The sequence below is a fragment of the Gilliamella intestini genome, assembly GCF_900094935.1.
GTDB classification, from domain to species: domain Bacteria; phylum Pseudomonadota; class Gammaproteobacteria; order Enterobacterales; family Orbaceae; genus Gilliamella; species Gilliamella intestini.
This window is the reverse complement of sequence record NZ_FMBA01000019.1, coordinates 1-42966: the sequence shown is the minus strand read 5'-3', so window position 1 is coordinate 42966 and position 42966 is coordinate 1. Positions and strand designations below refer to the sequence as shown.

Sequence of the window (42966 nt, the reverse complement as noted above, 5' to 3'; positions counted from 1 at the left end):
TTATCTGGTTGATTTTCTTTTACAAAACAGTACCCAATGGAGCAAACAAACGGCAAAGTTTGAATTTCCAAGACCTTATAAAGCAACCCAAGACATTATTTCATTGGCTCAAACAGATAAAACCGCAGCCCTAGAAAGATTAAAAAAATACCTGCAAAAAGAGTGGTATAGAGGACATTCTGATTTGGGTTGGCATGATGGACATAAAAGCAAATGGAATATTCATACAGGCTATTGGTGTTTTGAAAGTGGTGCGTTAGTCAAAATACTCGGCTTAGACGACAGCACTCTAAAAGACCAACCATACTACCCTTACGACATGGTGCATTGGGAAAAATAACATTATGAAAATACTTTATATCAACGATTGGATAAAATTTCGAACCCATCCTAAATTTTGTGTGTTTCCTCATTAAAGGTGTCTTATAAGTAAATTTGTGTATTTACCTATTTTTGAACTACTCTAATGAGTAGAAACAAGATAAATATAAAATGGATGAATAAAAACTAAGGAAAATGACCGTAGAGTTAGAGAAAAGCATAAAAAATAATAAGATTTAGTTAAATTAACCGGTTATTATGAATAACATATTGATTTAAATGGTATTAAATGAAGAAATGACCGAGCGTCTAGCTCATGAAAAACACTAAAAAATGCGGTAGTAAGACTTGTAACGGTTATAGTAAAAAGACCATTATAAGTGATGATGGCGAATTAAAGCTCGCCATTTGGTGATAGAAGGTAGTTCTGTGGTTAAATTAGTTTAGCTATTATCTGATAGGTATGTGGTTAAGTCTGAAAGTGGCCAACGAATATGCGCTGTTGGTTCATTAATTCGATAACCAAAAGCTAAGCAAAGTCCTATCCCGAATGAGTCGCCACTAAATTGTGGAATATATTTTTCTAGGATCTTTATGACTTTATCATGATCAAATCCACCTATAGCACATGAATCAATACCACGAAATGCCGCTGCAGTCATCATATTGGCACTAGCGATATAGTCTTGCATTTCTGACCAGTGGTTGATGGTTAAACCGTCGGCTAAGCCTTGTTCGCAAAAATTGATAAATCCTTGACAGGCAATATCAATATCGGTTTGGTTATTGGGATCAGGTAAGGTGCGTGCAATTGTCTGTCGTAAATAATCACTCTGTAACGTAAAATTATTGGCTTTGCGGTAAAGTACAATTATAAAATGTGAACAGCTGGTAACTTGTTCTTGGTTATAGCAAACATTACGTAATTCAACTTTTAGCTTGTGACTATCAACAACCACAAAATGCCATGGCTCGATACCAAATGATGAAGGAGATTGACGACCCGCTTCTAAAATATATTTAATATCATCATCACTAATTTTTTTGGTATTATCAAATTTTTTACATGCATGTCTAAAGTCGAATGCTTGGGTTAGTTTGTCCATATTTTCTCCTAAGATTGGCTATTCCACGGGGCAACTTTTAACAATAATAACATACCAGGAAAAGCAAGAATAAAACATAACCAAAAAAAGTTTGTCCATCCTAAATGTGAAGTTAAAACACCTGATGTTGAATTTATTAATGTTCTTGGTATAGCTGAAAAACTAGTTAGTAGTGCAAACTGTGTTGTGGTAAATAATGGGCTTGTTTTTTTCGATATAAAAATAACTAAAGCAGCTGTGCCCATTCCAACACCAATAGATTCAAAACTAATTACAGCCGCCAATGTGATAAGTTGAGTATAAGTAATAGTCAAAAAAGGTCCTTGGTAAGATAAAAAGGCAAAACCTAAAATAGAAAACATTTGCACAAAGCCCGATATCCACAATGAGCGGTTGAGTCCATATTTTGAAATAATAAAACCGCTTAAAAAAGCACCTAATAAACTTGGCCAGACTACCGCATTTTTAGCTACAGTTCCTATATGTCTCTTTTCAAAATTCATATCTAAATAAAAAGGTGAAGTTAAAGATGTTGCAAGGCTATCACCAAGCTTATAAAATGAAATAAAGGCAATAATAAATAAAGTGTTACGCAACGATTGTCGATGAATGAACTCATTTATTGATTGTTTTAAAATAGATTTATCTGAATGAATTACACTGATATGTGATGGCTCTTTTAATCTTATCGTAATCAATAGTATTGGTATAAAAAATGCAGCAGTAAATACGAATACTTCCATCCATGATAAATAATCAGCAAGAACAAGCGATAATCCACCTGGAACGAATCCTGCTATTCGATACATATTAATATGTATACTATTTCCGCTACCAAGTTCGTTATCGCTTAAAATTTCTCTTCTGTAAGAATCAATTGCAATATCTTGAGTTGCAGAAATAAAAGCTGTTAACAAACTTAAAGCAACGACTATTTTAATGTTATCTTGGGGAGTTAAAAAACCATACATAGGCATGATAATTAAGAGCCCTAATTGAGTTAAAAATAACCAACCTTTACGATACCCTAATGAAAAAGGTGACAACTTATCTAATAATGGTGACCAGAGAAATTTACATAAGTAAGGAATTTGGATTAATGTGAACAAACCAATTGTATCTATGTCTATATTTCCACCTTTTAGCCAAACTGGAATTAATTGAATAATAAAGAAAAGAGGAAGTCCAGAACAAAAGCCTGTATAAATGCACAACAACATTTTTCTATTAAAAAAAACGTGAGTTATTTTTTTATTCATTATTTAACTTTAATGGTTAGTTTTTTAGCAAAGTGCTATTATATCACACAACACCAAAAATAATTCTACATGCTAAGATAAACTATTACCTAAAGTCATTTTTCGAAATACCAACAGTCGCATTGAATAAATATGATTTAATATAAAATTTAATGCCAATATTCAGTTAAAAAATTCACTAATTATTATCAAAAGGGGTTAGTAATATGAAAAGTTCAATCAAGGTTGCTGTTTTTAGCAGTAAGCATTATGACAAAGAACATTTAGACATCGCCAATAAAAAATTTGGTTTTGATATCGAATATTATGAGCATAAATTAAGTCATAAAACAGTGGTTACTGCTCAAGGTTATAATGCGGTTTGTGCATTTGTGAATGACGAAATCGATAAAAAAGTACTCCAAAAATTGGCCAGTTATGGTATTAAAATTTTAGCACTTCGCTGTGCAGGATTTGATAATGTTGACTTAGCCGAGGCTGGAAAATTAGGTATTACTGTTGTTCGTGTTCCTGCTTATTCGCCCGAAGCAGTTGCAGAACATGCGGTTGCGTTAATGATGACGCTAAATAGAAAAACGCATAAAGCTTATCAGCGTACTCGTGATGCGAACTTTTCGTTAGATGGATTAACTGGATTTAATATGCACAATCGTACTGCTGGTGTTATTGGTACGGGCAAAATTGGTCAAGCAGTTATCCGTATTTTGAAAGGTTTTGGTATGCATATTCTTGCCTATGATCCTTATCCAAATGATGTTGCAGTTGAATTAGGGGCGCAATATGTTGAGTTACATGAGTTATATGCAAAATCTGATGTGATTACGTTACATTGCCCTATGACACCTGAAAATTATCATTTATTGAATAAAGATTCTTTCCAAAAAATGAAAGACGGCGTGATGATTATCAATACTAGTCGTGGCGCATTACTTGATGCAACCGCAGCTATTGATGCATTAAAGAAAACAAAAATTGGTGCTTTAGGCATGGATGTTTATGAAAACGAACGTGATCTCTTTTTTGAAGACAAATCTAATGATGTTATTTTAGATGATGTGTTCCGTCGCTTATCTTCCTGTCATAATGTTATTTTTACGGGGCACCAAGCCTTTTTAACACAAGAAGCGTTATTGAATATTTCAGATACCACGTTAAATAATATTCAACAAATATCTGAAGGTAAATTATGCCCAAATATTGTTAAATAATAATAAATATCTTATGATGTTGTCGATTTTTCAACTACTTAAAATATGGTTTTTTTATGCAGCGTATTGCCATCTTTATTATTACAATTTTATTGCTAGTAGCTTGTAATGGTGACAGATTTTCAACATCTCCCATGAAAGAACACCGTGGACATGCAAATGTTAAGGGCGGTGTTTATCTGGAAAAATCTCACAATCAATTTAAAACCGCTAGTACGTCACTAGAGATAGATAAAGAAAAATTTATCGATAGAATGGTTAGTAAGCATGGTTTTAATCGTCAACAACTCCGTAATGTGCTTGCTCAAGCTAATAAGCTTGATTGGGTCATTAATTTAATGGATAAACAAGCACCAAAAGCAACCTCGCCAACGGCACCAAATGGCGCTTGGATTCGATATAAAAGTAAATTTATTACACCGAGTAACCTTTCTAGTGGTGTTGAATTTTGGAATCAATACCAAAAAGAATTACAGCGTGCTTATAATGAATATGGTGTGCCACCCGAAATTATTGTTGGCATTATTGGTGTTGAAACAGGTTGGGGTAGAGTGATGGGTAAAACTAAAATTATTGATGCCTTGTCTACTCTTGCATTTTACTATCCAAGACGTGCGCAATATTTTTCTGACGAATTAGAAGATTTTTTAGTTATGTGCCGAGATGAGGGCGTTGATCCCTTTGATTTGAGTGGATCATTTGCTGGTGCTATGGGATATGGTCAATTTATGCCATCAGCATTTAGACGCCACGCTGTTGATTTTAATCATGATGGGCATATTGATTTATGGGATCCCGTTGATGCTATTGGTAGTGTGGCAAGCTACTTCAAATCATACGGTTGGCAACGTGGTAAAAAAGTGGCTGTAATGGCTGATGGTCAAGCACTATCACTTGATACTGGTTTTAGTACTAAATATTCAATTGAAACATTGGCAAAAGCTGGATTAAAACCACAAAGTTCGTTAGATGGACATACACAAGTTAGCTTATTACGGCTTGATATGGGTGATAATTACCAATTTTGGTATGGATTACCAAACTTTTATGTGATTACTCGTTACAATCACAGTACACATTATGCTATGGCAGTTTGGCAATTAGGACTGGCAGTTAAAGATGCAAGATAACAATTTTGTTGTTTAGTATTAATCTAGCTTTTTTTTATGTTTTATGAAGTTTTAAGGTCGCGATTGCGACCTTTTTTGTGGCTAGCATAACAATTAATACAACGATAATACAGCGTCAAAAGATGACAGAATGATTAAAAACGTTTATGTTATTTAGTAAAGTTTAAAGATAAATAAAAAGGAGCGAATAATGAAAGATCGTTTAAAGTGGGTGGATGATTTTGGTTTTTTAGGTGAAACAGCAAGTGGGCATTCATTAGTTATGGATGGTGGTATTGAGCATGGTGGCCGTAATCGTGGAGCCCGTCCTATGGAGCTTTTATTACATGGTGCTGCGGGTTGTATGGCTTATGATATTATTGCAATTTTAAAAAATAAAAAAAAGGATGTACGTGATCTTTGGATAGATATTGATAAAACTCAAGCAGAATCTTCCCCTAAAGTGTATACCTCAATTAATTTTCATATCGTTATTACGGGTATTAATATTGATAACGAAGCCGTTGAAATGGCAGTAAAACTTGCATCAGAAAAATATTGCAGTGCCTCTATCATGCTTGGTAAAACAGCAAAAATGACTTATACCTATGAGATTAGAGAGTATTAGTAAATTGCATACTTATAACTAATAATTATAAGCTAATAACAAGCAGATCTTAGCACATTTTGCATTCATCATTTAATATTTATTTTATTGATAATTGCCATAAGAGCATGATTTTATGCAACAGTTAAGCAAAAATATGCGATTTCGGGATTTGGTTATTCTGGGATTGCTTTTTATTGGCCCTGCAGCACCGATAGGGCTATTTGGTGTTTTAGATGCGATAAGCGATGGCGCTATTGTTTTAGTCTATATTGTTGCAACGTTGGTAATGGCATTTACCGCGCTTTCTTATGCTCGAATGGCAAATGCACTACCACATGCAGGGGCTGTTTATGCTTATTGCTCTATTGGTATTCATCCTCATGCTGGTTTTTTAGTAGGTTGGTTGTTATTACTTGATTATATGTTTATTCCTGCGGTTGCTTACTTATTTAGTGGTATATCGCTCAATGCTTTAATTCCCGAAGTGCCAATATGGATATGGACTTGCTTGGCTGTTATGTTAACCACTACACTCAATTTAATTGGTGTTAAAAAATCGGCCAAAATTACGTTAATCATCTTAATATTTGAAATTATTGTACTGTTTACGGTGTTATCTGTGGGAGTTTGGGTAATTGCAACAAGTGGTATTAGTCAAAATTGGTTGCAACCTTTTATTGGGGGGGATTTGTTCAGTTGGGGAAACCTATTTAATGCCGTGTCTATTGCTGTGCTCTCTTATTTGGGGTTTGATGCTATTGCGACATTTTCTGAAGAAAATCACGGCCACCATCAGTTAGTGAGTAAAGCAATAATCATCTGCTTAATTTTAGCTGGTTGTTTATTTGTAGTGCAAATTTATATCGGTGCCTTACTTAATCCTTATAGCCCGGAATATTTGCGTAGCCACCCAGAACTGCAAGGTAAAGCTTATTATAATATTGTCAATCAAGAAATTAATTTGTGGTTAGGATGGTCACTAAGTTTTATGAAAGCTATTGGCGCTGCATTTGCTGCAATGGTTGGACAAGCTGCAGCAAGTCGTCTTTTATTTAGTATGGGGCGTGATAAACGTTTGCCGTCTTTTCTTGCTAAAGTTGGTAAAAGTACTGGTGTACCAACAATAGCCGTTTTATTTGCTGCATTATTTAATTTATGCCTAGTGGTCATTGCGGCTAATAATGCCAAAGGATTACCCACTTTGGTATCATTTGTTGATATTGGAGCATTGACGGCATTTATTATGTTGCATTTGTCTGTAATCGGTTATTTTAAACTTAAAAAAGGCTCAAAAGGATGGCTTTCGTGGATTTTAGATATTGTTATGCCAATTATTGGTATTGTGGTGCTATTGCCTGTGTTATTTCATATTGATAATGGTGCAAAGATTGTTGGCGTTATTTGGTTCGTCGTGGGAATAATTATTCTCAGTTTGAATAAAGGCCAAGCTCAACTAATATGGTTAGAAAGAAGTAAGTAAGCAATGCCATGTGCTTATTGAAGGTTTACAAATAAATATGTATATATTCGTTTTTTGTCTATTTTCTCCTTAATATTTGTAGTTTACGGAGTTTTTATACATATATAAAAGTGCAATTAAATATAATCACTTAAACTTAACTTAGCAGATGCTCATTATTTGTTGAAATTTATTTTAGTAAAATGGATGCCTAATAGGTGAAATAAATACTCTAAATTATTATTTAATGGATTATTACTTTTCACCAGTCAAGTTTACCAAGCTACTAGGCTACTATATATAAATTGAAAATTTTTAAGTATTATTATCGTATTCTTTTTCGTTTTATTGCTCGTAAAACAAAAATAGTTCCTTCTAAAGCAAGTATGCATACTGATAGCCAAATTAGTCCATATGAGGCAATATGCTCAGAAGATACTGTCTCATGTAAAAATAATACCGAAACGATGGTTAACAATACGGGCTCTACATAACCGAGCAAGCCAAATAACCCCAGTGGTAATAATTGCCTTGCAAAAAAGTATATAGCAAAAGCAATAGCAGTTATGATTCCTAACATTGGAATATAAATCGGAAAATGAACAATATCTCCAATAATTTTGTGTGCATTATAATTTAACGAGAAGTAAATAAGGCAACCGATAAAGATAAACAAGAAGTCTGAAAATGTCCCCGCAATCCCTTCTATTTGCAATTTTCTTCTTGTGATGAAGTAAATGGGATATCCTAAGGCTATAATGGCTGTTTCCCACGAAAATGCGCCTGTGGTTGTGATTTCGATGATTACCCCTAAAGCTGCTAACCCAACAGCAATTTTTTGTAAAAAGCTGAGTTTTTCTTTGTAAAAGATTTGTCCTGAAATGACCATAGTTAATGGTAATAAAAAATAACCTAGCGATGCTGATAGTCCATGTCCGTTAACTGGTGCCCAGATAAAAATCATCATTTGGATAGTTAGCAAAAAAGAGGAAAATATCAGTCCTAATAAATAAAGCGGTTGCTGTTTTATGCGTGTGAATAGGGCTGTTACTGCTGACCATTTTTTTTGGATGATAATTAATACAATAATTGCAGGAAACGAGGTTAATAGTCGCCAGCAAAAAATATCAATAATTGATAATGGCTGTAATAGTACAGGGTAGTAATAAAGCAAAGCAAAAAGACATGATGCAAATATTAAAAGTGTGATGCCTTTTATCATTTTCTTTCTCTTTTGTTAATAAAAAAATAGCGCTAACTAATAAGTAGCGCTATTAAATAAGTTTGGTTTTACTTAGCCAATAACTTCAACACCGTTCATATAAGGCACCAAAACTGATGGGACTTTAATTGTGCCATCTGCTTGTTGGTAGTTTTCCATAATAGCGACAAGCGTACGTCCTACAGCTAATCCTGAACCGTTTAAGGTATGGACTAAATAAGTTTTGTTATCTGCTTTATTGCGATAACGAGCTTGCATGCGGCGAGCTTGGAAATCCCACATGTTAGAACAAGACGAGATTTCGCGATAAGTATTTTGCGCAGGCACCCATACTTCAAGATCATAGGTTTTACATGAACCAAAGCCCATATCGCCCGTACAAAGTACAATTTTACGATAAGGAAGTTCAAGTAGCTGTAGTACCTTTTCTGCGTGTGCTGTAAGCTCTTCTAGTGCTTTCATTGATTCTTCTGGTTTAACAATTTGTACCAGTTCAACTTTATCAAACTGATGCATGCGAATTAAGCCTCGAGTATCTTTACCATAAGATCCTGCTTCTGAACGGAAGCATGGAGTGTGGGCTGTCATTTTTAATGGTAATACGCTTTCATCAAGAATCTCGTCACGCACTAGATTAGTTACAGGGACTTCAGCCGTTGGAATTAAAGCATAATTACTGCTTTCTGCTTCTTCGTCTAGTGGCTTGGTGTGGAATAAGTCACCTGCAAACTTAGGTAATTGTCCTGTACCAAATAATGTTGCTTGGTTGACAAGATACGGTACATAAATTTCAGCATAACCGTGTTGTTCGGTATGTAAATCTAACATAAATTGGGTAATAGCACGATGTAAGCGTGCAATTTGTGATTTCATCACCACAAAGCGAGCACCAGTTAGTTTTACGCCAGCGGCAAAATCAAGACCACCAAAACGTTCACCCAATGCAACATGGTCTTGAATAGGGAAATCAAATGTTCTTGGTGTGCCAAAGCGAGAAATTTCAATATTATCATTTTCATCTTTTCCTTCTGGAACTGAGTCATCAGGAATATTAGGAATGGTCGAGGCGATATCTTTAATTTTGCTTAGTAGGATATCAAGCTCTGCTTTAGCGCTGTTAAGTTTTTCACCAAGTTTATTGACTTCTTCACGGACAGCTGTAATATCTTCGCCTCGTGCTTTGGCTTCACCAATTGCTTTTGAACGAGCATTACGTTCGGCTTGTAAGTTCTCGGTTTCAACTTGTAATACTTTGCGTCTTTCTTCTAAGTGGCGAATCGTATCAACATCTAATTTAAATCCTCGACGTGCTAATTTATTAGCAATAACATCCAATTCATTTCGAAGTAAATTTGGGTCCAACATAAATAATGTCCATTATTAACTAGGGAATATCTTTCTACTTTATCGTTATTCTATTATAGAAAACAGAATATATAAATTAAAAGTAGATCGATTTACCAATATAAAAATTTGTGAGATTAGTATACTAGAATTATATCGGGATTCAACAGAAATGGCGCACCCGAAGGGATTCGAACCCCTGACCGCTCGGTTCGAAGCCGAGTGCTCTATCCAGCTGAGCTACGGATGCGTGTAAGTTCGTTAAAAAAAAGTGGTGCATCCGAAGGGATTCGAACCCCTGACCGCCCGGTTCGTAGCCGGGTACTCTATCCAGCTGAGCTACGGATGCGTTTTGAATTTTTAAAATGGTGCATCCGAAGGGATTCGAACCCCTGACCGCCCGGTTCGTAGCCGGGTACTCTATCCAGCTGAGCTACGGATGCATATTTTAAATTTTTAAAATGGCGGTGAGAGAGGGATTCGAACCCTCGATGCAGCTTTTGACCGCATACTCCCTTAGCAGGGGAGCGCCTTCAGCCTCTCGGCCATCTCACCAAGACATTATGACTCCTTGAACAACAAAATCATAATGTGTGGCGCACATATTACTTTTTACAAAAAATAAGTCAAACATTTTTTTGTTTCTGCGTGCCAGTTGTTTATTTACTGCCCAACATTACCCTTTAGGCTCGGGAAATTCATCTGTTGAATCTTGTATTTGATGAATTCTGTTATATATCTCTTCTCTGTGAATTGAAACGTCTTTAGGTGCATTAATACCAACTCTGACTTGATTGCCTTTTACGCCTAAGATGGTAATAATTATATCATCCCCAATTATTAGAGTTTCACCAACTCTCCTAGTTAAAATTAACATGAGCTCTCCTAATATCAGTTAAGTGCATATCCAAACAATTTTAAGATATAGCTTCGTCAGCCTCCATCCATAAGATAAAAAGATGGAATTTTGAGGAAAACTCTAATATTTAATTAACAAATACTTGAGTATATATGGCTAACTCGCTTGTAATTTATTACTGATTTCCTTTTTTATCGAAGATAATGCTTCGGGTAATGCCGAGAGATCCATCCCGCCTGCTTGAGCGAAATCAGGCCGCCCACCACCTTTACCACCTATTTTTAATGCCAATTGAGAAACTAGCTCACCAGCTTTAATATTTTTGATTAAATCATTAGTTACACCTGCAGCTAAATTGATTTTTCCATCGTTAACTGCAGCCAAAATAATTACGGCTGTTTTTAACTGATTTTTAAGATCATCAATCATAGTGCGTAATAATTTTGCTTCAATATTGTCAAGTTTAGCAATAAGTACATTAGTATTATTGATTTGTTCACATTGATTAAGCAATTGAGCGCTTTCTTGGCTAGCTTTTTGTGCTTTTAATTGTTCAACTGTTTTTTCAAGCTGCTTGGTTTGCTCAGACAGTTGTTCAATACGTGCTAAAACTGCAGATTTATCACTTTTAATGATTTGCCCAATCTGAGTTAATAAATTTGATTCATAGTGTATTAGATCCATTGCATTTTGCCCCGAGGTCGCTTCAATACGGCGTACGCCAGATGCTATGCTTGATTCTGATATTATTTTAAATAAACCAATATCGCCGGTTCTATCTACGTGAGTACCACCGCAAAGTTCAATCGAAAAATCCCCCATAGCAAGCACTCTTACTATATCATCATATTTTTCACCAAATAGTGCCATAGCACCTTTGTTTTTGGCTTCATCGATCGGCATAAGCTCAATATCAACTGGTAAATTGCGACGAATTTGTCGGTTAACAAGGTTTTCTATTTCAATAATTTGTTCTTGTGTTATCGGCTGGTTATGTGAAAAGTCAAAACGTAGATAGTTATCATTGACTAAAGACCCTTTTTGATGAACATGATTACCCAAAACATGTTGTAATGCAGCTTGTAATAAATGTGTAGCTGAATGATTACGACGAATTCGTTCACGTAGTTCAACGTTGATTGCAGCTGTAACTGTGTCTCCGACTTTTAAACAGCCTTTGATGATGTTACCTATATGCCCGATACTTTTGCCATATTTTTGACTATCTAAAACTGTAAATTCAACATTTGCAGCTGTTAATAAGCCTTTATCACCAATTTGCCCACCAGATTCGCCATAAAATGGCGTTTTGTCTAGGATGATAATTGCTTCATCGCCAGCATGAATACTTTCAACTTTTTGGCCATTTTTAAATATAGCAATAATTTTTCCTGAAGTTTCAGTTGCTTGATAACCTAAAAATTCAGTTCTATCATCAAGTTTTATGACGTTGCTATAATCAACACTAAATGAACTTGATTCGCGTGCACGCTTTCGTTGTTCTTCCATGCATTGATTAAAGCCTTCCTCATCAATCGTGATATTTTTTTCACGGCAAACATCTGCTGTTAAATCTAGTGGAAAGCCGTAAGTGTCATAAAGTTTAAATGCAACATCACCGGGTAATATTTTGCCTGTGATTTTTGTTAACTCTTGATCAAGCAAAAATAATCCACGTTCTAATGTTTTTAGAAATTGCTCTTCTTCTAATTTAAGAGCGTCTTCAACCAATTTTCGATTATTTTCTAATTCAACTGCTGCGCTTTCCATCACATCAATTAAAGGTTTTACCAGTTTGTAGAAAAATATGTCTTTTGCGCCAAGCATATGTCCATGGCGCACTGCACGTCGAATTATACGTCGTAATACATAGCCTCGGCCTTCGTTTGAAGGTAATACGCCATCTGAAATAAGAAAAGCACAAGAACGAATATGGTCGGCAATAACGCGTAGTGATTTATTTTCTAGATCTTTAGTTTGAATAATCTCTGCTGCATCTTTAATTAATTTTTTAAACAGATCTATTTCATAATTAGAGTTGACATGCTGCAAAACAGCGGCAATGCGCTCTAACCCCATACCTGTATCGACTGATGGTTTAGGTAATGGTTCCATTGTGCCGTCAGGATGGCGATTAAATTGCATAAAGACAATGTTCCAAATTTCGATAAATCTATCGCCATCTTCTTCAGCGCTACCAGGAGGCCCGCCCCAAAGGTGATCACCATGATCGTAGAAAATTTCGGTACAAGGACCACAAGGACCTGTATCCCCCATTTGCCAAAAGTTATCAGAAGCATATGGCGCACCTTTATTATCACCAATACGAATTATGCGTTCTTTAGGGATACCGATTTCTTTTTCCCAAATTGCATATGCTTCGTCATCGGTTTCATAAACAGTGACAGTTAGCTTATCTTTAGGTAGATTAAACCATTCTTTACTGGTTAATAATTCCCATGCAAAATGAATTGCATCATGCTTAAAATAATCGCCGAAACTAAAGTTCCCTAACATTTCAAAAAAAGTATGATGTCGAGCTGTATAGCCAACATTGTCTAAATCGTTATGTTTACCACCCGCGCGGACACAACGTTGCGATGTTGTGGCTCTAGTGTAAGAACGCTTATCAACACCGAGAAAAACATCTTTAAATTGATTCATTCCTGCATTAGTAAATAATAGAGTTGGGTCATTATGTGGAACAAGGGAACTACTTGCGACAACTTCATGTCCTTTGTTATGGAAAAAGTCAAGAAAACTTTGACGAATTTCTGCAGTGCTTTTCATTTATGCTTCCATATAAAAACGATAGATTTCTAAACATTATAATATACTTGTTACAACCAAAGTTGAAAAGTAAATATTGTTACTATTGAAGCGGATCTAGTTAATATTACAAGTAAAAATAAAAAGAATTAGTAAGTTTTATTTGTAATCATTTTTTTAATTTCACATATACTATTTTAGATATTATAATTGTTTAAGTCAATAAGTTGTGTGCGGTTTTAATATCATCGTGTGTATAGCCTCTTGCAATCAAAAACTGAATACCTTTTTGTTTTTTATCATTATTTTTTTGTTTAATTTGCTTTAGTTTTTTTATTAATTGAGCATGGGCAAGATTTCCCCAGTTGATATCTGACATTTGTAATAGTTGTTGACTTAAATCAGTTGGTAAACCTCGTTGTTTAAGTTCCATTGCTATTTTATATTTTCCATAACCTTTATTCGCACGCATAACAATATATTTCTCAATATATTGTTCATCATTAATCCATTTTTGGTTGATGCAATACTCGATAACATTTTGTATTTCTGCTTTTAGTTTAGTTAGTTGCTCGTGATAACCTTCGTCTAGAGATAGTTGTTTTTTAGCAAAAAAAAATGTTATTTTTTGAGTTAGTTCATATGAAGAGTGATCACGCTGTGCAAGTAATTGCACAGCTTTATTTAAAATTGATTTATTGAGTTTTTTATCCATTATTCAAAACTTTCATCTTCTGATGAAATATTTTCTTCATCAGTTGCAAAAACGGCAGGACTATTTAGTAGTAAATCGCGTAGTTTAGTTTCAAGTTCTTTGGCAATTTCAGGGTGTTCTTGTAAAAATTTAATTGAGTTAGCTTTGCCTTGACCAACTTTCTCGCCATTGTAGCTATACCATGCCCCCGCTTTATCTACTAATTTGTTTTTAACACCTAAATCAATTAGTTCACCTTCTTTTGAAATTCCACAACCATAAAGAATTTGGAACTCTGTCTGTCTAAATGGAGCTGCAACTTTGTTTTTAACCACTTTTACCCGAGTGTCACTACCGATAATATTTTCACCTTCTTTTACTGAACCAATGCGGCGAATATCAAGACGAACAGAAGCATAGAATTTTAGTGCATTACCACCAGTTGTTGTTTCTGGGCTACCAAACATAACACCAATTTTCATACGAATTTGGTTAATAAATACAACTAAACAATTTGCATTTTTGATATTCGCAGTTAGTTTACGTAAGGCTTGTGACATTAAACGAGCTTGTAATCCCATATGAGAATCGCCCATTTCACCTTCAATTTCAGCTTTTGGTGTTAATGCTGCGACTGAGTCGACAATAATAACATCAACAGCGCCAGAGCGAACTAGTGCATCACAAATTTCAAGTGCTTGTTCTCCCGTATCAGGTTGGGATATTAATAAGTCATTAACTTGTACACCCAATTTAGCTGCATAAATTGGATCAAGTGCATGTTCAGCATCAATAAATGCACAAGTCTTACCTTCTTTTTGAGCTTGTGCTATGACAGATAAGGTAAGTGTTGTTTTACCTGATGATTCTGGTCCAAATATTTCGACAATTCGACCCATTGGTAAACCGCCAATACCCAATGCGATATCTAGTCCTAATGAACCAGTAGATACAGCATCTACATCTAACGTTTGGGTATCCCCTAAACGCATAATTGAACCTTTACCAAATTGTTTTTCGATTTGACTTAATGCAGCAGAAAGTGCACGTTGTTTGTTTTCGTTCATATTATAAAATTCCAATGAGTTAGGATGTAGTATATTACACTGTATTGTTATACAGTATCAAGTTTTTTTATATGCAACAATTATTTAGTTAATTATTGGAAATTACTTCACAAATTTTTATGGATAATTTATTTGATGTAATAACTGAAACTAACAAATGGTGATGAAATATCGATATTCAAGATTAAATTTGTTGAATTATTATGTTAACTTTATATTTGATAATAATCAAAATTCAGTAATTTAATTTAGTAATACTTTCATAAAAAAATGTCATTTGATATGATTAGCTTTGAAGCTAACATAACTAACTTTTATTCATTAAAATATTTGTTCCTCAAGAAATTATTTAATAATAACTCATTAGTTTTATACTTAAATGTTATATTAATCTGAAATATTTATTCAGGTTAAAAAATATATCGAAATAAAGGAAAATAATGGCCATTGATAAACAACATTATGTTTTATGCTCACACTGTGATTTGGTCATAGAATTAGCTGATATAACAGTAGGGCATAAAGCTGTTTGTCCACGCTGTAATACTACATTGGCTAAAAATAGTTGTAATATGAAGTTTAGATCTGCTATGTATGCAGCTTGTTCATTAATTATGATTATTGTAGCCTGTGGCTTTGTCTTTATTGATATCCGTATTGTAGGAAATTACATTGGCGTTAGTGTATTAGATATTCCTAAGACCCTTTATTTTGATAAATATAGCTATGTTTCAGCGCTTTTTATTTTATTTGTTTTGCTTTTTCCTATATTTAATTTATTAATTATCGTCCTGCTTTGTTCCAGAATTCAATTAACAAAATATCGCAAACGCGATCTACTTATCGTTTATGAAAAATTTCAACATTGGTGTATGCCAGAAATCTTTCTTACTGGTGTTTTGGTCAGCTTTGTTAAATTAATGAGTTATGGCAGTATTGGGGTTACTGGTACGTTTTGGTCATTTTGTCTATTTGTCTTTTTTTATATAAAATCTTTAGTTATTTTCTCGCCAGAAGTAATTTGGGACGAAATTCATCGTAATAACTTTGCTGTTAATACATTGAAAGCTGGAAAAACAGGAATCAGCCAAAATCTAAAATTATGTAATTGTTGTCAGGCTATATTACCCATGAATTATGAAAAATGCCCTCGATGTAAACAAAAAAGTAAAATTAGAGATCATGATAAAATACAATGGACTATAGCGTTATTGGTTACTTCATTAATTCTTTATATTCCCGCTAATTTATTTGGGATTATGATAACGGTTGTTTTTGGGTCAGCATCAACTTCAACCATTATTGATGGCGTCATTTATATGTGGCAATCTGGTGATATACCTGTTGCGCTTGTTATTTTTATTGCAAGTGTTGTGATCCCAATTTTAAAAATCATTTCACTTAGTTGGCTTTGTTATTTTGCATTAGCAGTAAAACAGAAAAATAAGAATAATTGTTTAAAAATGAAAAAATTATACACTGCAGTTGAGTTTATTGGTAAATGGTCAATGATAGATATATTTGTTGTTTCAGTTATTTGTTCTTTAGTTAGAAATCAACAAATGATGGGTGTTTACCCTGATATTGGTGTTACATTTTTTGCAAGTGTTGTTATTATTACAATGATTGCATCACAAAAATTTGATCCTCGTTTAATTTGGGATCGTCCGCAAAATAGAAAAATAGGTCAATAGGAACAATATGGCAACATCAAGTAAATTGGCAAAAATAATTAAAATTAGAGCTATTTCAGCAATATGGATTATTCCTATTGTTACTGCAATTGTTGGTCTTTGGATAATCTACTCTCATTATGCTGATAGAGGTACTTCGTTCACATTACTAGCGAAAGATGCAAGCGGTATTGTTGCAGGTAAAACGGTAATTAAAAACCGTAGTGTTGATGTCGGTATAGTTGATGAAGTGACGTTATCTGATGATTATAAGCAAGTGGTAATCAAAGGTCGTATTTACAATGATATGGATCCTCTACTGAAAAATGATTCAATTTTTTGGGTTGTTAAGCCCGAAATTGGGCGAGATGGGGTGACAGGATTAGGAACTATTTTATCAGGCGTTTATATAGAATTAGTTTCAGGGAACGATACGCACAGTTTTCAAAATAAACCTTTTGTGCTTTCTGATACGCCTCCGTTGTCTGATCCTAGTATAAAAGGCATTAGACTAAATTTAGAAAGTGAGCAAAATGGTGTGATTCCTCGAGGTGCATCTATTATGTTTCATGGTTATCGTGTAGGTAATGTGGAGACTTCGGAATTTGATGTTGAATCGCGGAAAATGAAATATCAAATTTTTATTACTAAACCTTATGATGTGTTAGTAACACAAAATGTACGATTTTGGAAAGAAGGAGGTATCAATTTAACGCTTTCATCTCGAGGGGCAAGTTTAGATGTTCCTTCTCTGGATGTATTAATGTCTGGAGGAATTAGTTTTGATTTACCTGAAGGCTCCAAATTAGGTGCACCTGCTGAGCAAAATGCAGTTTATACATTATATGAAGATAAAAAATCTATTCAAGATTCACAGTATACTGAATATAAAGAATTCCTTGTTATGCTTTCTGACTCCATATCGGGATTATCAGAAGGCGTACCTGTTGAATATCATGGCATTAGGTTAGGAACAGTATCTAAAGTGCCATTTTATACTGCAGAGATGTTAGAAAAATCCTCAATTTTAAATAAAAAAGTACCAATATTAATTAGAATTGAACCAGGTCGTTTGTCTGAATTAGTTGATGAAAAAGTCGATATTGCTGCATTAATTATGAAAGAACAAGAAAATGGATTAAGAGCTTCATTAAAAACATCAAACATGTTCACAGGTGCTATGTATATAGATCTTGATTTTTACCCTGATTTGAAAAATAAATATGATCCAAAAATGGCAAAACAGTTTGGTTACGACACGATTGAGGCGACCTCAACTGGAATTGCGCAAATTCAATCAAAAGTTATGCAATTATTAGATAATTTTAATAATTTGCCTATTAATAATACGGTATCACAGCTTAATCAATCTCTTGCTTCAAGCCAACGCTTAATGGATTCATTAAATCGAATTATGGCAAGTAAAGAGATGCAGAATATGCCAAAAGATCTGCAAAAAACATTACGTTCATTAAATAAAACATTAAAAGGGTTACAACCGGGTTCTGAATTAAACAATCAAATGAAAGAAAGTTTACAAAAAGCCCAACAGATGATGGATGAACTAACTCCATTACTTAACACTCTCAATGATAAGAGCAATGCACTGATTTTTTCTGCTCCAGCGAAGAAAGATCAAGAGCCTAAAGCAAAAGGTAAAAAATGATGAACAAAATATATAAAAAGTTACTTACAGTCATATTTATGCCATTACTAGCTATATTAGTCGGTTGTTCAGCTAACAACCCAAGTAAAAGCTATTTTCAACTAACTAGTAATTTACAGAGTTCAGTCTCGCAAAAAATAAAAACGAATAATCGTTTTATTTGGATTGAATCGATTGATGTTGCGAGTTTTTTAAATAAGCCAGGTATAGTATTACAAACAGACAATATTACATATGAAACGGCAACTCAAAATTTATGGGCCTCAACGCTATCTCAGCAACTTCAAGAGAGGTTATCGCAAGATTTAACTATTTTATTGCCTAATTATTTAGTATCTAGTCAATCAATTACAACACCAAAATTAACAGTAAAATTATTTATCGATGGCTTTCATGGCAGTTATACTGGCGATGCGATCATCAAAGGACGATGGGTGATTGCTGATAGTAAAAATAATATTGAAACAAAACCATTTGAACGCCATGTTCCTTTAGAATCCAATGGATATAGTGCTTTAGTTAAAGCGCTATCTAAAGGTTGGCAAGATGAAGAACTAGACTTTGCAAATTCAGTAAAACTTTAGAGCTATAATAACATTCCGTCATAATGTTGGCGGAATGTCTAAACTTAAACGGTGATTGTTCTTAACGATTTTTTGAACTCATTAAAAACCTTGTCATCAATTTCTATCCATTTGCGAACACTATTGATAAATGCAATTTTATCGGCTTTTAAAAGCTCATCTTTTAAAATCGTTTTTTCTAACAATTGATTATGATCTAAATAAAATTGCCGCATGGTGCCAGCTAGCAATCCCGATTCTTTTTTAGGGGTAATCCATTGATCATTAATCCGCAATGCCAGATTACCGTTAACAAATTCAGTTATTTCATTGTGTTGGTTAAAATTAATATATTCTTTTCCTGTAATTAAATTAGGAAAATGCTCCCGGTTAGACGTTTTATGATACAAATATACGTTTTGGTTATGAACGCTCTGCTTTGCAAATTCGATTTCATTGATCTGCATTGGCGAGTTAATTATATTCTCGCTAATGGTATATAGCCCATTTTTTTGCAGTAAAATTCTGACTTTATAGATATTTTCAATATTTTTATTAGTTGCATTTGCTAACTTAATAAGTTGCAACTTAATTGCATTGATATCATAGTTAAAATCAAAATAATCAGCCGATTGAGAAAGTCTGCTTAAATGTTCTTCCAATAAGAAAAATTGTCCTTTTTCAAGCAATAATGATTCAATGATATATTTGGGAAAAGAAGTGGTACGAGTTAAAATTGCTGTTTTAGCTAAAATCTCATTATATTCATCTTGTGAGGTTGAATCCCAAGTGATCCCCCCACCAACACCATAACGCATTTTTTGATTATGTATGGTTAATGTGCGAATTGGGATATTGAATATAGCTTTGTTCATATATGGTTCAATATAACCAATTGTTCCACAGTAAACTCCACGTGGTGAGTTTTCAATATCTGCAATAATTTGCATTGTACTGGTTTTAGGCGCTCCAGTTATTGATCCACAAGGAAATAGTGCTTGAAAAATATGATATAAATTAACATCTTCTTTCAATTCACCTTGAATCTTAGAGGTCAATTGCCAAACGGTGGGATATTTTTCAGCTGAAAACAATTTAGGTACAGTCACAGACCCTGGTTTAGAAATTCTACTTAAGTCATTACGCAATAAATCAACAATCATCATGTTTTCAGCTTGGTTTTTTTCAGAAAATAAAGACTCTAATTGTTGCTTATCTTGTTGATTAGTTAATCCTCGAGCAGTAGTTCCTTTCATTGGTTTTGTGGTAATAATTTTATTATCTAATTTAAAAAATAATTCTGGTGAAATCGATAAAATATAACAATCGTCAAATTCAAGATAGGCGCAATAATCAGCTTGATTGTTTTTTTGCAGAAATTGGTAATAATCAATAGCGCTTTCATTAAATGGAGTAGTAAATTGAATCGTATAGTTGGTTTGATAAGTATTACCTGATTCAATTTGTGATCGAATAAAGTTAATTTTTTGATTATATTCCTCTATTGAGGTATCGCTTATCAAATCAAAAGTTGGTGGAGTGTAATTACTTATTTCTACATGTTTTTGCTCAACGCTAGAAAATTTATCAAAAATACCAAATACCAATAGCGGCAAATCATAATTCTGTTTTGTCTTATTTTCACGATTGAACCCCATTGCACTTTCATAAGCGAGATACCCAACTGCATAATAGCCTTGTTGCGTGAATTTTTCGATTTCATCCAATTGTTGTTTAATTAAAGAATAATCATTTGTAGCCAAAACTTTTATTGGGTTGCTAAAATATTTATGTTGACCTTCAAAATCAATATGAATTTTCATTTTAATATTGCTCATGGACAAAATTATTAATCATTTGTAAACCGAATTCGGTTTTTATTGCTTCAGGGTGGAATTGAACAGATTCTATGGGTAACTTTTTGTGACGTAATCCCATAATCAATCCTTGATTGTTTCGAGCAGTTACGATTAATTGAGAGTCCTTAGATAAAGGATTATCACAAGCAATTAATGAATGATAACGAACTACCGAAAGCGGGCTTTTGATCCCTTTAAACACGCCTTGACCATCATGTGTTATTTCATCGACTTTTCCATGCATAGGTGTTGGTGCTTTGATGATCTTATAACCATAATATTGAGCAATCGCTTGATGCCCTAAACAAACTCCCAATATTGGGCAAATATGACTAAATTGGGCAATAGCTGCAAGTGATATTCCGGCATTGATTGGGGAACTTGGACCAGGCGAAATGATAATTTTAGAAAAGCTAAGCTCTTTTATTTGATCAATTGTCATTTCATCATTTTTAATCACTTTAACTTCTGCGCCAACTTGACACAAATAATCGTTAATATTGAAGGTAAAAGAATCATAATTATCTATTAATAATATCAAAATACAGTCCATTAATTACATAGCGTATTGTTTTAAAACCACTAGCACCGGTAACAGCCAAATTCTAGCCATAACTGGAGCTATTATACCGTTAATACAGTTAAAAGCAGATATGATTGCTAGTTTTCTATCTTTTTATTTCCTTTTTTATACTGAAACACAGTATTACCTGAAATTTTTTAACAAAAACCCTCTTTTTCTGTGATAAATCTCACAAAAGAATACAACTCTACTTGTATGGTAGTATTTATCCCGCTATTTTTATCATGCTTAAATTTATAAAAGAGGTTTTAAATGGAAATTATAAAAGCAGAAGTATTTGTATGTAGTCCAGGTCGGAATTTTGTTACATTAAAAATCACTACCGATGAAGGCGTTTATGGTGTTGGTGATGCAACACTTAATGGTCGAGAATTAGCTGTAGCATCCTATCTTAAAGATCATCTTTGCCCACAACTTATAGGAAGAGATCCTCATCAAATTGAAGATATCTTTCAATATTTCTATAAAGGTGCGTATTGGCGACGTGGTCCAGTTACCATGTCAGCTATTTCGGCCATAGATATGGCGCTTTGGGATATCAAAGGAAAATTGGCTAATATGCCTCTTTACCAGCTACTAGGTGGTGCATCACGAACAGGGGTTATGGTGTATTGCCACACAACTGGAGCCAGTATTGATGAAGCACTTGATGATTACGCTAAACATAAAGAAATGGGCTTTAAAGCTATTCGTGTGCAATGCGGTATTCCCGGTATGAAAACGACTTATGGTCAAAGTAAAGGGAAAAACTTAGCTTATGAACCAGCAACAAGAGGGAATTATCCTGAAGAACAATGTTGGGCAACCGAGAAGTATCTTGATTTTATGCCTAAATTGTTTGATGCCGTGCGAAGTAAATTTGGTTTTAATGAGCATTTACTGCATGACATGCATCACCGTTTAACACCAATCGAAGCGGCTCGTTTTGGCAAAAGTATTGAAGATTACAGGCTGTTTTGGATGGAAGATCCAACACCTGCTGAAAATCAAGAATGTTTCCGTTTAATTCGTCAACATACTGTCACACCAATTGCAGTCGGTGAAGTGTTCAATAGCATTTGGGATTGCAAACAACTGATTCAAGAGCAATTAATTGATTATATACGAACCACAATTACTCATGCAGGTGGTATTACCCATATGCGCCGTATTGCTGATTTTGCTGCTCTTTATCAAGTGAGAACAGGATCTCACGGACCCTCTGATTTATCTCCAATTTGTCATGCAGCAGCGCTACATTTTGATATGTGGGTACCTAATTTTGGTGTGCAAGAATTTATGGGGTATTCACAGCAAATGCTAGAAGTCTTTTCACCAAATTGGACCTTTACAGATGGCTATATGCATCCAAGCGACAAACCAGGCCTAGGTATCGATTTTGACGAAAAACTTGCAGCAAAATATCCCTACAACCCAGCTTATTTACCAGTTGCTCGTTTAGAAGATGGTACGTTGTGGAATTGGTAAATTTATAGGAGGTCATATGAAAAGTATTGTAATCAAACAACCCAATGAATTAGTAATTGAGGAACGTGAAGTTCCTCAACCTAAATCAGGAGAAGTTAGAGTAAAAGTAAAATTAGCAGGTATTTGTGGTTCAGATAGTCATATTTATCGCGGTCATAATCCTTTTGCTAAATATCCAAGAGTAATTGGACATGAGTTTTTTGGTGTGATTGATGCAGTTGGTGAGGGGGTTGATCAATCAAGAATTGGTGAACGTGTTTCTGTTGATCCAGTAATTAGTTGTGGACATTGTTATCCTTGTTCTATTGGCCGCCCGAATGTCTGTACATCTCTTACTGTATTAGGTGTTCATCGTGATGGGGGATTTAGTCAGTATGCGGTAGTTCCAAGTAAAAATGCTTATATTATCCCAGATGAAATTAGTGATGAGTTTGCCGTGATGATTGAACCATTTACTATTGCAGCAAATGCAACCAGTTATTTAAAACCAACTGAAAATGATATTGCATTAATTTATGGTGCAGGTCCAATGGGACTAACGTCAGTACAAGCGTTAAAAGGCGTCTATAACGTTAAAGAGGTCATTGTTGTTGACAGGATTGAAGAACGTTTAGATATGGCAAAAATTAGTGGTGCTGACAGAGTAATAAACAACACTTCTTTATCTTTAAAAGATGAGCTAGATAAGCTTAGTATTAAACCGACAGTTATTATAGATGCAGCCTGTCATCCCTCCATTTTGCAAGAAGCAATTAGTATTGCATCACCAGCAGCAAGAATCTTGATTATGGGATTCTCAGGTGATGCCTGTCAGATAACTCAACAAGGCATTACTAGCAAAGAATTATCTATTTTTTCATCTCGATTAAATGCAAATAAATTCCCTGTAGTCATTGATTGGTTAACAAAAAAATTAGTTGATCCTAAAAAACTTATTACTCATCAATTTGATTATTCGAAAGTAGTTCAAGCAATTGAAACTTTCGAAAAAGATCAAAAACAGTGTTGCAAAGTTTTATTAACTTTTAGTTAGTGTTTTGCTTTGCTTTGTCTAGTAGTTGGTATTTTATATATAAAATAAAAAGCGAGTAACATCATGAATAATATAGGAAATAAAAAATGTGAAAGAAATACATCGGATTTGGTTAAAGCCGCTATTTCAGGATGGCTTGGAACAGCATTAGAATTTATGGATTTTCAATTATATTCTTTAGGTGCTGCACTAGTATTTCGTGAAATATTTTTCCCTGAACAATCGGCAATTATGGCACTAATCTTAGCTATGGGAACCTATGGGGCAGGATACATTGCCCGAATTGTTGGTGCTTTTATCTTTGGACGAATGGGCGATGCAATTGGTAGAAAGAAAGTATTATTTATTACAATTACCATGATGGGTATTTGTACAACACTAATTGGTGTATTACCAACTTATGCTCAAGTAGGTATTTTAGCTCCTTTAATGTTGGTTCTCTTACGTATAGTTCAAGGTTTGGGGGCTGGTGCTGAAATTTCAGGGGCGGGCACTATGCTTGCAGAATATGCTCCTATAGGAAAAAGAGGAATTATTTCTTCATTAGTTGCAATGGGCACTAATTGCGGTACATTGAGTGCTACCGCAATTTGGGCAGTTATGTTTTTTTTATTAGATAAACAACAACTAGTTGCATGGGGATGGAGAGTACCTTTTCTTGTAAGTGCGATCGTTATGATCTTTGCCATATGGCTTAGAATGAACTTAAAAGAAAGCCCTGTATTTGATGGTGTTAATGATGTAAATAACCAATCAATTAATGATAAACAACCAATCAAACACATTTCATTAGTTGAAATGATAAAAAGTAAAGCATTTTGGCTAGCAACTGGTTTACGTTTCGGACAGGCAGGAAACTCAGGGTTAATTCAAACTTTTTTAGCAGGTTACTTGGTGCAGGCTTTATTATTTGAAAAAGGTATACCGACAGATGCTTTAATGATTAGTTCGATTGTTGGATTTGTCACTATTCCTTTTTTAGGATGGTTATCTGACAAAATTGGGCGACGAATTCCGTATATTATTTTAACTGTTTCTTCAATTATTCTTGCTTATCCAATGCTATCTATTGTTGTTGATAAAAGTAATTCAGTTAGTACTATAATGTTATGTTTAATTATTATTCATAATATTGCAGTACTAGGGTTATTTGCGCTAGAAAATATTACTATGGCTGAAATGTTTGGTGCTCGTAATCGCTTTACTCAAATGGCGATATCTAAAGAAGCAGGAGGTCTTATTGCAGTTGGATTTGGTCCTTTATTAGCCGGAATTTTCTGTAATATTGTCAATGATTGGTGGCCTATTGTTGTTATGATCATTGTTTATTCTTGTATTGGTTTGGTATCAGCGATTTTTATGCCAGAAGTTAAAGATCGTGATTTATCTAATTTAAATGATGCAGCATTATAATTTAAGGTTTTGAAGGAAAATATAATGAAACTATCAACTAAAACTTTATCACAACTACCTAAAGAGGTAGTTGTACCGAACTATGATAGAAATAAGCTTAAAACTAAAATAGTTCATCTTGGTTTTGGTGCTTTTCATCGTGCTCATCAAGCTGTTTTTACTGACATTTTGGCAGCAAAATATGGAAGTGATTGGGGATATTGTGAAGTTAATTTAATTGGCGGTGAAAAACAAATTGAAGATTTAAAGCAGCAAGATTATCTATTTAGTGTGTGTGAAATGGCTTATGATAATTGGAATTCGCGGGTTGTCGGGGTTGCCAAAGAGGCATTACATGCTGATATTGATGGTATTGCAAAAATATTAGAGGTTATGACACGTCCTGAAATTGCTATTGTGTCAATCACTGTTACCGAAAAAGGTTATTGCCATTTACCTGCAACGGCATCAATTGATACCAATAATGCACTAATTAAACATGATATTGAAAACCCAACTAAACCGAAAACTGTTCCGGGTCTGATCGTTGAGGTATTACGTTTACGTAAAGAAAAAGGTTTAAAACCGTTTACAGTTATGTCTTGCGATAATATGCCAGAAAACGGCCATGTAACGCGGAATGTCGTTTTGGCGTTAGCCAAACAGCGTGATCCAAGTTTGGCTAGTTGGATCGACCAAAATGTGACATTCCCATCAACGATGGTTGACCGAATTGTACCTGCGGTGACACCTGAAACCATGGAAAAAATCCAAAAACAACTGGGTGGTATTGAAGATCCGGCGGGTATTGCCGGTGAGCCATTTAAGCAATGGGTTATTGAAGATAACTTTGTTGCCGGCAGACCAGAATGGCAAAAAGCTGGCGCTGAACTTGTTAGTGATGTATTGCCTTATGAAGAGATGAAGCTACGTATGTTAAATGGTAGTCACTCATTTTTAGCTTATTTAGGCTATTTAGCAGGTTACTTACATATTGATGAATGCATGCAAGATCCTAATTATGTGAAAGCTGCAAGGCATTTGATGATAAATGAACAAGCAAGCACACTACGAGTAAAAGGCGTTGATTTACAGGCTTATGCCGATTCGTTGCTTGATCGTTATCGTAATACAGGTTTAAAACATCGTACTTGGCAAATAGCCATGGATGGTACCTTAAAATTACCTCAACGCATGCTTGATTCAGTCCGTTTTCATTTGGCAAATAACACACCATTTGATTGCTTAGCTTTAGGTATTGCTGCTTGGATGCGCTATGTAAGCGGAAAAGATGATGCTGGTAAGATGATTGAAATAAGTGATCCAATTGCTGATAAGTTAAAAGAGCTAGTAGCAAACAGTCAAGATAATCAAGAACGGGTAAAATCGTTATTATCATTATCACATGTATTTGGCGATGATCTACCTAACAATCAATATTTTGTTGAGCAAGTGACTAAAGCTTATTTATCTTTGCGAGATATTGGTGCTAAACAGTCAGTAAAACAGTTAGAAAAATTTTTTTAAAGCATTACTAACAAAACTAACATAATTAATAACAGTAAAGTGTAATTGCCTGCAATGGCGTTACACTTTTTATTTGACTTCAATTTAGTACAAATAACCTTTCTATATTTATTTTATTGAAATAGCAACACATTTCAAACAAAAAAATTAAGGGGTAAGTGTTTTTTAAATTCAACGGAAGGCAAGTAGCCTAACGAAGAATGTAATTGTTTATGATTGTACCAATAGGCATAAGCCGAAAAAGCGCGTTGTAACTCAGCCACTTAGTTGAAGTGGTTAACTCTTGTTCTTGCGGACTGCGATTATCTTTTGTTTTAAATGATTAAATGAGCCACTTTGGCTTGCTTGCGTTATCCAACGTTCCAAAGCTGATTAGGTATTGTAAATAAGTTATTGTGTTATTTTTCGGTAAGTTAAAATAAATTTACTGCTATAAAAATCGCATGGCTACAGTTTTTCCGTTGGTTTTTTAATTTATTTGATATAGTATTAATTGTTTAAAGTTTGTTAAATGGAAAGATTGTAATGAGTAAAAAAATTGCTGTAATGGGTGATGATACTACAACCGGTGGTAAAGTTATTTCGTCGTCAGTTCTAGCTTTTAACCATCTCGATGCTATAGCCTGTTTAGGGGATTATGCTTCATGTCCTAAGTGTAAAAGTTCTGGAAAAATTATTGAGGGGACTGATAAACTAATCATTGATGGCAAACCAGCTGCTTATGATGGGTGTATTATTGCTTGTGGTTGTCGGCCTATAGGTGTTAATCGAATTATTGCAACCAAAAGTCTGATATTTGTTGATGTGGCAACCTCATATTATACAAATAAGTCAAATCCTATTAATAATACATTTTCAACAATCGCGCAAAATGATATTCACACACAAATTAATTCATTAGTAGCACCAAATGAAGAGAAAACAAAGATTCGTCTTGACGCTCAAAATTTACTTGATTGTGCGCATGAAGTTTGTGAAAAACACCTTTACCATGATGATATAAAACAAGATTTCATTAACAATGTTGATGATTTCGCCACGCGCATTGTAAATCAAGTGGAAAGCGGAGCGATGAGTTATGAACAAGGCTCAGAAGCGATAAAATCTGAAGAAAAGAGTTTATTGGATCAAAGCCTGCACTGGGTAGGTCGGGGACTAAGTGTTTTAGGTGGTTTTGGCTTGATGAGGATGGGGGTTGCAATGTGCTCAACTGGTGGGGGTTGTATACTTGGCTCATATGTAGTAGCGCATGGAGTTAATAGTATTCAAGAAGGGATAACTGATGAAGATGGCTTTTTAAAATCAGTGTATCAAAATGCGGCTGAAAGATTGGGAATGTCTAAAGAGGCAGGTTCTTTGGCTTATGATTTAGTTGATATCGGTATATCCGTACATGGTAAACTTAAATTAGTTCCTAAAATTGATAAAAGTTTTGCAATTAATCAATACAATCGTGCTAATCCAGCTAAATTCAAATTATTTTATTATGGTAGAAAGGATTTGATACAAGCATATAAACAGATGAATAAATGGTTGTTAAGTTATGAACTATTGAGTGATGCTATATCATTATATGAAATTTATCAAGAGGCTGAAAATATATTAGTTAAAGATAATGAAAGTAGTGAGACAAATCTATATATTTCAAAACCGGAACAGATTGATAATATAGAGAAAATTGTAGATAGTTGTGCAATAGTAATACGTGTTACAGGTCGAGAATCTGATGCTGATGACCAACCTAATTATTCATTGTGCACGCGCTTGGATGGTACTATATATCGGCAATATTTTGATGGCCATATTGAAGAAGGTTCTATTGAATAACAGGAATAACACAGATGATTATATTGATTTACATTGCGTATTACTTTTTCTCTATTTTGCCTATTATGATTTCTTATCGTTTTAGAAAATATACAATAAGTGATTATCAATATAATAAAAAGTTGAAATGGCAAAGGCGCATCATGTTGTTTTTTAATTATGTTGCTTCAGTTGTTCAAATTATAATTGCAGGTGAACTTGAACGTATCGTTCCTTCTAATCCAGATTATCGTCCTCTTTTATTATCAGCATGTATATTTATAATTATTTATCCTTTTCCAATATCCTGGTTAGAAAGCCCAAAAGAGTATTTAACAAAGAAAAAGAAAAAATGGAAATAATAATGGATTTAGTAAAGTTAGCTTTCCACCATTAACTACTAGAGAAATAACACAGATGATTATATTGATTTACATTGCGTATTACTTTTTCTCAATTTTGCCTATTATGATTTCTTATCGTTTTAGAAAATATACAATAAGTGATTATCAATATAATAAAAAGTTGAAATGGCAAAGGTGCATTATGTTGGTTTTTAATTATGTTGCTGCAGCTGTTCAAATTATAATTGCATGTGAACTCGAACGTATCGTTCGTTCTAATCAAGATTATGGTCCTCTTTTATTATCAGCAAGTATATTTCTAATTATTTATCTTTTTCCAATATCCTGGTTAGAAAGCCCAAAAGAGTATTTAAAAAAGAAAAAGAAAAAATGGAAATAATAATGAATTTAGTGAAGTTAGCTTTCCACCATTAACAACTGTCGCATTACCTTCCAAACAAATTGTAGAAATTCCTCGCGTTGTTTACAGTAATTTGAGAAACTAATGTAATGAATATACATAAACAAACAAAACTACGCCTTATCACAGACAAGCGATATGGCCCTTATATCATAAAGAAAAAATAACGGTCACTAATTTGGCTAAACGCTTTATGGTCAGTTGCCCTACCATTAAAATCTATTGAAGATAAATTAAGACGGCAAGCTAAACGCTATAACAAAACCTATCCGGGTGAAATACTACACGTTGATACCAAAGGTTTACCTTTACTTAAAAATGAAACAAAACAGCAAACTAGAGAATATTTTCCCATTAATATCCATTTGATTTTTATTGCTTTTATACATAAACGTAGTACACTCCTGAAACTTTTTAACAAAAATCCTACTGTCTTTGTTTGTTAGATAAATGTTTGTTTAGATAAACTGCGTGATAACCAGCGAATCAATCAAAAATTGACAAAAATCACCTGCAATGGCAATTTGATGTAGGTGATGAAAAACAAATTGTTGTTGCGGATTTAACCTAATGACAAACGGTAGCGGAAGCGATATTTAAAACTATTAAAACGGAATTTGTAAAAGGCCAACGTTTCAACTAAGCGGCTGAGTTACAACGCGCTTTTTCGGCTTATGCTTATTGGTATAATCATAAACGATTACATTCTTCGTTAGGCTACTTGCCTTCTGTTGAATTTAAAAAACACTTACCCCTTAATTTTTTTGTTTGAAAATGTGTTGCCATTCCAATCAAAAAAACTTTTCTTATACCTAAAAATATCCTACTATTCTCCCTTATTTTGTTCCTTGCATAAGAATGATATATGTTTAAATCTGCCGACTTGAATATTTCAGAACCCGTTAATCAACAAATTTATCGTAAATTAAGAAAAGCGATTATTACTTGTCAAGTATTGCCTGGTGTTTTACTGTCAGAAAAAGAGATTTCTAGTCAATTTAGTGTTTCAAGGCAACCGGTTAGAGAAGCGTTCATTAAATTAGCCGAAGCGGGACTAGTGCAAATTCTTCCTCAACGAGGAACATTTGTCACAAAAATATCGATTAAAAAAGTGATGGATGGGCAATTTATTCGTGATGCTGTTGAATGTGCAATTATTAGGCAAACCGCATTAAAAATTAATGACTCAGATATTTTATTACTGCAAAAAAATATTGATGAACAAAAAGAGGCCAATAAACATAAGAATATTCAATATTTTCTAGAAAAAGATGATGAATTTCACCAAATTTTAATGAATGCAATAGACTGCCAAATGGCATGGGAAACGGTTGAAAATATTAAAGCTATGATGGATCGCGTAAGATTTCTTTCATTAGAAGAAATTTCGCCTCCCGAAGATCTTGTTAAACAGCATGAAAAAATCTTAGTAGCTTTAAAAAATCATGATCCAGATCTTGCAGTAATAGCTCAACATGAACATTTATCGGCTATTTTGGAGACTATAAAAATAGTATCAAAACAGAAGAATGAATGGTTTGTTGATTAATCTTCATTAACGATCTGAATTATTATTTTGCATATTTTCTGTTCTTATGCCACTTGTTATTGTAGTTTACTCAGATGTAGGCAATTATTTATTTTTACGTAAATACCCCAAAACACGAAAGTTATCTATTTTCCAAATTCCATCTTTAAATATGAGAGGATAAGTGGCACGGCTGCTTGCTTTTGGCCCCGGATTTTGTTGAACAATCTCAATTTCATCATCTGTTACTTTGCTAATGATAGCGACATGCCCATACTTTGAAAAACCAAAAACAATGATATCGTCAACTTGTGGTTTAGTTGGTGAACCATTATGAAATTGTAATAAATTACGTTTAGGATTAAGTTGACCATCAGGAATTGATTCATCAAAGTAACTTTTAGCATGACCATAACTATCTGGCATTTTGTGATTAAAACGTTGATAATAATAACGTTTAATAAATTCAACACATTGGTACTTTTGACCTAAGTTATAGCCGTCTTTAGTTAGATTACGACCACTAACATTACCAGTACTACCATTATAATAAACATCAACACCATTGAATTGATCAACAACTGTGCCTATTTTATCTTTATCAACTTGCATATCAAGATACACATATTGATAAAAAGCATAACCACTAAATACAGATAAAATGATGAAGAAAAAAAATAGTGTTTTTTTGTATTTGAATAATATTATATTTTTCATTATTAGAATTTATTTTCCTATTATATTGTTATAAATATTTTCCTATTAAAAACAAAATCATGCTGCTTGAACCTGAGGATCTATTAAGCTATTTTTATTAATCTATGTATTTGGGGATAATATTATTTAATAACTTATTAATTATATTACATTTTACGTAAATAACCTAAAACGCCATAATTCTCTATTATCCATTTCCCATCTTTAAAGATTAAAGGAAAAGTTGCTCTACTGTTTGCATTTGGTCCCGAATTTTGTTGCACAATCTCAATTTCGTTATCGGTTACTTTACTTACAATTGCAACATGTCCGTAACTTGTCCAATTAAGAATAATGATATCTTCAACTTTTGGTTTTGTTGGTGAGCCATTGTGGAATTGTAATAAATTGCGTTGTCGATTAATTTTGCCATCAGCAACTAATGGATCAAAGAAATCTTTTGCATGCCCATAACTATTAGGCATTTTGTGGTTAAAGCGCTGATAATAATAACGTTTGATAAATTCAACACATTGATATTTAAGGCCTAAGTTATAGCCGTCTTTAGCAATATTTCTTCCACTTACATTATAAATACTGCCGTTATAATAGACTTTCACACCATTAAATTCATCAATGACTTTTCCTATTTCTTGTTTATTAATTTCAATATTGGCAAAAGCACATGAATTAAGTGTATAGTAGCTTAACACTGATAATAACCAAAGCCAAAGGATCCCTTTTTTATATTTCAATAACATGTTTATTTCCATTATTTTAATTGTATATTATTAATTATAATCATTTATTTTTATTAAAAAAATAGAATTTAATCGAATAATAAAAATATTATTATTCATGTATGTAAAATTAAGCTTACAATTTAAAACAAAATAGGAATTATAAAATGATTAAAAAAGTTAAAATAGATATTAGTGGTCTTGTTCAAGGTGTTGGATTTCGATTTTTTACTTATCAACAAGCCCAAAAGCTTGGTTTAGTCGGCTATGTTCAAAACTTAGATAATGGTAATGTTGAAATTATTGCACAAGGTGACAGTTCACAAATAGCGAAGTTAATACAATGGATTGAAAACGGTGGACCTGCTTCATCGCGAATTTCTCATGTAAATATTTGTGAATTATCACCACAAAACAATTTAACTTCTTTTAATGTTCGATATTAATTTAATAAAAAATAAAGTAAAATATATAAAATGTTGGACATTCTAAATAATAACTTCTTATTAATGTGATATAACATATGTTATGAATAAAAAAAATCTGATCTGCCTTTTACTTATTATTATTGTTATCGGTGTTTATTACAATTATCAAAAAGGGGATGCTTCTGCAAGCAAATCTATCCCAAATACATTAGATAAGCCGATTTATCAAAGTGATGATATGTTAACAGATATTTATGACTTATCAGGTGAATTAGTCTATAAAATTGAGTCTAGTCATGTTAGGCATTTTGATAATTCAGACAATACTGAATTTGATTTACCTAATTTTACGTTTTATGATCAAGATCATTTAGCAACATGGCATATTAAAGCTAAAAAAGCGACATTAACGAATGATAAACATCTTTACCTTTATCAGGATGTTCAGTTAGATAATTTGACAAAAGACGCTCAATTAAAGCAAGTAAAAACAGATAATGCAGTGATAGATTTAACTTCACAGCTAGTTACATCAAAAGATCCTGTCATCATTTACGGGGTAGGGTTTTATTCAACAGGTATTGGCTTAGCCAGTGATTTGCATACAAAAACAGCTAATATACTTGAAAATGTAAAAACATATTATAATACTGAGGCAAAATAAAACATGAGTTCGCTAAAACAAACTGTTTTTTCATTAATTTTATTATTACCTATCTCTTTGAGTAGTTTTGCAAATGAACCTTCTAAGCAACCTACAGACACTAAAGAAGAACATAAAATATTTGCTGATAATAAACCCATTACAATTGATGCGAATAATCAACACATTGATATTGAAAAAAATATAATTACGTTTATTGGTAATGTTATCATTGTTCAAGATGGGTTAACCATAAATGCTGATAAAGTTGTTATTACCGATATGCAAGATACTGAAAAACAAAAAATTACAGCCTATGGTAATCCTGTAAATTATAAGCAAATTTTGCCAGAAAAAAATAAAATTGTAACAGGTCATTCTGCTCAAGTAATTTACAATGTAAAACAAAATAATGTTGTTTTACAAGGTAATGCTGAGTTATTTCAGCAAGATAATCATATCATTAGTAATCAGATCACTTATGATGTTAAAAAACAGCAAATACTTGCACAGTCTGGTAAAAATGGGCGAGTAAAAAGCACTATCATCCCAAATCAAGTTAAAGGGACGAATAAATAAAATGCCAATTTTAAAAGCAGAAAATCTAGCCAAAGTATACAAAAAACGACGTGTTGTTGAAGATGTCAGTTTAACAGTTAATTCAGGTGAGATTGTCGGATTATTGGGACCCAATGGTGCAGGTAAAACCACTACGTTTTATATGGTGGTTGGTATAGTGACATTAAATGCTGGTAAAATTTATCTTGATGATCATGATATCAGTATTTTACCTTTACATGAGCGAGCTCAAAAAGGCATTGGTTATTTACCGCAAGAAGCGTCTATTTTTAGAAAATTGTCTGTAATTGATAATATTATGGCAATTTTAGAAACGCGCAAAGATATTGATAAAAATGAAAAAATCAATCGTGCCGAAGAACTACTTGAAGAGTTCCATATTACGCATATTCGTGACAGCATAGGGCAATCGTTATCGGGTGGCGAAAGACGACGAGTTGAAATTGCCAGAGCATTAGCGGCAAATCCAAAATTCATTCTGCTTGATGAACCTTTTGCAGGTGTCGATCCTATTTCAGTCATTGATATCAAAAGTATCATTAAACATTTGCGTGATCGTGGATTGGGTGTATTAATAACCGATCACAATGTGCGTGAAACATTAGATGTTTGTGAACGTGCTTATATTGTCAATAAAGGACATTTAATTGCTGAAGGTTCACCTAGTGATATCTTAAGTAATGAATATGTAAAACGAGTCTACTTAGGAAATGAATTTAGGTTATGATGAAACCAAGTTTACAACTGAAAGTTTCGCAACAGCTTTCGATGACACCACAATTACAATTGGCGATTCGATTACTCCAGTTGTCAACTTTAGAACTTCAACAAGAAATTCAAACCGCTTTAGAAAATAACCCATTACTTGAAATTGCCGATCAATATGATGAAATTAACGTTGAACAACACGACGAAATTGAACACATTGACACGCGTGAAGCACTAGATAGCCAAGAAATACCTGATAATATTCCACTTGATGCATCTTTAGATGATATTTATAGTGCAGGAACTCCATCTGGAACTAACTCAGATTATCGTAATGATGAATTGCCTATCTATCAAGGCGAAACTCACGAAACATTACATGATTATTTAGAATGGCAATTAGAGCTAACGCCTTTTAGTGATACAGATAGAGCAATAGCCATTTCAATTATAGAAGCGATTGATGAACGAGGCTATTTGACCGTTTCGTTAGATGAGATTTTAGAAGAACAAGGTAATGATGAGATTGAATTTAATGAAGTTGAAACTGTTTTAAAGCGTATTTGGCATTTTGACCCTATTGGTGTTGGTGCAAGATCGCTACAAGAATGTTTATCTATCCAAATTCAAAATTTATCCCCTCCACCTTTTGTTAATCAAATAATTAATCAATATTTAGATTTATTAGCTAGCCGTGATTATAGAACCTTAAAAAAAGTATTAAATGCTAGTGATGAACAGTTAAAAGAAGCAGTCAATTTTATTCAACATTTACACCCCTATCCAGGTGAATCAATAAATACAACGCCCCCCGATTATGTACTACCTGATGTGTTAGTCAAAAAATTGAATGGAAAATGGATTGTTGAATTGAATAATGACACAATGCCAAATCTACGTATCAATCAGCAGTATGCAGCAATGGAGAAGATAGCAAATGAAAGTGATAGTCAATATATTCGCTCGCATTTGCAAGAGGCCAATTGGTTTATTAAAAGTATCGAAAATCGTAATGAAACCTTATTAAAGGTTAGCCAATTTATTGTTGAGCATCAACAAGCCTTTTTTGAACACGGTGCTGAATACATGAAGCCAATGATTTTGTCTGATGTTGCAACGGCCATTGATATGCATGAATCGACCATTTCTCGTGTAACAACTCAAAAATATCTGCATTGTCCAAGCGGAATTTATGAACTTAAATTCTTTTTCTCAAGTCATGTCAATAATGATTCAGGCGGTGAGGTTTCATCTACTGCTATCCAAGCATTAATTAAAAAATATATATCGGCAGAAAATAGTAAAAAGCCATTAAGTGATAGTAAATTAGTTTCGATGCTTGAAGAACAAGGTATTATTATTGCACGTCGCACCGTAGCAAAATACCGTGAAGCCTTATCAATTCCACCATCAAGTCAACGAAAACAGCTTTAAATGTAAAGCTGTTTATGACAACGGATCGTTTTAGATAACTTTTTCAGTTTCAATAATCATCATATCCGTAGTAAAAGAACCATCTGCTTGAAGTTCAAAATATTTTTTTGTATCGTCGGCTGCTGTTTCTTGGTAAATTCGTATCGCTTCAATCAACTGTTCAGGAGTACGCATTCGTTTAACCCATGTATCAAAAGAGAGTGTTAAACGATGACGAGTTATATTATTAATGACGAAACCCGCTTCAGTTAAAAAGGTTAACCACTCACCTGGGGTATAGTCACGAACATGTGAGGTGTCACGCATGGCTTCAACGGTTTGTAGCCAAATATCTAATACAGGGTGACCTGGTGACACAACATCCATAATAATTAATTTACCGCCAGCTTTAGTTATTCGATGAAGCTGTCGAATACTTTTGCCTACATCATGCCAATGATGAGCTGAATAACGACTAACAACAATATCAAATTGATTATCATCAAAAGGGGGATATTCAGCATAACCTTGCTTAACGGTTATATTTTGTAAATTGCGCTCTTTTGCTGTTTGCGCTACAACCGATAACATTTCATTTGAAAGATCATAGGCTGTAACATGTTTAACATATTTTGCCGCAATAAAACTGACATGGCCTGCACCACATCCCATATCAAGTAGGTTTGCCTCGGAATGCGATATAAGTAGATTAGATAAATATTCAAGATCAGGCCCTTGAGCATGTACTTTGCTAGTTAAATAGGCATTGGCTTGCTCGCCAAACTGCTGTTTTACATTGTCATGATGTGTTGCCATTGTCGATTCTCATTATTGGGCGCAAATAAGCGCCCAAAAGTTAAAGTTAAGCTAAAAATGAAGGGATTTTATGTTCAAAGTCGCTAATTGCTTCTTCATGTTGTAAGGTTAAGCCAATATTATCTAACCCATTTAACAAGCAATGACGTTTAAAAGCATCAATTTTAAATGAATATTGCTTATCGCCGGCAATGACCACTTCATTAACTAAATCTATGGTAAATTCAATGCCTTCATTGGCTTCGACAATTTTAAACAGCTCATCGATATCTTCTTCGGATAAATTAACCAATAATAACTGATTGTTAAATGAGTTATTGTAAAAAATATCGGCAAAACTTGAACCAATAATAGTTTTAAACCCATAATCGGCAAGCGCCCAAGGGGCATGTTCACGCGATGATCCACAACCAAAATTTTCACGCGTAAGTAAAATACTAGCACCTTTATAGCGTGATTTATTTAAAACAAATTCAGGATTAGGTTGCTCACCAGCATCATCTAAAAAACGCCATTCATGAAAGGCATGTTTACCAAATCCAGTGCGTGTTACTTTCTGTAAAAACTGTTTTGGAATGATTGCATCTGTATCGACATTAGCCGCATCTAAAGGAACAACTAATCCGGTATGTTTTGTAAATTTAGCCATGACAAGTCTCCTTAAAATGGTTTGCGAATATCAGTAAAATGACCAGTAATTGCTGCGGCAGCTGCCATAGCAGGACTAACTAAATGGGTTCTTGCATCGCGCCCTTGGCGACCTTCGAAATTACGGTTACTGGTTGATGCGCAGCGATCTCCCGGTGCTAATTTATCATCATTCATTGCAAGACACATAGAGCAACCTGGTAAGCGCCATTCAAAACCTGCTTCAATAAAAATTTTATCTAATCCTTCGGCTTCAGCTTGTTCTTTTACTGGTCCTGAGCCAGGAACGACCAACGCTTGCACACCTTCAGCTACTTTACGGCCTTTAGCAATTTGCGCAGCAGCTCGTAAATCTTCTATACGTGAGTTTGTACAAGAACCAATAAACACTTTATTGATCTTAATATCAGTCATTTTGGTACCAGCGGTTAATCCCATATAAGTTAATGCACGCTCTGCAGAGTGTTTTTCAATAGGATCAGCAAAATCATTAGGATTCGGTACTGTTGCATCAATTGAAGTTACTTGACCAGGATTCGTTCCCCAAGTGACTTGTGGTGCGATATCTTTTCCTTCTAACGTCACAACTGTATCAAAATGTGCACCTTCGTCGGTTTTTAGCGTTTTCCAATAAGCAACCGCTTTGTCGAAGTCTTCACCTTTTGGTGAAAATTGACGACCTTTTAAGTACTCAAAAGTCACTTCATCTGGCGCAATTATGCCAGCTTTAGCTCCCATTTCAATTGCCATATTACACAACGTCATGCGCCCTTCCATTGATAATGATTTAATAGCATCACCACAAAACTCAACTACATGACCTGTACCGCCAGCGCTAGTGGTTTTACCAATAATAGCTAATATAATGTCCTTGGCCGTAATGCCTTCAGCGACTTGCCCTTTAACTTCAATTTTCATGGTCTTAGCTCGACCTTGTTTTAAGGTTTGAGTTGCTAGCACATGCTCAACTTCGGAAGTACCAATACCAAAAGCTAATGCACCAAATGCACCATGTGTAGCAGTGTGTGAATCACCACACACAATAGTCATACCCGGTAAAGTCATACCTTGCTCAGGGCCGACTACATGGACAATACCACGTAATGGGCTTTGCAAATCATATAACGAAATCCCAAACTCTTTGGCGTTTTTTGCCAGCTCAGTTAGCTGAATGCGAGCCATTTCACTACATGCGCTAAGATCATTACTTTTTGTTGAAGTGTTATGATCCATTGTTGCAAATGTTTTGTGTGGTTGACGTACTTTACGGTTCATAGCTCGTAAACCATCAAACGCTTGTGGTGAAGTTACTTCATGCACTAAATGGCGATCGATATATAAAATAGGCGTTTCATTTGGAGCTTCATAAACGACATGCGCATCATATAATTTCTGATACAGTGTTTTTGACATTGCAGATTCCTTATTATTTTTTACAACTGGTATTAGTTTGAATCTTTGACATTATTTACTAATACTATAATCAATTGAATTAAAAAGGATACAACGAGCAGTTTATTCTGCATACTTCAATATCCTTTTACTACACATCTAATACGACTAATTCAATTAAATAAGCTTACAAATAATGTCTCCCATTTCATCAGTTGAAACGGCTTGTTCTTTTTGTGCAAGATCGATAGTACGATAGCCTTGCTCTAATGCTTTATTTACTGCTGTTTCGATAGCTGAGGCAATATCATCACGTTTAAAGCTGTAACGGACTAACAAGGCTAATGACAAAATTTGTGCAGCAGGATTAGCAATATTTTTGCCAGCAATGTCAGGTGCGCTACCACCAGCAGGTTCATATAAGCCAAAGCCTTGTTCATTAAGACTAGCAGAAGGCAACATCCCCATTGAACCAGTTATCATGGCACATTCATCGGATAATATATCTCCAAATAAATTTGAGCATAAAATAACATCGAATTGAGACGGATCTTTAACAAGTTGCATTGTGGCATTATCGATATACATATGCTCAAGCTCGATATCTGGATAGTTTTTAGCTACTTCATTAACCACCTCACGCCACAAAATTGAGGTTTGTAATACGTTGGCTTTATCAATTGAAGTTACTTTTTTGCGACGTAAACGTGCGGCTTCAAACCCCATTTTTGCAATACGCTCTATCTCAAAACGATGATAAACTTCAGTATCAAATGCTTTTTCTTGAGCACCACTACCTTCACGTCCTTTAGGTAATCCAAAATAAATACCGCCAGTTAATTCGCGCATACATAAAATATCAAATCCACGCTGGGCAATATCGGTGCGTAATGGGCAAAGATCTTCTAAGCCTTGATATAAACGAGCAGGGCGCATATTAGCAAATAATTTGAAGTGTTTACGTAGTGGTAATAACGCACCACGTTCAGGTTGCTTTTCAGGTGGTAAATTAGACCATTTAGGACCACCCACTGAACCAAATAAAATAGCGTCAGCTTTTTCACAGCCTTCAAGTGTTTCATTAGGTAATGGACAACCATGAATATCAATTGCTGCGCCGCCCACATCATATTCACTAGTAGTAATAGAAAGCTGATATTTTTGGCGGATAACATCTAATACTTTATAGGCTTGTCTCATTACTTCAGGGCCAATACCGTCGCCGGGAAGTACTGCAATATGGTAGTTTTGTGACATTTTTTATTCCTTTACAATCTAAATTAATTTTCATGTTTTGCTGTTAAACGGCAAAACAAATTATCTTTTAGTCATGATGTAATTTTTGTTTTTCTTGTGCAACTTGATTTGCTCTATACACATTATTCAATACATTAATTAAAGCCAAAGCCGATGAGTGAACGATATCGGTTGCAAGCCCAACACCATGGAACTTACGACCTTTATATTCGGCAACAATATCAACTTGTCCTAAAGCATTTTCACCTTGTCCTTTAGAAGCTAACTGATATTTTACAATCGAAATAGGCTCGCCAGTAATACGGTTGATAGCTTGATAAACAGCATCAACAGGACCGTTACCTGTTGCAGCATCAGAATACTTTTTATCACCAATTAACAAGCTAACCGAAGCGGTTGAAACAACCGTCGAACCTGATTGAACATTAAAATAATCCAAAACATAATGTTCTTTTTCATCTTTTAATTGATTGATAAATATTAATGCCTCTAAATCATAATCAAATACTTGGCCTTTTTTATCAGCTAATTCTAAAAATGCCTCATAGACTTGATCTAAGTTATAATCTTTATCGTGATAACCAAGTTCTTCTAAACGATGTTTAACGGCGGCTCGTCCTGAACGAGAGGTTAAATTTAATTGGATTTGATTTAATCCGATTGATTCAGGGGTCATAATTTCGTAAGTTTCACGATTTTTTAAAACCCCATCTTGATGAATTCCTGAGGAGTGGGCAAAAGCGTTACTACCAATAATTGCTTTATTACCCGGAATTGGCATATTAGTAATTTGGCTAACAATTTGGCTGGTACGATAAATCTCTTGGTGATTGATATTTGTGTGAACATTTAAGATATTTTGACGAACTTTAATCGCCATAATAACTTCTTCAAGTGCGGTATTACCCGCACGTTCGCCTAAACCATTCATCGCACCTTCAATTTGCCGAGCACCTTCTTGAACCGCGCTAATCGAGTTAGCCACCGACATGCCCAAGTCATCATGACAATGAACAGAGATAATCGCTTGATCAATGTTCGGGACACGTTCAAATAGGGTACGAATAATGCCACCAAATTGATAAGGGACAGTATAACCGACAGTATCTGGAATATTGATCGTTCTTGCCCCTGCTTTAATTGCTGCTTCAACGATACGACATAAGTTATCAATTGGGGTACGGCCTGCATCTTCACAAGAAAACTCCACATCATTAGTATAATTACGTGCACGTTTAATACAGTGCACAGCTCTTTCAATGACATCATCAAATGTCATTTTTAATTTATCCTTAACATGTAAGGTTGATGTTGCCATAAAAGTATGAATTCGAAACTGATCTGCAACTTTTAATGCCTCGGCAGCAACATCAATATCTTTATCAACACAACGAGACAATGCACAAACACAGCTATCTTTAATGGTCTTAGCAATCGTTTGGACTGATTCAAAATCACCGGGAGATGAAACAGGAAAGCCAACTTCTATCACATCGACCCGCATTCGCTCCAAAGCAAGCGCTATTTGTAACTTTTCTTTAACGCTCAAACTTGCTTGTAATGCTTGTTCACCATCGCGTAACGTTGTATCAAAAATAATGACTTGATCGCTCATTGTTTTTCCTTTTATATATTTTAGCGGTATCTCGGTATTTCAAGTTAAAAAAACAAAAAACCCGCACTTTAGCGCGGGTTCTTGTTAATTTGTTGAGTTGTTTATTTAACTACTTCTTCTTACTCCACACACAAGCTATCCGCGCAAGTTGATGCGAGGAGGAGGCTGAGGTCGAGTGATAAATAGTTAACAAACATAAAAATCTCTATTTTAATTGTAATTAATATAGACTAAAACTGATGATATTTTTACCAAATGATATTAGTGGTGTCAATGATTATTTGCAGTCAATCTTAATGTATTCTATTTTTATTAAAATAAAGTACTCAATGCGAATAAGTATTGCTTCACTATTTGACAAATCTATTAAAATAATAAGTTGAGACATAATGAAACCGAATTATAATGGTGAAAAGAATAACTCACGAGGGCATAATAATGAACATAGTTGATATTTCTCAAAAACGCTACACTACCAAACATATGATCCAACAAAAAAGATTCCTGCTGATAAGATTGAACAATTATTAACTGTTTTAAGAAACAGCCCATCATCAGTTAATTCACAACCATGGCATTTTTATGTTATAGATAACGACGCGGCAAAAAATAAAATTTTACCGGCTATACTTGAATTTAATCAACCAAGAGTGACTGGCGCCTCGCACACTATTGTCTTTTGTATTAAAACACCATTAGACGAAGCCCATCTAGTTAACCTACTCAATCAAGAAGATAAAGACGGTAGATACCCTTCAACCGATCTTAAGCAAGCACAAGCTCAAGGTCGTCGGCACTTTGTAAAGCTCAATAGCGCAACATCCGAATTGCAACAGTGTTGGGAAAGTAAACAAGCTTATCTAGCATTGGGACAACTGCTTTTTGCAGCAGTGGCAATTGGTATCGATTCAACGGCCATTGAAGGATATGATGCGCAAAAAATGGACGATATTTTAGACCTCAAAAGCAAAGGGCTTAAAAGTATTATTGTAGCCACATTAGGCTATCGAGCCGAAAATGACGGCAATGCGCATCGACCAAAATCACGCCTACCTAAAGAACAAATTTTTACGTTTTTATAAAATAACTTGAAATGTCCTCCGTCTGAATTGAGCTAAATGCGGAGGATATTTTTGATTTAT

At 34.1% G+C, this 42966-nt stretch carries 39 protein-coding genes, 4 tRNA genes and 1 pseudogene; 23 read left to right on the top strand and 21 right to left on the bottom strand.

Annotation, left to right across the window (positions count from 1 at the left end; genetic code table 11):
• On the top strand, window positions 1–340 hold a 340-nt coding region (locus GA0061080_RS06610; protein WP_141683103.1), incomplete at its 5' end, for a DUF1911 domain-containing protein.
• 424 nt (window positions 341–764) lie between these two features.
• On the opposite strand, the gene GA0061080_RS06605 is transcribed toward GA0061080_RS06610, so the two are convergent.
• A complete protein-coding gene (locus GA0061080_RS06605; RefSeq protein WP_091122947.1) occupies window positions 765–1427 on the bottom strand; it encodes an NAD(P)H-dependent oxidoreductase in 663 nt (220 codons plus the stop codon).
• A gap of 8 nt (window positions 1428–1435) precedes the next feature.
• Window positions 1436–2686 (bottom strand): AmpG family muropeptide MFS transporter, encoded by a 1251-nt coding sequence (locus GA0061080_RS06600; RefSeq protein ID WP_091122944.1) that lies wholly within the window; start codon window positions 2684–2686, stop codon window positions 1436–1438.
• Between the two features lie 218 nt (window positions 2687–2904).
• Here GA0061080_RS06600 and GA0061080_RS06595 point away from each other — a divergent pair, with 218 nt between their 5' ends.
• The 4 genes from GA0061080_RS06595 (at window position 2905) to GA0061080_RS06580 (ending at window position 7093) form a co-directional block, all read left to right on the top strand.
• Window positions 2905–3894: a 2-hydroxyacid dehydrogenase gene (locus GA0061080_RS06595; RefSeq protein ID WP_091122958.1), complete on the top strand. Its 990-nt coding sequence runs from the start codon at window positions 2905–2907 to the stop codon at window positions 3892–3894.
• A gap of 56 nt (window positions 3895–3950) precedes the next feature.
• On the top strand, window positions 3951–5024 hold the full coding sequence (gene mltB / locus GA0061080_RS06590; RefSeq protein WP_091122941.1) for a lytic murein transglycosylase B: 1074 nt from the start codon (window positions 3951–3953) through the stop codon (window positions 5022–5024).
• Between the two features lie 190 nt (window positions 5025–5214).
• Window positions 5215–5631, top strand: a complete 417-nt coding sequence (locus GA0061080_RS06585) for an OsmC family protein (protein WP_065635934.1) — start codon at window positions 5215–5217, stop codon at window positions 5629–5631.
• Window positions 5632–5746: 115 nt separating this feature from the next.
• Window positions 5747–7093, top strand: coding sequence for an APC family permease (locus GA0061080_RS06580; protein ID WP_091122939.1), 1347 nt, complete (start codon window positions 5747–5749; stop codon window positions 7091–7093).
• 304 nt (window positions 7094–7397) lie between these two features.
• On the opposite strand, the gene rarD is transcribed toward GA0061080_RS06580, so the two are convergent.
• From rarD to recA, 10 genes are all read right to left on the bottom strand, one after another.
• Complete coding sequence (gene rarD, locus GA0061080_RS06575; protein WP_091122936.1) at window positions 7398–8294, bottom strand: EamA family transporter RarD; 897 nt, start codon at window positions 8292–8294, stop codon at window positions 7398–7400.
• A 72-nt stretch (window positions 8295–8366) separates the two neighbouring features.
• Entirely contained in the window at window positions 8367–9659 is a 1293-nt protein-coding gene (gene serS, locus GA0061080_RS06570) for a serine--tRNA ligase (protein WP_091122933.1), read from the bottom strand.
• 152 nt (window positions 9660–9811) lie between these two features.
• Window positions 9812–9888, bottom strand: a tRNA-Arg gene (locus tag GA0061080_RS06565).
• Window positions 9889–9910: 22 nt separating this feature from the next.
• Window positions 9911–9987 (bottom strand) — tRNA-Arg (locus GA0061080_RS06560).
• A 17-nt stretch (window positions 9988–10004) separates the two neighbouring features.
• Window positions 10005–10081, bottom strand: a tRNA-Arg gene (locus GA0061080_RS06555).
• Between the two features lie 19 nt (window positions 10082–10100).
• Window positions 10101–10193: transfer RNA gene (locus GA0061080_RS06550), tRNA-Ser, on the bottom strand.
• A gap of 121 nt (window positions 10194–10314) precedes the next feature.
• On the bottom strand, window positions 10315–10515 hold the full coding sequence (csrA, locus tag GA0061080_RS06545) for a carbon storage regulator CsrA (RefSeq protein WP_091122930.1): 201 nt from the start codon (window positions 10513–10515) through the stop codon (window positions 10315–10317).
• Window positions 10516–10653: 138 nt separating this feature from the next.
• Complete coding sequence (gene alaS / locus GA0061080_RS06540; RefSeq protein ID WP_091122926.1) at window positions 10654–13287, bottom strand: alanine--tRNA ligase; 2634 nt, start codon at window positions 13285–13287, stop codon at window positions 10654–10656.
• A gap of 193 nt (window positions 13288–13480) precedes the next feature.
• Window positions 13481–13981, bottom strand: coding sequence for a regulatory protein RecX (locus GA0061080_RS06535; protein WP_091122920.1), 501 nt, complete (start codon window positions 13979–13981; stop codon window positions 13481–13483).
• Window positions 13981–15027: a recombinase RecA gene (gene recA, locus GA0061080_RS06530; RefSeq protein WP_091122918.1), complete on the bottom strand. Its 1047-nt coding sequence runs from the start codon at window positions 15025–15027 to the stop codon at window positions 13981–13983. Before recA ends, GA0061080_RS06535 begins: the two co-directional genes overlap by 1 nt.
• Window positions 15028–15467: 440 nt before the next feature.
• On the opposite strand from recA, the gene GA0061080_RS06525 reads away from it, so the two are divergent.
• The 3 genes from GA0061080_RS06525 to GA0061080_RS06515 are packed head-to-tail and all read left to right on the top strand — an operon-like array spanning window position 15468 to window position 18950.
• On the top strand, window positions 15468–16721 hold the full coding sequence (locus GA0061080_RS06525) for a PqiA/YebS family transporter subunit (RefSeq protein WP_091122915.1): 1254 nt from the start codon (window positions 15468–15470) through the stop codon (window positions 16719–16721).
• 7 nt (window positions 16722–16728) lie between these two features.
• Window positions 16729–18366, top strand: a complete 1638-nt coding sequence (gene pqiB, locus GA0061080_RS06520) for an intermembrane transport protein PqiB (RefSeq protein ID WP_091122911.1) — start codon at window positions 16729–16731, stop codon at window positions 18364–18366.
• Window positions 18363–18950 (top strand): PqiC family protein, encoded by a 588-nt coding sequence (locus GA0061080_RS06515; protein ID WP_091122908.1) that lies wholly within the window; start codon window positions 18363–18365, stop codon window positions 18948–18950. Before pqiB ends, GA0061080_RS06515 begins: the two co-directional genes overlap by 4 nt.
• Window positions 18951–18994: 44 nt before the next feature.
• On the opposite strand, the gene pabB is transcribed toward GA0061080_RS06515, so the two are convergent.
• Together pabB and GA0061080_RS06505 are read right to left on the bottom strand one after the other, a co-directional pair.
• Window positions 18995–20752, bottom strand: a complete 1758-nt coding sequence (pabB, locus tag GA0061080_RS06510) for an aminodeoxychorismate synthase component I (RefSeq protein WP_167349195.1) — start codon at window positions 20750–20752, stop codon at window positions 18995–18997.
• A 1-nt stretch (window position 20753) separates the two neighbouring features.
• Window positions 20754–21329, bottom strand: a complete 576-nt coding sequence (locus GA0061080_RS06505; RefSeq protein ID WP_091122901.1) for an anthranilate synthase component II — start codon at window positions 21327–21329, stop codon at window positions 20754–20756.
• A 294-nt stretch (window positions 21330–21623) separates the two neighbouring features.
• Between GA0061080_RS06505 and manD the strand changes: the two genes are divergently transcribed.
• The 9 genes and pseudogenes from manD (at window position 21624) to GA0061080_RS06460 (ending at window position 30910) form a co-directional block, all read left to right on the top strand.
• Entirely contained in the window at window positions 21624–22838 is a 1215-nt protein-coding gene (gene manD / locus GA0061080_RS06500; protein ID WP_091122897.1) for a D-mannonate dehydratase ManD, read from the top strand.
• Window positions 22839–22854: 16 nt separating this feature from the next.
• The gene (locus tag GA0061080_RS06495; RefSeq protein ID WP_091122894.1) at window positions 22855–23871 is read left to right on the top strand and encodes a Zn-dependent oxidoreductase; all 1017 of its coding nucleotides are present in this window, start codon (window positions 22855–22857) and stop codon (window positions 23869–23871) included.
• Between the two features lie 63 nt (window positions 23872–23934).
• Complete coding sequence (locus GA0061080_RS06490) at window positions 23935–25284, top strand: MFS transporter (protein ID WP_091122891.1); 1350 nt, start codon at window positions 23935–23937, stop codon at window positions 25282–25284.
• A gap of 24 nt (window positions 25285–25308) precedes the next feature.
• Window positions 25309–26790 (top strand): mannitol dehydrogenase family protein, encoded by a 1482-nt coding sequence (locus GA0061080_RS06485; protein WP_091122888.1) that lies wholly within the window; start codon window positions 25309–25311, stop codon window positions 26788–26790.
• A gap of 525 nt (window positions 26791–27315) precedes the next feature.
• Window positions 27316–28617 carry a DUF4225 domain-containing protein gene (locus GA0061080_RS06480; RefSeq protein ID WP_091122885.1) on the top strand — a complete coding sequence of 434 codons (1302 nt, stop codon included), beginning with the start codon at window positions 27316–27318 and terminating at the stop codon, window positions 28615–28617.
• 14 nt (window positions 28618–28631) lie between these two features.
• Entirely contained in the window at window positions 28632–28958 is a 327-nt protein-coding gene (locus GA0061080_RS06475; protein ID WP_091122882.1) for a hypothetical protein, read from the top strand.
• 184 nt (window positions 28959–29142) lie between these two features.
• Entirely contained in the window at window positions 29143–29340 is a 198-nt protein-coding gene (locus tag GA0061080_RS06470; RefSeq protein WP_065574218.1) for a hypothetical protein, read from the top strand.
• A gap of 679 nt (window positions 29341–30019) precedes the next feature.
• Window positions 30020–30133, top strand: a pseudogene (locus tag GA0061080_RS13120) (IS3 family transposase); the annotation flags it as partial.
• 93 nt (window positions 30134–30226) lie between these two features.
• On the top strand, window positions 30227–30910 hold the full coding sequence (locus GA0061080_RS06460) for a GntR family transcriptional regulator (protein ID WP_091122878.1): 684 nt from the start codon (window positions 30227–30229) through the stop codon (window positions 30908–30910).
• A gap of 84 nt (window positions 30911–30994) precedes the next feature.
• On the opposite strand, the gene GA0061080_RS06455 is transcribed toward GA0061080_RS06460, so the two are convergent.
• Window positions 30995–31606 (bottom strand): CHAP domain-containing protein, encoded by a 612-nt coding sequence (locus GA0061080_RS06455; RefSeq protein WP_167349194.1) that lies wholly within the window; start codon window positions 31604–31606, stop codon window positions 30995–30997.
• 146 nt (window positions 31607–31752) lie between these two features.
• Entirely contained in the window at window positions 31753–32346 is a 594-nt protein-coding gene (locus tag GA0061080_RS06450) for a CHAP domain-containing protein (protein ID WP_065635914.1), read from the bottom strand.
• 146 nt (window positions 32347–32492) lie between these two features.
• On the opposite strand from GA0061080_RS06450, the gene yccX reads away from it, so the two are divergent.
• The 5 genes from yccX to GA0061080_RS06425 all read left to right on the top strand — a co-directional run bounded on the left by yccX (window position 32493) and on the right by GA0061080_RS06425 (window position 36117).
• Window positions 32493–32771, top strand: coding sequence for an acylphosphatase (gene yccX / locus GA0061080_RS06445; protein ID WP_091122875.1), 279 nt, complete (start codon window positions 32493–32495; stop codon window positions 32769–32771).
• Window positions 32772–32853: 82 nt separating this feature from the next.
• Window positions 32854–33417, top strand: a complete 564-nt coding sequence (lptC, locus tag GA0061080_RS06440; protein ID WP_091122871.1) for an LPS export ABC transporter periplasmic protein LptC — start codon at window positions 32854–32856, stop codon at window positions 33415–33417.
• A gap of 3 nt (window positions 33418–33420) precedes the next feature.
• Complete coding sequence (gene lptA / locus GA0061080_RS06435; protein WP_091122867.1) at window positions 33421–33975, top strand: lipopolysaccharide transport periplasmic protein LptA; 555 nt, start codon at window positions 33421–33423, stop codon at window positions 33973–33975.
• Window position 33976: 1 nt separating this feature from the next.
• The gene (lptB, locus tag GA0061080_RS06430) at window positions 33977–34702 is read left to right on the top strand and encodes an LPS export ABC transporter ATP-binding protein (RefSeq protein ID WP_091122864.1); all 726 of its coding nucleotides are present in this window, start codon (window positions 33977–33979) and stop codon (window positions 34700–34702) included.
• Complete coding sequence (locus tag GA0061080_RS06425) at window positions 34702–36117, top strand: RNA polymerase factor sigma-54 (protein ID WP_091122951.1); 1416 nt, start codon at window positions 34702–34704, stop codon at window positions 36115–36117. Before lptB ends, GA0061080_RS06425 begins: the two co-directional genes overlap by 1 nt.
• A 30-nt stretch (window positions 36118–36147) precedes the next feature.
• Here the strand turns inward: GA0061080_RS06425 and GA0061080_RS06420 are convergent, their stop codons facing one another.
• From GA0061080_RS06420 to leuA, 5 genes are all read right to left on the bottom strand, one after another.
• Window positions 36148–36912, bottom strand: a complete 765-nt coding sequence (locus GA0061080_RS06420) for a class I SAM-dependent methyltransferase (protein ID WP_091122860.1) — start codon at window positions 36910–36912, stop codon at window positions 36148–36150.
• A 46-nt stretch (window positions 36913–36958) separates the two neighbouring features.
• A complete protein-coding gene (gene leuD, locus GA0061080_RS06415) occupies window positions 36959–37561 on the bottom strand; it encodes a 3-isopropylmalate dehydratase small subunit (protein ID WP_091122857.1) in 603 nt (200 codons plus the stop codon).
• 11 nt (window positions 37562–37572) lie between these two features.
• Window positions 37573–38973, bottom strand: a complete 1401-nt coding sequence (leuC, locus tag GA0061080_RS06410; RefSeq protein ID WP_091122852.1) for a 3-isopropylmalate dehydratase large subunit — start codon at window positions 38971–38973, stop codon at window positions 37573–37575.
• Between the two features lie 156 nt (window positions 38974–39129).
• A complete protein-coding gene (gene leuB, locus GA0061080_RS06405) occupies window positions 39130–40209 on the bottom strand; it encodes a 3-isopropylmalate dehydrogenase (protein ID WP_091122848.1) in 1080 nt (359 codons plus the stop codon).
• Window positions 40210–40276: 67 nt separating this feature from the next.
• On the bottom strand, window positions 40277–41824 hold the full coding sequence (gene leuA / locus GA0061080_RS06400; protein ID WP_091122844.1) for a 2-isopropylmalate synthase: 1548 nt from the start codon (window positions 41822–41824) through the stop codon (window positions 40277–40279).
• A gap of 500 nt (window positions 41825–42324) precedes the next feature.
• Between leuA and GA0061080_RS06395 the strand changes: the two genes are divergently transcribed.
• Window positions 42325–42906, top strand: coding sequence for a nitroreductase family protein (locus GA0061080_RS06395; RefSeq protein ID WP_209435757.1), 582 nt, complete (start codon window positions 42325–42327; stop codon window positions 42904–42906).
• Window positions 42907–42966 lie beyond the last annotated feature (60 nt).

What these genes read in the sequence shown, in the direction of transcription:
- GA0061080_RS06605 (WP_091122947.1), bottom strand. Translation starts at nt 1,427, where the DNA reads ATGGACAAACTAACCCAAGCATTCGACTTTAGACATGCATGTAAAAAA.
- GA0061080_RS06600 (WP_091122944.1), bottom strand. Translation starts at nt 2,686, where the DNA reads ATGAATAAAAAAATAACTCACGTTTTTTTTAATAGAAAAATGTTGTTG.
- mltB (WP_091122941.1), top strand. Translation starts at nt 3,951, where the DNA reads ATGCAGCGTATTGCCATCTTTATTATTACAATTTTATTGCTAGTAGCT.
- GA0061080_RS06585 (WP_065635934.1), top strand. Translation starts at nt 5,215, where the DNA reads ATGAAAGATCGTTTAAAGTGGGTGGATGATTTTGGTTTTTTAGGTGAA.
- GA0061080_RS06580 (WP_091122939.1), top strand. Translation starts at nt 5,747, where the DNA reads ATGCAACAGTTAAGCAAAAATATGCGATTTCGGGATTTGGTTATTCTG.
- rarD (WP_091122936.1), bottom strand. Translation starts at nt 8,294, where the DNA reads ATGATAAAAGGCATCACACTTTTAATATTTGCATCATGTCTTTTTGCT.
- serS (WP_091122933.1), bottom strand. Translation starts at nt 9,659, where the DNA reads ATGTTGGACCCAAATTTACTTCGAAATGAATTGGATGTTATTGCTAAT.
- csrA (WP_091122930.1), bottom strand. Translation starts at nt 10,515, where the DNA reads ATGTTAATTTTAACTAGGAGAGTTGGTGAAACTCTAATAATTGGGGAT.
- alaS (WP_091122926.1), bottom strand. Translation starts at nt 13,287, where the DNA reads ATGAAAAGCACTGCAGAAATTCGTCAAAGTTTTCTTGACTTTTTCCAT.
- GA0061080_RS06535 (WP_091122920.1), bottom strand. Translation starts at nt 13,981, where the DNA reads ATGGATAAAAAACTCAATAAATCAATTTTAAATAAAGCTGTGCAATTA.
- recA (WP_091122918.1), bottom strand. Translation starts at nt 15,027, where the DNA reads ATGAACGAAAACAAACAACGTGCACTTTCTGCTGCATTAAGTCAAATC.
- GA0061080_RS06525 (WP_091122915.1), top strand. Translation starts at nt 15,468, where the DNA reads ATGGCCATTGATAAACAACATTATGTTTTATGCTCACACTGTGATTTG.
- pqiB (WP_091122911.1), top strand. Translation starts at nt 16,729, where the DNA reads ATGGCAACATCAAGTAAATTGGCAAAAATAATTAAAATTAGAGCTATT.
- GA0061080_RS06515 (WP_091122908.1), top strand. Translation starts at nt 18,363, where the DNA reads ATGATGAACAAAATATATAAAAAGTTACTTACAGTCATATTTATGCCA.
- pabB (WP_167349195.1), bottom strand. Translation starts at nt 20,752, where the DNA reads ATGAAAATTCATATTGATTTTGAAGGTCAACATAAATATTTTAGCAAC.
- manD (WP_091122897.1), top strand. Translation starts at nt 21,624, where the DNA reads ATGGAAATTATAAAAGCAGAAGTATTTGTATGTAGTCCAGGTCGGAAT.
- GA0061080_RS06495 (WP_091122894.1), top strand. Translation starts at nt 22,855, where the DNA reads ATGAAAAGTATTGTAATCAAACAACCCAATGAATTAGTAATTGAGGAA.
- GA0061080_RS06490 (WP_091122891.1), top strand. Translation starts at nt 23,935, where the DNA reads ATGAATAATATAGGAAATAAAAAATGTGAAAGAAATACATCGGATTTG.
- GA0061080_RS06485 (WP_091122888.1), top strand. Translation starts at nt 25,309, where the DNA reads ATGAAACTATCAACTAAAACTTTATCACAACTACCTAAAGAGGTAGTT.
- GA0061080_RS06480 (WP_091122885.1), top strand. Translation starts at nt 27,316, where the DNA reads ATGAGTAAAAAAATTGCTGTAATGGGTGATGATACTACAACCGGTGGT.
- GA0061080_RS06475 (WP_091122882.1), top strand. Translation starts at nt 28,632, where the DNA reads ATGATTATATTGATTTACATTGCGTATTACTTTTTCTCTATTTTGCCT.
- GA0061080_RS06470 (WP_065574218.1), top strand. Translation starts at nt 29,143, where the DNA reads ATGTTGGTTTTTAATTATGTTGCTGCAGCTGTTCAAATTATAATTGCA.
- GA0061080_RS06460 (WP_091122878.1), top strand. Translation starts at nt 30,227, where the DNA reads ATGTTTAAATCTGCCGACTTGAATATTTCAGAACCCGTTAATCAACAA.
- GA0061080_RS06455 (WP_167349194.1), bottom strand. Translation starts at nt 31,606, where the DNA reads ATGAAAAATATAATATTATTCAAATACAAAAAAACACTATTTTTTTTC.
- GA0061080_RS06450 (WP_065635914.1), bottom strand. Translation starts at nt 32,346, where the DNA reads ATGTTATTGAAATATAAAAAAGGGATCCTTTGGCTTTGGTTATTATCA.
- yccX (WP_091122875.1), top strand. Translation starts at nt 32,493, where the DNA reads ATGATTAAAAAAGTTAAAATAGATATTAGTGGTCTTGTTCAAGGTGTT.
- lptC (WP_091122871.1), top strand. Translation starts at nt 32,854, where the DNA reads ATGAATAAAAAAAATCTGATCTGCCTTTTACTTATTATTATTGTTATC.
- lptA (WP_091122867.1), top strand. Translation starts at nt 33,421, where the DNA reads ATGAGTTCGCTAAAACAAACTGTTTTTTCATTAATTTTATTATTACCT.
- lptB (WP_091122864.1), top strand. Translation starts at nt 33,977, where the DNA reads ATGCCAATTTTAAAAGCAGAAAATCTAGCCAAAGTATACAAAAAACGA.
- GA0061080_RS06425 (WP_091122951.1), top strand. Translation starts at nt 34,702, where the DNA reads ATGAAACCAAGTTTACAACTGAAAGTTTCGCAACAGCTTTCGATGACA.
- GA0061080_RS06420 (WP_091122860.1), bottom strand. Translation starts at nt 36,912, where the DNA reads ATGGCAACACATCATGACAATGTAAAACAGCAGTTTGGCGAGCAAGCC.
- leuD (WP_091122857.1), bottom strand. Translation starts at nt 37,561, where the DNA reads ATGGCTAAATTTACAAAACATACCGGATTAGTTGTTCCTTTAGATGCG.
- leuC (WP_091122852.1), bottom strand. Translation starts at nt 38,973, where the DNA reads ATGTCAAAAACACTGTATCAGAAATTATATGATGCGCATGTCGTTTAT.
- leuB (WP_091122848.1), bottom strand. Translation starts at nt 40,209, where the DNA reads ATGTCACAAAACTACCATATTGCAGTACTTCCCGGCGACGGTATTGGC.
- leuA (WP_091122844.1), bottom strand. Translation starts at nt 41,824, where the DNA reads ATGAGCGATCAAGTCATTATTTTTGATACAACGTTACGCGATGGTGAA.